The following is a 57,671-nucleotide window of genomic DNA, read 5'->3' as shown; positions in this document are numbered from 1 at the left end:
GGACCAGCTGCTTCTCGATCGTTAGCAGGACCGTGCGGAAATCCTGCCGCCCCTGTTCGTCCTCCACCTGGAACGGCAGCAGGGTCAACGGGGTCGTACGGCGGCCGAACTGCGCGTGCAGGGACTTCCTCAGCGACTGCCCCTCGCTCAGGATCCCCCGCTCGCGCACGCCGACACCGACGTAGATCAGTGTGACCGGGAAGGTGTTGGACAGGAACTTCAGCTGGTTGACCATCCTGGCCGAGTTCGAGACCCCAGCGGCCAGGAAGTGGATGTCGTCGATCACGAAAGCAGACGTACGCATGGTCAGGACCGCGTCCACCGCACGTTCCGCCAGGGTGTCGGCGTCTCCGGTCACCGGCAGCTTGTAGAACCGGCAGATCGCCGCGTTCAGGCCGCGGATCTGCGTGTTCCCGCTTAGGGCAACATAGATGAGGGGAACCCTGCGGTGCCCGGCGGCCGTCGTCTCCCCGCGCAGAAGGACCTGCTGACGATAGAACTCGCGCCCGAAGTCCATGGCCGCCGTGCTCTTCCCGATCCCCGGATAGGCGTCCAGCAGGGCCGCAGGCTTGGCCTTGGACCCATCCTGGCGATTCGCGCCCACAATCTCGAACAGGCTCTCGTGGAGCTCGAGGAGCTGCGGCGTCTTGATCGGACCGATGTTGGCGTGCCACACGTGTCGGCCGTCGTGGTAGCGCACCAGATCTCGCGGGGACAGGTCGGCCATCTGGGCACGCGACAACCGCTCCGGCTGGACGCGGTCCGGACCGTTGACCATCTCCAGCCAGCCGTCCAGGCGCGTGGGCGAGTACTGGCGGTCGTCACCTTCGAAGGCCTCGCTCCCCGTCGGCCCGATCACCGGCTGTCCCAGATGCCGGCGTAGAAGTCGTCCTCGTCGATGACGCCGCTGGCTGCCCCGTCCCCGGGGAAGGGCGCCTCGCACTCCTGGTCCTCGTCGTCGTCCCCGCCTGGCACCACCTCGGGCTCCGGCACCCCTCGTGAGTCCAGCGCGGCGGCTGACTCCTCGCTCTTGGCGGCGGCAGGTGCCACCAGCGAGGTGATGCGGCTGACCGTCGGCAGCTGGGAGACCTCGTCTCCCAGCTCGATGTCGCCCTCGCCGACCAGCCGCAACCGCTCCTGCGAGAGCCGCACCGCCATCCGGCGCTCGGTACGGTCCGCGGTCAGCCCCGCGCCCCATCGCTCCAGCAGCTCGACCAGGGCACGTTTGACGTCCGGGAAGCGGTGCGTCTTGATCGCGAGCCGGCGTGCGTACTTCAACGCCTCCAGGCTGGCCGGGCCGTTCAGGGCGGCTGCGTGCTCCCAGTCCAGCGCGTGCCACAGGTGCGACCGCGGATCCTGGAAGTAGATCCTCCTGATGTCCGCGCGGTCCACCGCGACCGGCCACTTGCCCGCCTGCTCGCCGCGGTGTCCGCTGATCTGGTTGCGGTACCCCTCCAGCGCGTCACCGTTGTAGCGAAGCCCGTTGATTTCCACTCCGTAGTGGTGGATCGGGCACCACTCCTCCTCCAGGAACTCCAGCGCTAGCCCCGGCCGCGACGCAATCCGCAATGGCCCTGCCCTGGTCACGCCGTGCTCGAACATTTCCAGCGGGCTCAGCTTCAGGCCCGGGACCTCGGGGACTGTCAGCCCCCGGTGGTGCCGCCTGTGATACACCAAGGTGATCCACTCGCGGATGATCGCCTCGAGCTCGTCCAGGAAGAAGTACGCCTCCTCCTCCACCTTCACCCCGCGACTGTGCACGTCCGGGCCCTTGTAGCCAGGAAGCGCCGCCAGCAGTCCCTGGTTCAGCGTCTTGAACCACCGCTCCACCGGCTTGTCGGTGGGCGTATACGGACGGGCCGGCTGCAGGGAAATGTCGAGCTTCGCGCAGACACTCGCGATGTGGTTCGAGACGTAGACCTTGCCGTGGTCGTAGATGATCGTCTCCGCGGCGACGGGCGGCAGCAACGGCTGGCCGTGGGCGTCCACCAGCTTCTCCGCGTCCAGCACCACGGTGGAGGGCACCCCGCAGTACGGAAGCGGCTCACCGCCGCCCGCCACCTCTCGGGGACGGATCGTCTCGAACAGGACGCCGGCCACATCCGTCGACTTCGTCGACACCGGCGTCAACCGCAGCCCTGTGATCACTCTGCTGTAGAGGTCCATCGCGACCGTGAGCTCACAGCGCACCCACCGGCATGTCACCGGCTCCATCGCGAAGACGTCCAGACTGTTGGTGTCCAGCACCACGTACTCACCTGGCCGAGTCGCTCGCAGCCTGCCGTAGACCCCCTGCGGGCTGTTCGCGATCGACCGCTTCCCCTTCGTACTGCCCTCGAACGCATTCGTCCCCCGGCCAAGCTCCTTCAGCAGCGCGTACCCCATCGTCTGCCCCGGAATGGTCACCACACCACGGCCGTGCTCCTTGGCCAGACGCTCCTCGATCTCCGTCAGCACCAGTCCACGGACCGGGCGGCTGGACTTCTCATGCCTCTTGATCACCGAGCGCGCCATGTCCAACCAGCGCGGATCCGCCCGGTCCAGCACGCTTCGCTGCTGACGCCGACTCACCAGCCCGGCCGGTCCAGCCCCCTCGACCCTGGACACCCATCGGCGCACCGTGGCCGGATCGACTCCAAGCTCTGCGGCCTTCGCCCGGTACCGGTGCATCAACGGCACCCCCGGCGCATAGTCCGCCCGTGGCTCACCTTCCAACGCCATTTCACAAGAGCCTAGTTGGTAGCCAAAGCGAACCTCTTGGACGTGCCGGAACCGAGCGGTGAGCGCATCGTCCTCAGCGGTGCTGAGGCCACCCAGCACAGCACCGACCGCTGGCTCCGCAGGTGGGGCCTCCACCAGGAACTCCGTGGACGGATGGGCCAGCAGCACCGACAAGTCGACCTGCCGCCACGTCGGGCGGCCATCCGCCGACATCTGTTGCAGCAGGACGCGACGGCCTTCGATCTCCGCGATCGTGAACTGCTCGCCGTCGTAGGTCAGCGGCAGTCCCGGCCGAAGCGTCGTCGTCCAGGAGGCACTCACGCGGACCTCCGAAGAACCCACTCGCCACTCAGCGGGCGTGACAGGTCAGTGGTCAGCCGACCAGACCACACCAGGGCCAACAGCGCCGGACGCACCTCGTGCTCCGGACGCCCGGCCGCCAGCCGCCGCTCGGCGACCGCGAGCCGATCCCCGTCCTGCACGCATTCCCAAGCACGCTCAATATCGGCTCGCGGAACCACGCCGGGGCGGCGGTAAGCCGCGAGGAACCGGACATTCTCCAGGACCACGCGGTCCTCCCCGGACCAGATCTCGTACTCCCAACCGTGCCGCTCGACCAGCTCACGCGGCCAAGCTAACGCTTCCGCGATCCTCGGATCGGCGAGCCGAGCCTCCGGCTTGACGTTCACCACCCGCACCACGCCCGACTCCATGACCAGCAGAAAGTCCGGCACATGCCGACGTACACAGTTCCCGACCCGGGCCGTCATGTGGCACGGCTGGGCATAGATCCCGCGTACTGCGGGATCCATATCCGCCAGCAGAAGTCGCGCCAGCTCCAGACGGCTCTCGTAGACCACCGGTCCGGCCATCGTCACCGACGCGTACCGACCCGAGTAGTGCGCCTGACCATGAACGGAGCGGAACCTCCGCCACGGCACCGACCAAGTGAAATCGGCCAACCGCAGATCCCTGAACGGAATCTTTCGCACCGATGCGTCGTCATAGCGGACCGACGCTGTCGGCTGTTCATACTTCCCACGTACCCGAGCTGGACTCTGAACGGCCATACGATGGAAGCTAGTTACCATCCGGAGTCGGTGCGCACAGATCCATGGAAATGCGCATCTGGTGCGCATCTCATGGGTACAGTGCGCACCGTTTCGCGGAACCTAGACCCCATCAGGCGGCGGGCCGGGCGGCCTCGATCAGCTGGCGCAGGGCGCCGTGGTACACCTCGTGGTCGGTCAGGGCGGGCAGTACGTCGGCCAGAGCGCCGGAGAGGACCGGGAACCGCTCCGGGTCCAGGGCCGCCAGGGCCGCCCGCGAGGCGGCGGTGACCCCGGCCGGATCGCGGTGGTCCACGAAGGCGGCGCTGCCCAGGGTCAGCAGGTACATCCGGCGGTACGCGGTCATCGCCTCGGCGGGGGTCATCCCCGCGGCCACGCTGTCGGCGAGCGCGGGCTCCACGAGCCGGGCCAGGAGCTGGCGCCCGAGCCAGGGCCGGCCGCCGCGCAGGACCAGCAGTCCGGGGTGCGCGGTGAGCAGCCGGTAGAGGGCGGTGAACCGCAGCTCGGTGGCCTCGGCCCAGCCGGTTCCGGCCGGGATCTCGGGCAGCTGGGCCGCGAGGTGCTCGGTGCAGAGGTCCAGCAGGCCGGCGAGGTCGGCGCAGCGGCGCTGGACGGTGGCGTGCGAGACCTCCAGCCGGTCGGCGAGGGCGCGGAAGCTCAGCACGCCGGGCCCTTGTTCGTCGAGGATCCGCAGGGCGGCAACGGCGATCGCCTCGGGTGTGGCGCGGTCCAGGGCGGCTGATCTCCTCGGCATGAGATACACCGTATCAGACGGCGTAACGTACGCCGTATCAACCCCTTCGTGTGACCCCGACTACGCCCATATTGCTGGTCATTGGCCAGTAATCCGCGACTTATGTTGACAGTGGGTAGTCACACCGCTGCACTGGGCCGTCGACAGTCTTCCCCACGTCTAGGAGACTCCGTGCCGCCTCGCCTGCGCGCCTCGCTCCCCTGCCTGACCGCGGCCGCCCTGCTCACCCTGTCCCTCTTGCCCGCCCGCGCGGCGGCCGAGCCGACGGCGACCTCGGACACCCCGCTCGCGCTGACCCCGCCCATGGGCTGGAACAACTGGGCCCACTACATGTGCGACATCGACGAGGCCAAGGTCGTCGCGAACGCCGACGCGCTCGTCTCCACCGGCCTCGCCGCCAAGGGCTACGACACGGTGACCGTCGACGACTGCTGGATGACCAGGAGCCGCGACGACCAGGGCAACCTGGTCGTCGACACGGACAAGTTCCCGCACGGCATGGCCTGGCTCGGCGACCACCTGCACGCCAAGGGGCTGAAGTTCGGCATCTACCAGGACGCCGGATACCTCACCTGCGAGCGCTATCCCGGCAGCGGCGCGCCCGACGGCGGCGGCCCGGACCACTACGCGCGCGACGCGCGCCAGTTCGCCGCCTGGGACGTCGACTACGTCAAGATGGACGGCTGCAACCTCTGGGTGCCCCCGGGCACGACCAAGGAGCAGGCTTACCGCGACGCGTACAACTCCGTCGCCAAGGCCATGCGCGAGAGCGGCCGGGACATGGTGCTGTCCGCCTCCGCGCCCGCCTACTTCCAGCAGGGCGAGTGGGGCGGTCCCGACTGGCACAAGGTGCTCGGCTGGGTCGGTGAGACCGGCCAGCTGTGGCGCGAGGGCCGGGACATCAAGGTGTACAAGCCGACCGCCCCGGACACCTCGCGGTGGAGTTCCGTCCTGGGCAATTACGGCTACAACCGCTGGCTGGGGCGTTACGCGGGCCCCGGAAACTGGAACGACCCCGACTTCCTGATCGCGGGCGCCCCCGGGCTCACCGCGGCCGAGAGCCGCAGCCAGGTCGGCCTGTGGGCGATGATGGCCGCCCCGTTCATCCTCTCCTCCCAGGTCTCCGAGCTCTCCCCGGCCGGGCTGGCCGCGCTCGGCAACACGGAGCTGATCCGGCTCGACCAGGACCCGATGGGCCGGCAGGGCGCGGTGGTCTCCTCCAACGCCACCTTCGACATCCTGGTACGCCCGCTGGCGGGCGGCGACCGCGCGGTGGCCGTGCTCAACCGGTCCGGCAAGGCGCGGGACATCAGGGTGCCGCTCGACGAGATCGGGCTGCGCACCGCGGCCACCGGCGCCTGCACGGCCGGGGCGAAGAACCTGTGGAACGGGGAACGCCGCGAGGTCTCCGACGCGTTGACGGGGAAGCTGGACGCGCACGACACCGCGGTCTGGCGGCTCACCCCGCACGGCTGCGCCGAGGCCGTACCCACCGGCCAGATCACCGGGGACGGCGTCAGGTGCGCCGACGGGGCCAACACCACCGGTGTCGGCGCCGTCGTGATGGCGGGGTGCACCGGCGCCCCCGACCAGCGCTGGACCGCGGAGCGTGACGGGAGCCTGCGGCTGGCGGGCGAGTGCCTGTCGGCGGGCGAGAAAGGCCTGGTGGAGCTGGCCGACTGCGCCGCGGACCACCGCCGACCGGGGCAGGGCTGGACCCCGCGCCGCGACGGGGCCCTGGTGGAGGACGCGAGCGGGCTGTGCCTGACCGCTCCGGCACCGGTCGCGACCCCGGACGCGCCCGCCGGGCGGCTGCGGCTGGCCGAGTGCGGTGACCACCGGGTCGACCAGGCCTGGGCCCTGCCGGTCTGACGGGCACGGGGATGAGGAATTCGATGCCACGCGACCCGAGCCCGTCCACCCGACGGCTGTCCACCCGAGGGCTGCCCACCCGACGGCTGTCCACCTCCCTCGTGGTGCTGCCCGCCGCGCTGCTGACCCTGGTCTGCGCGGGGGCCGCCCCGGGAGCCGCCTCGCCCGGAGCCGCGGCGCCCGCCGCCGAACCGCGAGGCGCCGTACGGACGCACGCGCGGGCCGCGCCGAAACCGCGGACCTTCGACACCGGGCCCGCGCGGGCCGCGCTGGAGCGGCTGCTGCCCCGGCACGCCGCGCAGTTCACCCTCGTACCGGACACGGCAGCCGGGGCCGACACCTTCACCGTGTCCGGGGTGGCCGGCGCGATCACGGTCCGGGGTTCCACCGGCGCCACCCTGCTCACCGGGGTCGGCTGGTACCTCCAGCACATCGCGGGCGCCGACATCGGCTGGCCCGGCGACAGCGTCTCCATGCTGCCCGCCGAACTGCCGCGGGTCCCCGAGCCGGTCACCCGCAGCGCGCTGGTCCCGCACCGGTACGCGCTCAACGACACCGACGACGGGTACTCCGGCCCCTACCGCTCCTTCGAGGAACACCAGCGCCAGATCGACCTGCTCGCCCTGCACGGCATCAACGAGGTGTTCGTGCAGGTCGGCGCCGAATATCCGTACTACCGGGCGCTCCAGGAATTCGGCTACTCCGCCGAGGAGCTGCGGGAGTGGATCCCCGGCCCCGCCCACCAGAGCTGGTGGCTGCTGCAGAACCTGAGCGGCTTCGGCGGCCCGGTCACCGAACGGCTGATGCGCGAGCGCGCCGAGCTGGGCGGGCGGATCGCGGAGCAGCTGCGCGCGCTGGGCATGACGCCGGTGCTGCCGGGCTACTTCGGCACCGTGCCGCCCCGCTTCTCGGCGCGCAATCCGGGCGCGGCCACGGTCCCGCAGGGCGACTGGGCGGGCTTCGACCGGCCGGACTGGCTGGACCCGAACTCGGCGGCGTTCGGGAAGCTGGCCGCCGCGTACTACCGGGAGCAGCGCGCTGTCTTCGGCGACAGCGCGATGTACCGGATGAGCCCGCTGCACGAGGGCGGCCGGACCGGGGCGGTGGACGTGAGATCGGCGGCGGGCGCGGTGCAGTCGGCACTGGACGCCGCGCACCCGGGCTCGCTGTGGGCGGTGCTGGGCTGGCAGGACGACCCGACGAAGGAGCTGCTCGCCGGGGTGGACACCTCGCGGCTGCTGATCCTGGACGGGCTGTCCGACCGGTACAACCGCCTCGACCGGGAGACCCGTTGGGGCGGCGCCCCGTACGCGATGGGCAGCATCTACAACTTCGGCGGACACACGACGATCGGCGCGAACACCTCGGTGTGGATCGACCGGTTCGGTTCCTGGCGGGCGAAGCCGGACAGTGCGCTGACCGGCATCGCCTACCTCCCGGAGGGCACCGGGACCAATCCGGCGGCCTTCGACCTGTTCACGGACCTGGCGTGGGAGCCCGGCCCCGTCGACCAGCGCGCCTGGTTCGCCCGCTTCGCCCAGCGGCGCTACGGTCGCGCCGACCCCGCCTCGGCGGCCGCCTGGGAGGAGCTGCGCAAGGGTCCGTACAGCACCTCGTCGGGGCTGTGGTCGGAGTCCCAGGACAGCCTGTTCACCGCCCGGCCGGACCTGGCGGCGGCGGGGGCGGCGTACTGGAGCCCCAAGTCCATGCGCTACCCGGCCGGATCGGTACGACGGGCCCTGGACCACCTGCTCAAGGTGGATCCGGCGCTGCGCGGCTCCAGTGCCTACCGCTTCGACCTGGTGGACACGGCCCGGCAGGCCCTGGCCAACCATTCGCGGGTGCTGCTGCCGAAGATCAAGGCGGCGTACGAGGCCAAGGACCTGCCCCTCTTCCGCCGGCTCATCGCCGACTGGGCCTCCAGGGAGCGGCAGTTGGACGCGCTCGTCGGATCCGACCCGAACTTCCTGCTCGGCGGCTGGCTGGCCGCGGCCCGCTCCCGGGGCGCGGACGGCGCCGAGCAGGACCGGTACGAGTACGACGCGCGCTCGGTCCTGAGCGTGTGGGGCCGGCAGAGCACGAGCGAGGGCGGCTTCCTGCACGACTACGCCAACCGTGAATGGAGCGGCCTGGTCTCCGAGTTGTACGCGAGGCGGTGGGCGGCCCACTTCGCGTCGCTGGAGGAGGCGCTGGTCCGGCGGGCCGCGCCCCGCGCGATCGACTGGCACGCATTCGAGGAGGAGTGGGCGCGGCGCACCACCCGGCACCCGGACCGGCCCACGGGGGATCCGTACGCCCTGGCGGCGCAGGTCGCCGCCTCGCTCCCCGCGGCCAACTGACGTACCGCACCGGACGCGGTGGCGATCACATCATGCGGTGATCGTCACCCTCCCGTGGGAATCTCGGTACCCGTGCGGGGGAGAAGACCCGCAGCGGTTCGTCGCCGGGGGCGGGCACTCGGTTCACTGGCCCGGACGATCAGGGGCGGCCGCCGGGGTGCGATCCGGCTGCCGTCCCTTCCGACGCCATGACGGTGCGCAGCCGTCGTGCCCTCCCGTAGGAGTGTCCGAGCATGTCCGAGACCGAACAGGGGCGGCCCGAGGCCGCCTCGTCGACCGCCGCGCCCAAGGCCGCGCCGGCCGAGGGAGGGTTCAACCCCTCCGCGACGCTGGAGCTGCTGACCCTCCTCGCCGCCGGGGTCGCCGATCTGGCGCTTGACCAGTTACGTCAGTCCGCCGACAAGGCCCAGGACGTGATGCGCCGCTCCGACCTGCGGGAACTGCTCACCGATGGGGTGGTCGAGCTGCGCAAGCGCGGGGAGCTGGCCACCAGCAGAGTCGGGGCGGGCTCCGAGAACTACCTCGAGACCATGGCCCGCCGGGCCGCGGAGAGGGCCGGTCACCCCCGTGCATGACCACACCGGCTTCAAGGACCGCATCGACGAGGTGCTGGTCCGGCTGGCGGACGAGGAGGAGCGCGCCCTGCTGGGGCTGAACGTCGAACTCTCCCCGCTGTCCGAGCAGTTGCGCCGCTCCCTGGCCTACGGGAAGCGCATCCGGGCCGCCTTCCTGTACTGGGGCTGGCGGGCGGCCGGCCAGCCCGACTGCGAGGGCGTGATCCGGGCCGCGGCCGCGATGGAGCTCGTGCACGCGGCGGCCTGCACGCACGACGACATCATCGACGACAGCCGGATGCGGCACGGGCAGCTCACCGCGCACGCCGCCTTCGCCGCCGCGGGGCAGCGCTCCACCGCGCTCGCGATGATCCTCGGCGATCTGCTGATGGGCTACGCGGGCCACCTCTTCACCTCCTGCGGGCTGCCCGGGGCCTATCTCGCACGGACCGTGCCGCTGTGGTCCACGCTGCTGCGCGAGACCATGGCCGGCGAGTTCCTCGAAGTGCTGCGCACCGACGCGCGTGCGACGCGGGAGCCGCAGGTCTCGGAGTCCCTGGAGGTGTGCCGCTACAAGACGGCCAAGTACACCGTGGAGCGGCCCCTGCACCTCGGAGCCACCCTCGGCGGCGGGCCGCGCGCCCTGCTGGAGGCCTTCTCCGCGTACGGGCTGCCGCTCGGCGAAGCGTTCCAGCTCCGCGACGACCTGCTGGGGACCTTCGGCGACCCGGCCAGGACCGGCAAGTCGAACCTCGACGACCTGCGGGACGGCAAGCCCACCGCGCTGCTCGCCCTGACCCTCGCGGCGGCCGGCGAGGACGACCGCCGGCTGCTCGCCAAGCTCGTCGGCAATCCCGAGCTGGGCGCCGAGGAGGCCGCCTCGGTACGGGAGCTGATGGAGCGGTGCGGGGCCCGGCAGCAGGTCGAGGACATGATCGGGGAGCGGATCGTCCGCGCCACCGATGCGCTGGCCACCGTATCGATGCCGGCGGAGGCGCGGTCCGCCCTGTGCGAGCTGGCCGGCACGGCGGCCGACCGGTCGCGGTGACGCCGCTGAGGCCCTTGAAGCCGCTGAGGCCGCTGAGGCCCGCCACGAGCGCCGCGGCCGCCGCGCCCCGCCGCCGCGTACGACTTTGAGCATCCCGAAGAACGAGGAATGACGTGAACGCCACCAATACCGCTCCCCCGAAGCCCCGTTACAGCGACGCCGACCTCGACACGCTGCGCACCCAGGGGGATCCGCTCGCGGACGAGACCGTCGCGACGATGTTCCGCCGCAAGGAGGTGGGCGACCTCAACACCCTGATGCGGTTCTTCAGCACCACGGGGGACAAGCTCCCGGAGAAGCTGCCGGCCGCGGCCGCCTCGTACTTCGAGGCCACCGCCATGCCGCCGAGCTGGGTGGACTGGGACATCATGGAGCAGGCCCGGCTGTTCTTCATGGACAACGCGGCCCACATCAACACCGGCCTGTCCTTCTCGGCGATGCCCGCGACCTACGCCATTCCCCGGCTCTCGCGGCTGCTCTCCTCCACGCACTCGCTCGCGTACCCCTCGCGGCGCATGGCCAACACCGGCCAGTTCGTCACGTACCTGATGCAGACCAACTCCTTCGCCGAGGGCAGCAAGTTCATCCCCGCCGCGCAGAAGGTGCGGCTGCTGCACGCGGCGGTACGCCACCACCTGCGCGAGGGCGGCCACTGGGACATCGAGAAGGACGGACTGCCCATCTGCCAGGAAGACATGATCGGGGGTCAGATCTGCTTCTCGCTGCTCGTCCTGGACGCCATGCACCGGCTCGGCATCCACATGAGCGAGGACGGGGCGGAGGCCTACTTCTACGCGTGGCGGGTCGTCGGCTCCATGCTGGGCTGCGACATGTCGGCCGTACCGCAGAACCTGACCGAGGCCCGCGACTACTGCGACCTCTACCTGCTGCGCAACCTCGGCCCCTCCCCCGAGGGGGTCAAGCTGAACGCCCAGCTGATGCGGATGTACGAGGACGTCGTGCCGGGCACCCTGTTCGACCCGATGGTGCCCGCCACCGTCCGCCACCTCGTCGGCGACACGATCGCCGACTGGCTGGAGATCCCGCGCAGCCCCTGGGACACCGCGGCGAAGGCCGTGCCCGTCTTCCTCGGACTGCTGGAGACCATCGAGGACAGCAGCCCCTTCGCGGAGTGGGCGCTCGACAAGGCGGGCTCGCTGCTGGCCGGCTTCGAACTGTCCGCGCTGACCCGGGGCCGGGTGATGCACCACGCCATCCCCGCGGAGCTGAAGACCGAGTACGGGGTGAAGGCGCCGCGCACCGGGCGCTGGGTGCCGCCGGCTCCCGTGCACTGACGGCGGCGCCGGGGCGGGTCACACTGGCCGTGTGAAGGCACAACCGGAACAACCGGAACGACCAGCGCAATCGTCGCGACCGCCGCGACCGACCCGCCCGGCACGACCCGCCGACCGGCGGCTCCGCCTGGCCGGCGCCGTCAGCGGGCTGGTCGCCGCCCTCGCCGGACTGGCGCTGGCCGAGCTGACCGCGGCGGCCGTCCGGCCCGAGTCCTCCCCGGTCACCGCAGTCGGCGGGGCCGTGGTGGACCGTACCCCGGTGGCGGTCAAGGAGTGGGCGATCCGCCAGTTCGGCGTCGCGGACAAGCTGGTGCTCAGCCTCGGGATCGTCGCGGTCCTCGGCACGGTCGCCGTACTGGCCGGGTTGCTCGCCGTACGCCGGCTCCCCGCGGGCATCGCACTGGCCGGCTGCTTCGGGGCCGTCGGCGCGGTGGCCGCGCTCAGCCGCCCGGAGGCGACCTGGCGGGACGCGCTGCCGTCACTGGTGGGCGGGGCGGTCGCGGCCGGGGTGCTGTATCTACTGGTCACGGCGTTGAACCGGCCCCGGCCGAGCTACGCCCCGCCCGGCGGTGCCTGGGCGATGGACCGGCGCGGCTTCGGACGGCTGGTCGCCGCCACCCTGGCGGTTTCGGCCGCGGCGGGCTTCGCAGGGCGGCGCCTGGGCGCCTTCGGCTCGGCGGGGGCGACGGCCTCCCGGGCGGACTTCGTCCTGCCGCCGCCCGCGGTGCCCGCGCCGCCGGTGCCGGCCGGGGCCGATCTTCGGGTGCCCGGTGCGTCGCGGTTCCTCACCCCCAACCGGGACTTCTACCGCGTGGACACCGCCCTGGTCGTCCCGCGCGTGGACGCGGACACCTGGCGGCTGCGCATCCACGGCGAGGGGGTCACCAGGCCCCTCACCCTCGACCTGCGGGAGCTGCTCGCCCGCCCGCTGGTCGAGCACGACATCACCCTCACCTGCGTGTCCAACGAGGTCGGCGGCCCGTACGCGGGCAACGCCCGCTGGCTCGGCGTACGCCTCGCCGATCTGCTCCGCGAGGCCGGGGTCCGCCCGCCGTCCCGGGGCGGACCCGCCGACCAGCTGGTGGCGCGCTCCGTCGACGGGATGACGTTGGGCACCCCCGTCGAGGCCGTCATGGACGGCCGGGAGGCACTGCTGGCCGTCGGGATGAACGGAGAGCCGCTCCCCTTCGCCCACGGTTTCCCCGTACGGATGGTCGTACCGGGCCTGTACGGGTACGTGTCGGCCTGCAAGTGGCTGCGCGAGCTGCGGCTGACCACCTTCGACGCGTACGACGCGTACTGGGTGCGCCGGTCCTGGGCCGCGCGGGCCCCGGTCAAGACCCAGTCGCGCATCGACACCCCGCGGGCGTCCGCCGAACTCGCGGCCGGCCGGGTGGCGGTCGCCGGGGTGGCGTGGGCGCAGCACCGGGGGATCTCCCGGGTCGAGGTACGGGTGGACGGCGGCCCGTGGCGGGAGGCGCGGCTGGGGGACGCGGACGGCGACGACACCTGGCGCCAGTGGGTGTGGCAGTGGGAGGCGACCCCCGGCCGGCACACCTTGGAGGTCCGGGCCACCGACCGCGGGGGCGCCGTCCAGACGGGTGAACGCGCCGGAACGGTCCCCGACGGGGCGACCGGATGGCACTCGGTCCCGGTGCGCGTGAATCCGGCGTGAGACGGGCCGCCGACCGGTCCCCCGGTCAGGGGGCCGGGGCCGGGCGGCCGTCGCGCGCGAACCGGTCGATCGCCCTGAGCGCGTGCGCCCTCGACTCGTCGTCGCCCAGGTGTCCGCCCTCCTCCACGACGATCAGCTCGGCGTCCGGCCAGGCGCGGGCGAGCTCCCAGGCCGTGTCGAGCGGCGCGGCCATGTCGAGCCGGCCGTGGATCAGCGCCCCCGGGATCCCGGCCAGCCGGTGCGCGTCGCGGATCAGGGCGCCCTCCTCCAGCCACGCGCCGTGGGCGAAGTAGTGGGCGCAGATCCGTACGAGGGCCAGCCGCGCGGCGGGCGGCCGGTCACCGTACGGCCGGGAGGCTCCCCGGGTCTCGCCGGACAGGACGGCGTCCTCCCAGTCGCACCAGTCGAGGGTGGCCCGCTGCCGGACGGCCGGGTCGGGATGGTTCGTCAGCCGGGCGTACGCCCCGACGAGATCCCCGTCGGCCTCGGCGGCGCCGGCTCCCGCCCCGGCCCCGGCGGCGAACCGTTCCCAGGACTCGGGGAAGAACCGCCCGGCCCCGCGGTAGAGCCAGTCGATCTCCGAGCGCCGGGTGGTGGTCACCCCAGTGAGGACGATCTCGGTGACGCGCCGCGGGTGCGCCTCGGCGTACGCGAGGGCGAGCGTGGACCCCCAGGACCCACCGAGCAGCAGCCAGCCGCCGATGCCGAGGTGTTCGCGCAGCCGCTCCATGTCGGCGATCAGGTGCGCGGTGGTGTTGTGCGCCAGGTCGGCGGCGGGGTCGCCCGCGTGCGGGGTGCTGCGCCCACATCCGCGCTGGTCGAAGAGGACGATCCGGTAGCGGGCGGGATCGAAGTACCGCCGCCAGCCGGGTCCGGAACCGGAGCCGGGGCCGCCGTGCACGGCGAGGGCCGGTTTGCCGGCGGGGTTGCCGGATTCCTCCCAGTACACGAGGTTTCCGTCGCCGACGTCGAGCATCCCCGAGGCGTACGGCTCGATCGGCGGGTGCAGTGCGTACGCGCTGGTCATCGGCAGTTCCTCATCGATGGTTCCTCGGGGCCGGTACGGCCGCGGCCGCGCCGCGGACCATGGCCCGGGGGCCGGCCAGTTCGCGGGCCAGGTGCAGGAGGTCGGGGCTGGTGGGGCCGGGCACCGTCCAGATCACGGCGCCCGAGGGCTCGGGCGGGGCGACGGCGGCGAACTGTGCGCGGACGGCGGCCTCGGCGGCCGCACCGTCGGGCAGGTGGAGGGTTTCGTAGCGCACCGGCGCGGTGTGCACCTCCCGTACCTCGATCCGGCCGTCCGCCTCGATCAGCAGCTCCGCGAAACCGCGGCCGCCCGGCTCGTCGGGGCCGCGGCCGTGGGTGTTGCCCGCGTACGCGGCGCTCAGGCCGGCGGCGGGGGCCAGCCGGTGGTGCACGTGGCCCAGGGCCCAGTGGTCGTACCCGGCCGCCTCCAGCGTGCGCACGGTGGTCGGCGCGCAGGTCCGGCGGCTCCAGGCACCGTGCAGGCTGGTGTGCAGGAGACCTATGTTCACGGTCCCGGGGATGCGGCGGGGATAGCCGGCCGCGAGGTCGCGCCTCTCGTCGCCGTCCCCCACCGACTGGCCGTGGACCGTGATCCCGAGGTCCGGCCAGAACACCGACTCGGGGGCGTCCGCCGCCAGCCAGCGGGCCGAGGGCGGCAGCAGCAGCTTGGCCGGCAGCGGGGTCTCGGCGTCGTGGTTGCCCGAGACGACCACGGTCGCCAGCCCCGCCTCGTGGAAGGCGCCGAGGGTTTCCTGGAAGGCGGCCAGCGCGCGGATGTCCGAGTGGCTCCGGTCGAAGACGTCCCCGGCGACGAGCACCGCGTCGTAGCCGCCCGCGGTGATCCGGTCGGCTGCCGCGCGCAGCGCTTCGTACGGGGCCGCGCGCGGGTCTATCTCCGGGGCGCCCGGGTAGTCCTCCAGCCCGTGGAGGAGGGAGCCGATGTGCAGGTCGGCCAGGTGGGCCACGCGTATGCGGCTGCCCGGGGACGCCGTCACCGGTGCCCGCCCGCGCGCATCCGGTGGTGGGTGAGGATGAGGTCGGTCTTGAAGGCGTCCTGCTCCAGCAGCCAGCCCTCCGCCCGCAGCTTGCCCATCAGCAGGGCGCGGAGCTCCAGGACCTCGGGGAAGGTGCCCGCCTTGGCGGTGATCTCCGCGAACCAGGTCCGTTCACCGTCGGGCCCGGTGCGCAGCCGGCTCACCTGCAGCTCGACGGGGTGGTCCAGGATCCGGCCCGGGTGGTTGGTCTGTCGCACGGGGCCGTGGATGAGGGAGCCGGCCGCCGCGGCCTGGGCCCGCTGCCACAGCCCGTCGGGCAGCCGGTCCAGGGCAAGGGCGCGGGAGGCCTCGGGGCCGGGGAGTTCGCCGGGCGCGAGGTACGGGGCGGGGGCGCGCCGTTTGGCGGAGAAGTCGAGGGTGGCGCGCGCGTGGCTGAGATTGACCCTGGCGGCGCGGAAGCAGCCGTCCGCGCCGAAGCCGTCGCGGCCCGCCCGTTCGAGCGCCCGCGCCAGGGCGGCCGGGTCGGTGCCGTCACCGTCGATGCCGAAGCGCGCCTTGTAGGCGAGGCGGACCCGGCCCTCGTCGTCGTGGCGCCGCATGCGGAGGATCCAGCCCTGGCCGCTGAGGCTCCGCTCGGCGTCGTCCAGGTACTGGGCGACCTCGAAGCTGCCGGGCGCGCCGAGGCGGAGCGCGACGACGGCCCGCTCGAGCGGCGTCCCGCCGGCGTCCAGTACGCGGCACGGGTCGATCAGGAGCTTGACCTGGTACGCCCCGTGGCTGATCCGGCGAAGCAGGGCGTCCTCCATGGGTGGTCGAGCGGGCGTCGTCGTCCGGACGCACGGACTACGAACCTACCCCGGGACCGCGGCCACGCCACCCGGATGGCCCTCAACTCCGGGGGCACCGGCGCCTTACATTAAACGGGTTATCCGGACATCCCTCGCATGTCGTCGTCCCGTACGTCAGGAGCCGGCGCAGTGGAGCTGACCAGTACGTCGTTCCTCGTCACGCTGATCGTCGTCACCGTGCTCGCCATGCTCGCCGCGCTGCTGCTGTGGAACCGGATCCCCGGACCGGGCTGGCTGCGCTGGACCGCGCGGCTGGCGATGATCGGGCTGTGCCAGCTGACCGCCATCTGCGTGGTGGCCACCTGGATCAACGGGAGTTACGGGCTGTACTCCTCGTGGGACGACCTGCTCGGCACCCCCACCGGCGAGAACGCGTCCACGATGACGGGGCCGCCGATGGGCCGGGCCAGGTTCACCCGGAGCGACGACGGCATGCGGACCACGTACTTCCGCGGTTCCCATTCGAAGCTCGCGGGGCAGGTCGTCGTGTGGACTCCCCCGGAGTACGACGCGCCGGGCGCGGAGAAGACCCGTTTCCCCGTACTGATGCTGCTGCACGGCTACCCGGGCTCGCCGCGGACCTGGATCGACCTCGGGAACATGCCGGGCGCGCTGGACCGACTGGTGCAGGTGGGTGCGGCGCTCCCGTTCATCGTGGTGATCCCCGAGCTCTACCCGGGCGGGGTGAACACCGACTGCACCAACACGCCGCAGCGCAAGCTGGCCGACTGGCTGGCCGAGGACGTGCCGGACCTGGTCACCAGGAACTTCCGCACCCTCCCCGAGCCCAGGGGCTGGGCGCTGATGGGCGTATCGACGGGGGCCTTCTGTGCGGCCAAACTGCCGCTGCAGTACCCGGGTGCCTTCCGGGCGGGCGTGGCCCTGGACCCGGATCCCCTGACCGGGGATCCGGGCGTACTGGCCGACCCGGTCCTGCGCGAGCACAACAGCCCGATGTGGCTGGTCCGCCGCGCGAAGAAGGCGGACGTCGGACTGTTCCTGGCCACGTCCGCGCAGGACAAGGACAGTCCGCCGCAGCAGTTGGACGCCTTCGTCAAGGCCGCGGCGGGGACCGGCGTACGGGTGAAGACCCTGGTACGGCCCGAGGGCGGCCACAACTTCCAGACCTGGAGCGGGATGTACCCGGACGCCCTGGGCTGGCTGAGTACGGAGATCTCGCCGCCGAGCCCCGGCGGGGGCGGAGGCGGGGGCGGCGGAGGCGGAGGCGCCCCCTAGTTCGTCACCTCGTCATGTCCCCAGCCGGACCGGCAGGGCCTCGACGCTGTTGCCGATGAAGCTCCGCTGGCGCGGGAGTTCGCTCTCCGCCACGGCCAGGTCGAGGTCCGGGAAGCGGGTGAAGAGCCGCTCCAGGGCGACGGTGGCCTCCAAGCGAGCGAGCGGGGCGCCGACGCAGTAGTGCGCGCCGTGGCCGAAGGAGAGGCTGCGGGCCGCGGTGGGGCGGGTCAGGTCGAAGCGGTCGGCGTCCGGGCCGTGGAAGGCCTCGTCCCGGCCGGCGGCGGTGTATCCGGCGAGGACCGGGGTGCCCTGCGGGATCACGGTCCCGTCCACGGTCAGGTCGCGGGTGGGGTAGCGGAAGGGGAACCAGCTGACCGGGCCGTCCCAGCGCAGGGTCTCGTCGACCACGTCCGACCAGGTGGCCTTCCCCTCCTGGACGAGGGCCAGCTGGTCCCGGTGGGTGCACAGGGCGCGCACGGCGTTGCTGATCAGGTTGAGGGTGGTCTCGTGCCCGGCCACGAGCATCAGCCGCATGGTGCCGATGAGTTCGGCCTCGCTGAGCCGGTCGCCGTCGCCCTCGCGCGCGGCGATCAGCGCACTGGTCAGGTCGTCGCCGGGGTCCGCCCGCCGGGCGGCGGCGATCGTGCCCATCAGCTCGACGAGCTCCCGTACGGCGGCCATGGCCTCGGCCGGGGTGGTGTCGGTGGCGATGATCACGGTGTTGGACAGGTGGTGCAGCCGGCCCCGGTGCTCGGTGTCCACGCCGAGCAGCTCGCAGATCACGCTCAGCGGGAGGGGGAGCGCGAAGTGCGTGCGCAGGTCCGCGACGCCGTCGGGGGCCTCGGCCGCGGCCCGGGCCAGGTCGTCCAGCAGCCCGGCGGCCAGCTCCTCGACGCGCGGGCGCAGCCGCTCCACCCGGCGGACGGTGAAGGCGTTGCCGACGAGGGTGCGCAGGCGCCGGTGGTCGGCGTCGTCGGCGGTGTGCATGCCCTGGGCGTTGGCGAAGACCCGCAGCGGCCAGTCCCGGGGGATGGTGCCGTCGTGCAGGGCGGGGAAGTGCCGGGCGTCCTTGGCCACATCGGGGAGGGCGAGGAACTCCTTGAGCGCATCGTGCCCCAGGACGACCGCGGCGGGCACAGCGCCGGGGAGTACGACCTCGGCGACGGGGCCCTGGGCCCGCAGCCGGGCGTTGAGGGCGTGCGGGCAGCCGCCGGTGGGGTCTATGACATGCGCGGGTGCGTGATCGGACGACAAGCCGGCTCTCCTGACCATGTGGACGTGCTCCGGCCAACAGTGCGGCCTGGAGGACGGGTTGTTCAAGTGCGCCCCGCCGCCGTCTCGAAACCGGGTCGCAGCGGTCAGAACCAGTTGAGGGTGAGGGGGAAGGTGGTGGTGGAGGTGGTTGTGGTGGTGTCGGTCGCGGTGGCGGTGATCTGGATGGTGCCGGTGGCCCAGGGTTTGCCGGTGATGCGGCCGGTGGTGGTGTCGAGGGTGAGGCCGAAGGGGAGGGCGGTGGTGGTGTAGTGGACGGGGGGTTTGCCTCCGGTGGTGGTGAGCTGGACGGTGCAGGTCTGGTTGAACTTGCAGTTCTGGGGGCCGGGGTTGGCGAGCTTGAGGTCACCGGGAGTCGGGGTGGGCGTGGGTGTGGGCGTCGGGGTGGGTGTCGGGGTCGGCGTCGTACCGCATCCCGGTGTGGCCTCCGGCGGCAGCGGGACCCGCCAGATCTGGGTGTCGTTCTCCGAGCCGACCAGCAGGTTCGCGCAGTCGGCGTACGTCACCGTCTCGCCCTGGGACTGCGCGGGCAGGGCGACGTCGGCGAGCTTGGTCCCGGAAGCGCTGTACACAGAGGCCGTGTTGGCGCCGAACGGCCCGCCGCTGCGCAGGGCGTACGAGGCACCCGACGGCGAGAACGCGCCGTCGGTGGCGAAGACCGGCCCCGGCCGGACCGCGGTGAGGGTGCCCGGCTGTCCGGCGACCGGAGGCAGCGGGGCCTTGTACAACTGGCCTGCCGCGCCGATCAGTTTGCTCGCCAGGTAGATCTGTCCCGTGACGGGATCGGCGAGCAGGGACTCGGCGTCGTGCTTTCCGTCGGCGTAGGTGAAGCGGTACGAGTCCGGCGTGACGGTGGCGTTGGCGAGCTGGTCGGGCTCGGGGAAGCTGTGCACGGTGATCTCCGCGCGGTTGCCGAAGTTGTCCCCGATGTCGCCGACCAGGATCACCGGGGCACCGGCCTCGTCCTTGCCGAGCGCGAGGCCCTCCCAGTCGGTGTTGCCGACGCCGGAGAGGGTGAAGGTGGACTTGAGCTGTCCGTTCGCGCCGTTGCAGTCGATGGCGAAGACCTGGTTGGTGTTGCCGCTGTCATTGACGGCGTAGAAGACGCCGGGGTGTTTGCGGCTCATGGCGATGCCGCTCAGTTCGGCCAGTCCGCCCGGAAGGGTGCACTTCTTCTCGGGCGCCAGGGCGCTCGCGGCGGTGGGTGGGGACCCGGCCGGGGAGGCGGTGGCGCTGGCCATCCAGGCGAGCGCCGGCAGCAGGGTGGCGAGGGCCGCGGTCGCGAGGGCGGCGGCCCGTGGGGCTGTGAAGTGTCGGGACATGCACACAATGTGATGGGCCATCAGTCGATGGCGCCAGGAGCAACACGCCGCCGTTCGAGCATCGTTCAATGCCGTGCGGGCATGACTGCCGGGGCGCAAGGGCGATTCCCGGACAACCGTGCCGGCGCCCACCGGCGCCCGGTCAGCGTGCCGGTTCCCGTACGGGGGCGTTGTGCCGCGCGTGCGCGATGAAGGCGCGCGCCGCGCGGCTCAGCGACCGCCGCGCGTGCGCGATCCCCACCGGGCGCAGCAGCGGCGGGGTGAAGGAGCGGATTTCCGCGCGGCTGCCGAAGGCCCTGGTCACCACGTCCCGGTACCAGATCAGGGAACCGCGGCCGTCCGTCACGCCCGTCACCCAGGCGAGCCGCTCGTCCACCTCCAGGGTGGGTACGGGGCGCACGCCCAGGCAGCTGAACATGGCCTCCATCTCGGTGCGCCGGCCGGTCCCGGGGCAGGGCAGCACCATGGGCAGTCCGTCGAGCATCCGGAACGGCACCGGGTCGGGGAGCCGCGAGCCGATCGGCGAGATCAGCACCACCTCGCGCTCCTGGATGTGGTGGGTGGAGAGCCCGCTGTCCACGGGCAGGTCGACGAGCGCCAACTCGGCTCTGCCTTCGGTCAGTTCCCGGACCAGGACCTCCCGGCTGTCGTGCTGCTGGAGCCGCACGTCGACGCCGGGGTGGCGTTCGGTGAAGCCCGGAACCAGGTCGGCGGCCAGGTCGAGGGCCAGGGTGGGGGTGGTGGCGAGGGTGAGGACGTCCCGGGCGCCCCCGCCGTGCGGGGTCCCGATGTCGTCGATCGCCTCCACCGCGTTGAGGACGGTGCGGGCCAGCCGGACGACCCGGGCCCCTTCCGGCGTGAGGTCCACCCCCCTTCCCCGGCGGGCGAGGAGTTCGACACCGAGGTCGCGTTCCATGGCCTGGACGGCCCGGGAGAGGGCGGACTGGGCGACGAAGACCGAGGCGGCCGCACCGGTGATGGAACGGCAGTCCGCGACGGCGACGAGGTAGCGAAGCTGCGCGAGCGTGGGGGTCATGACCGGACGGTAACGGCGCCATGCTGTACCTGTAAGGGCCGTCGGGTGAACAAATGTCCGGTCCACCAAAGGCTTTCATACCCGGTGGGCGACAAGGCATACCGGTGCGGCATGTCCCCGGGCCGGTCCGGAGTACGCCGCCCCGCGCGCCGGCGCCCCCATCCGGGCGGGGAACGGCGCAGGCCACCGGCTCGGCCGGGGCCGGCCACCGGGCCACCCGGGGTGCGTCCGCAGTGCGCCGCGCGTGCCGCGGATCCGAAGCATCGTACTCCGCATGCCCGTTGACAGTGCACGGCGGTCCCCGCACGATGCAACCCGACATCGGGGAATTTGACCACTGCTCAAGCGCGCCGCACTCCTGGCGGGTCGCCCGTTTGTCCCGTCCTTCGTAGCTCGGCCCCGGTATCCCCCCGGGGGCGCACCACCGCGTCCGGTTCTGCGAAATGTGACACAGCACTCGATGAGGAGCGCCCGTGACCCCCCAGCCCGAGCCGTCCCCGAAGTCAGGGGCATCCCCGCAGACCGCCGCCACCCGCGATCTCGTCGTCGCGCTCACACCCTTCGGGGAACCCAACCCCAGGATCACGGCCGCCGCCGAGCGGGCCGGGGCGCTGGGGCTGCTGGACCTCGGGCGGGACCCCGACGCCGCACGCGCGGCCTTCGCGGAGCTGGGCCGTCGGCTCGGCGGCGGCCCCGGCGGCGGCCGCCGGAGGTACGGGGTGCGGGTGCCCGTCGGGTGCCCGCTGGAGCCCGGCGAGCTGCCGCCGGAGGTGGACACGGTGCTGCTCGCCGACCCGGCGGACCACACCCCGCAGCGGATGGCCGGCTGGGCCGCGGGCGGGCTGCGCCGGGCGTGGGCGGAGACGGTGAGCCCGGCCGAGGCACGGACAGCGGTGGCCGCCGGGGCGGTGGCGGTCGTCGCCAAGGGCCACGAGGCGGCGGGCCGCGTCGGGTCGGCCACCACCTTCGTGCTGCTCCAGCAACTGCTGGCCGGACCGGGGCTCGGAGTTCCCGTGCTCGCGTACGGAGGCATCGGACCGCACACGGCGGCCGCGGCCGTCGCGGGCGGAGCCGCCGGGGTCCTGCTCGACGTACAACTAGCCCTGACCAGCGAGGGGGTGGCGGAGCTGCCCGACGAAGTCTGCTCGGCCCTGCGGTCCATGGACGGGTCCGAGACCCGACTGGCCGACGGGCACCGCGTGTTCGCCCGACCCGACCTGCCGCACCCCGAAGGCCCGGCGGCCGCCCTGCTCGGGGCCCGGGACCTGCGCACGCAGCTGCTGCCCGTCGGGCAGGACGGGGCCTCGGCGGCCCGGCTCGCGGCGCACCACCGGACCACAGGAGGCGTCCTCCAGGCCGTACGGGCGGCGGTGAGGGGGCACTTGGAGGCGGCGGTACGGGCCCGGCCCCTGCTGCGGCCGCGACCCGTCGCACAGGGCCCGATGACCCGTGTGAGCGACCAGGCGGCCTTCGCCGAGGCGGTGGCCGCCGAAGGCGGGGTCCCGTACCTGGCCCTCGCGGTGATGGCGGGCCCGGACGCACGCCGGCTGCTCACCGAGACCGCCGAGCGGCTCGGGGACCGGCCGTGGGGCGTCGGCCTCCTCGGCTTCGCCCCGCCCGAGCTGCGCCGGGAGCAGCTGGCGGCCGTGGCCGAGGTGCGCCCCCCGTACGCGATCATCGCCGGCGGCACCCCCGCCCAGGCGACCCCCCTCGACGCGGCCGGGATCACGACCCATCTGCACGTGCCCTCACCGGGGCTGCTGGAGCGGTACCTCGCCGAGGGCGCCCGGCGGTTCGTCTTCGAGGGGCTGGAATGCGGCGGACACGTCGGACCGCGGGCCTCGTTCCCGCTCTGGGAGGAGCAGATCGAGCTGCTGCTCGGCTGCCCCGAACCGGCCGCGCTGGACGTGCTGTTCGCGGGCGGGATCCACGACGCCCGGTCCGCCGCGATGGCGGTGGCGGCCGCGGCCCCGCTGGCCGGGCGGGGAGCGCGGACCGGGGTGCTGATGGGGACCGCGTACCTGTTCACCGAGGAGGCCGTGGCGGCGGGCGCCGTGCTGCCGGTCTTCCAGCGAGCGGCGGTGGAGTGCGCGCACACCGTGCTGCTGCACACCGCGCCGGGCCACGCCACGCGCTGCGCGGCCACCCCGTACACCGAGACCTTCGAGACGGCCCGGCGGCGGCTCACGCGGGACGGGACCGAGGCGCGCGCGGTGTGGGAGGAGCTGGAGCGGCTCAACCTGGGGCGGCTGCGGATCGCGAGCAAGGGCCTGCGCCGGGCACGGCCCACCGGCGCGGCGCCGGCGGACGCCCCCGGCTTGGAGGCCGTTGGCGAGGAACAGCAGTATGCGGAAGGGCTGTTCATGCTCGGGCAGGCCGCGACGCTCCGCAGCGAGGTCACGACGATCGCCGCGCTGCACCACGAGGTCACCGAGGGTGCCACCGCGGTGCTGGAGCGGCGGTCCCGGGACTTCGCCGACGCCGCACGGGCGGACGCGGCCGAGCCGCTCGACGTCGCCATCGTCGGGATGGCCTGCGCCTACCCCGGAGCGCCCGACCTCGCCGCCTACTGGGCGGCGGTCCTGGCCGGCAAGGACGCGGTGACCGAGGTCCCGGCCGAACGCTGGGACCCGGCGCTCTACTACGACGCCGACCCGGCGCGGGCCGGCGAGCGCACCCCGTCCCGCTGGGGCGGCTTCCTGGACCCGGTCCCCTTCGACGCCCTCGCGCACGGCATCCCGCCGGCCTCCCTGGCCGGGATCGAGCCGGTGCAGCTGCTGGCGCTGGAGATCTCGGCGCGGGCCCTCGCGGACGCCGGGTACGGCAAGGAGCGCGCCTTCGACCGCTCGCGGACCTCGGTGGTGTTCGGCGCGGAGGCCGGCACCGAGCTGGCGGGCGCGTACGGGCTGCGCGCGCTGCACCCCGCCTACCTGGGCGAGCTGCCGCCGGAACTGGACGGCCAACTGCCGCGGCTCACCGAGGACTCCTTCCCCGGGGTCCTGGCCAATGTGATCGCGGGCCGGGTCGCCAACCGCCTCGATCTCGGCGGCGCGAACTGCACGGTCGACGCGGCCTGCGCCTCCTCGCTCGCGGCACTGGACCTGGCCTGCCGCCAATTGCGCGACGGGGACAGCGACATGGTGCTGTGCGGGGGCGCGGACGTGCACAACGGCATCAACGACTACCTGATGTTCGCCTCCGTACGGGCCCTGTCGCCGACCGGCCGCTGCCGGCCCTTCGACGCGGCCGCCGACGGGATCGCGCTCGGCGAGGGCGTCGGCGCGCTGGTGCTCAAGCGCCTCGCGGACGCGGAGCGGGACGGAGACCGGGTCTACGCGGTGGTCAAGGCGGTCGGGGCCGCCAGCGACGGCCGCTCCCTCGGCCTGACCGCGCCCCGCCCGGAGGGCCAGCGGCGGGCACTGGAGCGGGCCTACGCCCGGGCCGGTATCGCGCCGGGCGAGGTGGGCCTGGTGGAGGCGCACGGCACCGGCACGGTGGTCGGGGACAGCACCGAACTGGCCGTACTGAACGACCTGTTCACCTCCGCAGGGGCCGCGCCCGGATCGTGCGCGCTGGGCTCGGTGAAATCGCAGCTCGGGCACACCAAGTGCGCGGCCGGGCTGGCCGGGCTGATCAAGGCGGCCCGGGCGGTACACGCGGGCGTACGGCCGCCGACCCTGCACATCACCGCGCCGAACCCGGCGTGGGACGCGGACCGGAGCCCCTTCTTCTTCGACACCGAGGCACGGCCGTGGGCGGCGCCGGTGGAGCGTCGGATCGCCGGCGTGAGCGCCTTCGGCTTCGGCGGCACCAACTACCACGCGGTGCTGGCCGGTTACTCCGGCGCGGCCGAGCCCGCGCACGGACACGAGGAGTGGCCCGCCGAGCTGTTCTGCTTCCGCGGCGAGGACCGGCGCGCGGCGGGCCGGGCGATGGCGCGGCTCGCGGCGCGGCTGGAGGAGAACGACGCGGCCGGGCGGCCGTGGGCGCTGCGCGATCTCGCGGCGGAGGTCTCCCGCGCCACCGGCGGGGTACGGGCGGACGGCAGCCGGGCCCCGGTACAGGTCGCGGTCGTCGCGGCCGACCTGGACGAGCTGGCGGGCCGGCTGGAGCGGGCCCGGGCGTTCGCGGCGGGCGCGGGGGTCCACGTACCGCAGGAGGGGGCGGATGCGGGCCGTGTGGCGTTCCTGTTCCCCGGGCAGGGCAGTCAACGCGTGGGGATGCTGGCGGAGTTGTACGCCGCGTTCCCGGCCCTGCGCGAGCAGCTCGACGACGCCCCGGATGCGGTGGTCTCGGCGGTGTTCCCCCCGGCGGCGTTCACCGCGCGGGCCCGGGCGGAGCAGCGGGCCGCGGTCACCGACACCCGGGTGGCGCAGCCCGCGCTCGGGCTGGCGGGGGTCGCGGCGTACCGGCTGCTCGCGGGGCTCGGCGTACGGCCGCACTGCGTGGCCGGGCACTCGTACGGGGAGCTGACCGCGCTGTGGGCGGCCGGGGTGTACGGCACGGCGGACCTGCTGCGGCTGAGCGGGCGCCGGGCCGAGGCGATCCTGGCGGCCGCCGGGGAGGACCCGGGCGCGATGGCGGCGGTGGCGGCCGCGCCCGAGGAGGTGCGCGAGCTCGCGGAGCGGGCCGGGTGCGTGGTGGCGAACCACAACGCACCGCGGCAGTGCGTGATCTCGGGACCCACGACGGCGGTCTCGGCGGCGGTGGACGCGCTGCGCGTGGCGGGACGGTCAGCGGAACTCCTGCCGGTGGCCTGTGCGTTCCACAGTCCGGTGGTGGCCGGCGCGGCCGTGGACCTGGCCGCCGAGCTGGCCGGTACCGCGCTGTCCGCCGCCACCGTCCCGGTCTGGTCGAACACCACGGCCGGTCCCTACCCTGCCGGGCCCGAGGCGGTACGGGACCTCGTGGCCCGGCAGGTGGCCTCGCCGGTCCGCTTCGTGGAACAGGTGGAGGCCATGTACGCGGCCGGGGTGCGGACCTTCGTGGAAGCCGGCCCCGGGCGGGTCCTGTCGGGGCTGGTGGGCCGCGTCCTCGGCGGGCGCCCGCACACGGTGGTCCCGCTGGACGTACCGGGCGAGCCGGGGCTGCGGCGGCTGGTGACGGCGCTGGCGGAACTCGCGGCGGCGGGCGTCCCGGTGGACCCCGAGCCGCTGTTCCGCGGCCGGTGCACCCCGCTCCCCGAGCGGGCTCCGCGGCGCCCGGGCTGGCTGGTGGACGGCCACCTGGTCCGCACCGCGGACGGCGCCCCGGTCGCCGGCGGCCTGCGTCCGGCCCGCCGCGTGCCCCCGGCGGCTGCGGCCCCGGCAGCGGACCGCCGCGAGGAGGCGCTGCTGGAGTACCTGCGCGGGACCCGGGAGCTGGTCGAGGCCCAACGGGACGTGCTGCTGGGTTACCTGGGCACGCCCGCGGGTGCCCGGAGCCCGGCCCTCGGGCCGGACTCGGCCGGCGGACTGGCAGCCGCGACGAGCACGGGCACCGGCACCGGCACCGGCACGGGCGCCGCCGGGGCCGGCCCGTGGCCCGCGGCCGGCAGTCCGGCTCCGGCCCGGCCCGACGAACCGCAGCCGGCGCGCTCCGGCGCGGCCGCCCGGTCTCCCGAGGAGGTCATGGAGGTGGTCCTGGAGATCGTGCACACCCGGACCGGTTACCCGCGGGACATGCTCGGCCCCGAGCTCGACCTGGAGGCGGACCTGTCCATCGACTCCATCAAGCGGGTCGAGATCATCGGCGCCCTCGCCGACCGCATCGGACTCCCCCAGGACCCCGGCGGCTCCGCCTCGACCGCGGTCGAGGAGCTGTCGCGGATCAAGACCCTGCGCGGGATCGTCGGCTGGATCACCTCCCACACCACGGAGTCGGAGCCGGAGCCGGTGTCGGAGCAGGCTCCTGCCTCGGCACCGGGCCCGACGGCCGGGAAGCCGGCTGCGATGACCCCGGCACCGGAACCGGTCCCGGTCGCCCGGCTGCGGGTGGACACGGTGCCCGTCGAGGCCGCCGCCGGCCACCCGGACGTGCTGGGCGGCCTGCGGATCGCAGTGGTCGAGGACGGGCAGGGCCTGGCCGCCGCCCTGGCCGCGGCCCTGCGGGAGCGCGGGGCCGAGGTGCGCCTGCTGGCGGCGGCGGAGCCCGGAGACCACGGGCTCGTCGACCTCTCCGCGCTGCGCACCGGGCCGGCCGCCGCCGAACCCGTACTGCCCGGGGCGTTCTCCGGGCTCCAGCGCGCCCTCACCGGCGGGGTGGGCCGCCTGCTGCTCGTCACCGGGCCCGGCAGCGCCGGGGCCGGTCTGCACGGCTTCGCCCGCAGCGCGGCCATCGAGTTCCCCGGCACACTGGTCCGCGCCGTGGCCGTCCACCCCAAGGAGGCCCCCGAGCAGGTCGCCGCACAGCTCCTCGCCGAGCTCGCCGGGACGGCCGACGGGCCCGCCTCCGTCGGGTACACCGCCGAGGGGGTACGGGTCTGCCGCCGCGCGGTACCCGCTCCCCTGTCCGCCGCGGACGCGTCCACCACGGACCCGGCTGCCGCGGCTGCGCTCCTGGAGCCCGGCTCCGTGGTGCTGCTCACGGGCGGCGCCCGCGGGATCACCGCCCGCGGCGCCCTCGCGCTGGCCCGCGCCACCGGCTGCCACGTCGAGCTGATCGGGCGCACGCCCGAACCACCCGCCGAGGCCGATGAGTTCGGGCAGGCGCACGACCGGGTCGCCCTGCGCGCCGCCCTGATCGGGGCGGGCCTGCGCACCCCCGCCGAGATCGAGGCCGCGGCTTCGCGGATCCTCGCCGAGCGCGAGGTACGGGCCAACCTGGCCGCCCTCGCCGAGGTGGCGGCCTCCGTCCGCTACCACTGCGCGGACGTCACCGACGAGCAGGCCGTACGGGCCGTGGTGGCCGGCGTACGGGCCCGGCACGGCCGGCTGGACGGCATCGTGCACGGGGCCGGCACCCTGCGCGACGGGCTGCTGTGCGACAAGCAACCGGCGGCGTTCGCCGAGGTGTTCACCACCAAGGTGGCCGGCGCCCGGCACCTCGCGGCCGCGGCCGCCGAGCACGGCGCCTGCCCCGCACCCCGGTTCCTCGTGCTGTTCGGCAGTGTCGCCGGCGTGTACGGCAACCGCGGCCAGACGGACTACGCCGCCGCCAACGACGCCCTCGACACGCTCGCCCTGGCCTGGTCCGAAACCTTCCCCGGCCGGGTGCTCTGCGTCGACTGGGGCCCGTGGGCCGCCGAGGCGGGCGGGATGGTCACCCCCGAGCTGGAGCGGGCGTACGCGCAGCGCGGTATCCCGCTCATCACCCCCGAGGCGGGCACCGCCGCGTTCCTCGCCGAGCTCGCGCACGGGGCCGACGTACAGGTGGTCCTGATGGCGCAGGAGGGCCGCGGCGATGAGTGAGCGACGGCAGCGGGCGCGCGGGCCCCGGCCGACCGACGCGGCGATCGTCGGGATGGGGGCGGTGTTCCCCGGGGCCGGCGACCTGGCGGCGTACCGCCGCAACCTGCTCGCCGGTACGGACTGCATCGGCGAGGTGCCGCCCGGGCGTTGGGATCCGGAGGTGTACTACGACCCGGCCGCCGCCACGGGCTCGCCGGCCGGTGACCGGTTCTACTGCCGGCGCGGCGGCTTCGTCGACGGCCTGGCCGCCTTCGACCCGACCCGGTTCGGGATCATGCCGGCCGCCGTGGAGGGCGCCGAACCGGACCAGATGCTCGCCCTGCACGCGACCGCCGAGGCCATCGCCGACGCGGGCGGCGAGGACCGGCTGCCGGCCGACCGCTCCCGGATCGGGGTGGTGCTGGGGCGCGGCGGGTTCATGGGGGTGGCCACGGCCCGGCTCGACCAACGGGTGCGTACCGCACACCAGTTGGCGCAGACCTTGCGCGAACTGGCCCCCGAGCTGGGCGAGCACCGGATCGCGGCGGTGCGCTCGGCCTTCCAGGAAGCGCTGGGGCCCGAACGCCCCGACGCCTCGATCGGCCTGGTGCCGAGCTTCACGGCCGCGCGGACGGCGAACCGGCTGGACTTCCGCGGCCCCGCCTACACCCTCGACGCGGCGTGCGCCTCCTCGCTGCTGGCCGTGGACCAGGCGGTGGGGCTGCTGGCCGGCGGGCGCTGTGACGTGGTGGTGGCGGGGGCGGTGCACCACTGCCACATCGCCACGCTGTGGAGCGTGTTCACGCAGCTGCGGGCACTGAGCCCGAGCGAGCGGATCCGGCCCTTCGACCGGCGGGCCGACGGCACGCTGCTGTCGGAGGGCACCGGGGTGGTGCTGCTGAAGCGGCTCGCGGACGCGCAGCGCGACGGCGACCGGATCTACGCCGTCGTCCGCGGCACCGGTGTGGCGGGAGACGGACGGGCCGCAAGCCTGATGAGCCCCCTGGTCGCGGGCCAGGTGCGGGCTCTGGAGCGGGCCTGGCGGGAGGCCGGCCTGGACCCCCGGGCGGCCGGGGCGCTGGGGCTCCTGGAGGCGCACGGCACCGGCACGCCGGTGGGCGACGCGGCCGAACTCGACACGCTGGCACAGGTGTTCGGGCCGCCGGACGGCTCCGGGCAGGGGGTCGGCTTCGGCTCCGTGAAGTCGATGCTCGGACACACCATGCAGGCCTCCGGCATGGCCGGGCTCATCAAGGCCGTGCTCGCGGTGCACGAGGGGATCCTGCCGCCGACGCTGCACCTGGAGGAACCGCACCCGGACCTGGCGCGGACCCGGATGCGGCCGGTGACGTCGGCCGAGCCGTGGGAGCGCGGCCCCGAGCCGCGCCGGGCGGGGGTGAACGCGTTCGGGTTCGGCGGGATCAACGCGCACGTGGTGCTGGAGGAGGCGCCGGGGTCCGCGTCACGCCCCGCCCCGGCGGCCCCCGCCCCGGCCCCGGCCCGGGTGCGGCGGTTCCTGCCCCTGGCGGATGCCCCGCCGGTCGACGCGGCCGCGCGGGACGACGTACTCCTGCTGGCGGCGCACGGCCCGGCGGAGTTGGCGGCGCTGCTCGCGGACGGGGTGTCCGCCGGGCAGGGTCCGTGCCGGCTCGCGGTGGTCGGGCCGACTCCGCAGCGGCTGGCACTGGCCGCGAAGGTGGTGGCGCGGGGCCGGTCCTGGCGCGGGCGCGGGGACGTGTGGTTCACGCCGGAGCCGCTGGGCGGGCGGGTCGCGTTCCTCTTCCCAGGCCTGGAACCGGAGTTCACGCCGGTGCTCGACGACGTGGCGGACCGGCTCGGCCTGGACCGGCCGCGGCTGAGCCGGGGCGGCGAGCTGATGGAACGTGCCCTGGACGCCATCGCGACGGGCCGGTTCTTCGCGCGGGTCCTGCCGGAGCTGGGCATCGAGGCCGATGTGCTGGCGGGTCACAGCCTGGGCGAGTGGGCGGCGATGGTCGCGGGCGGGATGTACCCGCCGGACGCCGCCGGCGCGTTCCTCGCCTCGCTGCGGCCGGGATCGCTGAAGGTCCCGGACCTGGTGTACGCGGCGCTCGGCTGCGGGGCGCGGCGGGCCGAGGCCGCGGTGCACGGGGTCGACGGGGTGGTGGTCAGCCATGACAACTGCCCCCACCAGTCGGTGGTCTGCGGTGACCCCGCCGGGGTGTCCGAGGTCCTGGAGCGGCTGCGCGCGGACGGGGTGCTGGGCCAGGAGCTCCCGTTCCGCTCGGGTTTCCACACACCGATGTGGGAGCCGTACCTGGGGCAGGTCCGGGCCGCCTTCGCCCGACTGCCGATGCGGCCGCCCGCCCTCCCGGTGTGGTCGGCGACGACGTGCGCGCCCTTCCCGTCCGCCCCTGCGGAGGTGCGGGAGTTGGTGGAGCGCCACCTCCTGGAGCCCGTGCGCTTCCGGGAGTTGACGCTGCGGATGTACGAGGAGGAGGGCGTGCGGAGCTTCGTGACGCTCGGCCCGGGCAGTCTGCCGGGCTTCGTCGAGGACACCCTGCGCGAGCGCCCCCACCTTTCGGTGCCGACCGCCTCCCCGCGCCTGCCGGGCCTGGCGGCCCTCCGCCGCACCTGCGCGGCCCTGTGGACCGAGGGTCACGCACCCGACTGGTCCCGCCTGGCACCGCCCGCGGCCACCCCGGCCGCCGAGACCGCCCCGCCCGGCGCACGCCCCGCGCTGAGCGGCGTCCGGCCGGGGCGGACCGTGCCGCTGGACCTCGGCTCGCCGCTGGTGCGGCTCGGCGAGGCCGCGCGGGCCGCGCTCGGCGACCTGGTGCCGACGCCCCCGCCCGCGCCGGCGGTGTCCGGCCGGCCGGTGCTGCTGTCCGCCCTGGACACGGTCCTCGCCGACACCCGCTCGGCCGCCCGGCACGTCACCGAGGCCTGGTCGGCCGTGTACCCGCCGGCTCCGGCGGGGCCGGGCCCCGTGCCGTCGGCCGGGGCTGCGGCGGGTCCGGGCTCCGGCGGTTCGGGAGGGGCCACGGGGAAACACATCCTGCGGCTCTCGCTCGGCACGCTCCCCTACGTCCGCGACCACTGCGTCTACCTCCAGCCCGACGGCTGGCCCGAGGACTCCGACCGTTTCCCGGTCGTGCCGATGACCACCATGCTGGAGCTCGCCGCCGAGGCCGCCCTGCGCGCCGCCCCGCCCGGCGCGGCCGTCGTGGGCTACGACGACGTACGGGCCCTGCGCTGGCTCCCCGTCGAGCCCGCCGTCGACATCGAGGTCGCCACCCGCCCCGACGGCCCCGGCCGGATCCGCGTCGCCCTGGGCGCGTACGCCACCGTCGTCGTCCTGCTCGGCGAGCGCTACGGCCGGCCCCCCGCCCCGGACACCACACCGATCCGGGATCCGCGCCCGGCTCCCGTGAGCGCCGCGGGGCTCTACCGCGACCGGTGGATGTTCCACGGCCCCCGCTTCGCCGGGGTCCACGAGGTCAGGGCCGTAGGCGACGACGGCATCCGCGGGGTCCTGCGGGCGCTGCCCGACCCCGGTGCGCTGCTGGACGCCGCCGGGCAGCTCTTCGGGCACTGGATGCAGCTCCGGCTTCCCGTCGACCGGCTCGTGTTCCCCGCCACCGTCGACCGGATCCGCTTCTACGGGCCCCCGCCCGCCCCGCACTCCCTGGTCGAGGCGACCGCCCGGATCCGCGAGGTCCGCGACGTCACCGTACGGGGCGACCTCGACCTGCTGGACCCCGCCGGGCGGCTCTGGGCCCGGATCGACGGATGGGCGTACCGCCGCTTCGGCGCCGACGAGCGGGTCTGGCCGATGAAGTTCACCCCGGAGGTGTGCGGGATCGGCGAACCGCAGGCCGCCGGCTGGTGCCTGGCCCGGCGCCGGTGGACCGACCCCGCCTCGCAGGAACTGGTGATGCGCCGCTACCTCGGCGCCGCCGAACGCACGGTGTACGAGGCGCTGTCCCCCCGCGCGCGGGCGCCCTGGCTGCTGGGCCGGATCGCGGCCAAGGACGCGGTGCGCCACCTGCTGTGGGACGGCGGATCGGGGCCCGTGTTCCCGGCCGAGGTGCCGGTCGGCAACGACGCGGCCGGGCGGCCGCTCGCCGAGGGCCCGCTCGCCCGCGGGCTGCGGCTGTCCATCGCCCACAAGGACCGGCTCGCCGTCGCGCTCGCCCACCGCACCCACCCGGTCGGCATCGACGTGGAGACGGTGACGGGTGACCCCGACGCGCTGATCCGGATCGCCCTCACCGCGCACGAACTGCGCCTCGCCGAGGCCCTGGCGGACCGCGGGGGTACGGATCTTCCGGCCGCCCTCACCATGCTCTGGTGCGCCAAGGAGGCCGCCGCCAAGTCGCAGGGCGCCGGCCTCGGTGGCCGCCCGCGCGACTGGACGGTCACCGACGACCCGGGCTCCGGCGGTCTTCGGGTGCTGTCCCCGGGCGGTCACCCGCATCCCGTGCGCACCACCGTGGTGCCCGACGGCCACGTCATCGCCTGGACTTCCCTGCCGGCTTCGCCCGCCCCCGTCCCCTTCCCCCTCACGGAGACCCGCCATGGCCACTGACATCCTCGCCGAGATCACCGGCATGCTCGTGGAGATCGTCGGCGACGAGTTCCTCCTCTCGGAGGAGGTCACGATGAAGACCACCTTCAACGAGGATCTCGCCCTGGAGAGCATCGAGTTCGTCGCTCTCGCCGAGTTGCTGCACCACCGCTACGGCGCCGGTGTGGACCTGATGGGCTTCCTCTCCGAGAAGGACATGGACGGCATCCTCGCGATGTCGGTCGGCGAGCTCGTCACGCACATCGGCCGGATCACCCACGCCTCCCTGACCCGCGCCGCGAACCCGGCAGCTCCCCCGGCCGGGACCACCGCCCCGGCCCCGACGACCGCCCTGGCCGGCTGAGCCCGCCATGGCCTTCGTCTCCGCGGGCTCGCTCCGCTTCCACGTCCAGCAACTGCCGTCGACGGCCGGCCCCGACGGGTCCGCCGACCGGCCCGTGGTCGTGTTCCTGCACGGGCTGGTCGTCGACAACCTCTCCTCCTTCTACTGCCCCCTGGCGCTGCCGGTGGCCCGCGCCGGGCACGAGGTCGTCCTGTACGACCTGCGCGGCCACGGCCGCACCGAGCGCCCGGCCACCGGTTACGACAGCCGCACCGCCGTACGGGACCTCCTCGCGGTCCTCGGCGCCATCGGCCTGGGCGGCCGCAGGCTGCACCTGGTCGGCAACAGCTACGGCGGCACGCTCGCCCTGCACGCGGCCCTGGACCGTCCCGACCTCGTGGCCGGACTGACCCTCCTCGAACCACCGCTCAGCGGGGCCTGGGTGGAGAACATGGTCGACACCCTGTCGGCCGCAGCCCTCAGCCTGGAGGACAGCCCGGTCCCCGCCGAGCTGCTCACCCTGCGCCTGCGCAAGGCCGCCCACCTCACGGCCATCGCCGACGCGCTCCTCAATCGCACCACCCTCATCGACGACATCGCGGCCAGCCGTACCTTCACCCCGTCCGACTACGCCCGGCTCCGCTGCCCCGTACTGATCGTCTGCGGTGAGCACTCCGAACTAGTGCCGGGGGCACGCGAGTTGGCCAGGCATGCCGCACAGGTCGCCACGCTCGACATCCTGCCGGGTCTGGGCCACGACGTACTGAAGGAGAGCAGCGGGGTACTACGGGCAGCCGTGCTCGCCCACCTCGACGCCACGGCCGCGCCGGCAGCGCCCGTCAGGGCCGGGACCCGGGTGGGAGCGCTGGTCCCATGAAGGTGCTGTTCGTGGTGCCGCCGCTGGCGGGGCACGTCAACCCGACGGTGGCCGTCGCGGCCGAACTGGCTTCCCGGGGCCACGAGATCGCCTGGACCGGACCGGCCGGACCGCTGGCCCGGCTGTTGCCCGCGCACGCCGGGATCCTGCCGGCCGGCGAGCGGGCCGGCGGCGGTTACGCCGACCTGCACACCCGGTGGCGGGACCTGCGCGGGGTCGGGGCCCTGCGGTTCCTGTGGGAGGAGGCGCTGATCCCGCTGGCCCGCGCGATGGTCCCCGGCGTGACGGAGGCGGCCCGCACCTTCGGGCCGGACCTGGTGGTCGCCGATCAGCAGGCGCTCGCGGGGCCGGTGGTCGCGCGGCGGCTCGGCATCCCCTGGGCCACCTCCGCCAGCACCTCGGCCGAGCTGACGCGGCCGTTCGCCGACTTCCCGAGGGTCGGCGAATGGGTGGCCGGCCAGATCGGCGGGCTCCTCGCCGAGTTCGGTGACGGCGCCGTCGCCGGATCCGCCGCTTCCGACTGGGATCCGCGGTTCTCCGAACGGCTGGTACTGGTCTTCTCCACCCCCGAACTCGTGGGCAGGGCCGAGGACTTCCCTCCCCACTACGCCTTCGTCGGCCCGGCCTTCGGCGCCCGGCCGGCCGGACCCGGTTTCCCCTGGCAGGCCCTGGATCCGGCCCGGCAACGGGTGCTGGTGTCCCTGGGGACCCTCAACCAGGAAGCCGGGTCCCGTTTCTACGGGGCGGTGCTCGCAGCCGCCGAACGGCTCGCCGACCGAGTGCAGTTGGTCTTGGTGGCGCCCGCCTCACTGATCGGATCCGCGCCCGGCAACGTCCTGCACCTGGAGCGCGTCCCGCAGCCGGCTCTGCTCCCGCACCTGGACGCGGTGGTCTGCCACGCCGGGCACAACACCGTCTGCGAGGCCCTCGCGCACGGGCTGCCGCTGGTGGTCGCCCCGATCCGGGACGACCAGCCGATCGTGGCCCGGCAGGTGGTGGAGGCGGGGGCCGGGGTCCGGGTGCGGTTCGGCCGGGCCCGGGCCGAGGAACTGCGCGACGCGCTCACGGCCGTGCTGGACGAGACCGGCCCCCGCCGGGCCGCCCGGCGGATCCAGGCCTCCTTCGCCGCGGCCGGCGGAGCCGCCGCCGCGCCCGACCGGTTGGAGAAGCTGATATGACACCACCCCCGCTCCCCGTGCTCCCCTCTCCCACCCCCCGCCCCCGGGTCCCGTGGGCCAGTGCCGCGATGCTCGTCGCCCTCGGGGCGGGCACCGTGCGGGCCCGCCGCCGGCTGCGGGCGATCCCGGTGCTGCCCGAACCCCCGGTCACGCCCGCCGGGGTGCCGCGGGCCGCCGGGTGGCGGCTGCTCGCGGCGCGCGGCGTCGAGGCCGACGGCGCGACCTTCCTGGCCGCCTGCGCGTACGCCGAGCGGGAGGGCCTGCGGGTGCTGGACCTGCTGCCGGCCGATCTGGCCGCCGAGCGGGCGCTGGGGCTGCTGCGGCTGGTGGATCCGGCGCGCTACCGGGAGGACCGGCTGGGCGAGGGGCGCGGCGCCGGATGTGCCGTGCTCGTCGCCGAGGAGGTGCTCGCGCGGGCCGGGTACGCCGCGGACGGGCCGCGCCCCGAGTCGCCCGAACTCCTCGCCCTGCTGCGGCGTTTGAAGGAGTACGCCGCCGACGCGACGGGGCTGGCCGTCGCCCCCGGGCTCAGTGCGGGCCCGCCTTCCGGGGAAGCCGGGCCGGCGCGCGTCGCCGAGCTGCGGGCCCAGGGCCTGCCCGCGGGGGCGCTGGCCGCGGCGCAGCTCGCCGGGCTGGCGTTGCTCGCGCATGCCGTCGTACGCCGACGCGGGTGGGGCGCCGCCGCGGCCGGGCTGTACTGGCTGCAGCCGTACCTGGCCCTGGGCGGGCCGGGGGCACGGCTGCGTCCCGCCGATCTGGCCCGGGCCACGGCGGCCCGGCCGGTGCGCTCCCTCGGCGCGGGCCTGCGTACGGCCGCCGCCGCGGCCCGTACCGGCGGCGGCACCGGCAGCGACGCGGATGACGCCGATTCGACGCGGGCCGCCGCCTACCGCGCCGAACTGGCCGACGGCACCGACCGGTTCCTCGAACCGCGCCGCCCGGACTGTCCTTGGTGCGGCTCCCGGCGACTCTCGGTCCAGGTCACGGTGCCGGACCTGCTCCAGGGCAAGCCGGGGCGGTTCACCCTGGAGCGCTGCGCGGACTGCGCGCACGTCTTCCAGAACCCCCGACTGACCCCGGAGGGACTGGAGTTCTACTACCGCGACTTCTACGACGGCCGCGGCGGCGAGGGCGCGGGCATCGTCTTCGGGCGGCTCGGCGCGGCGTACCGCGGGCGGGCCGAGATGCTCCGGCCCCACACCGGCTCCCTCGGCCCCGAGTCCTGGCTCGACGTCGGCACCGGGCACGGCCACTTCTGCAACGCGGCGCGCGCGGTGTGGCCGCGGACCCGCTTCGACGGCCTGGACATGGGCGCCGGGGTGCGCGAGGCGGAGCTGCGCGGCTGGGTGGAGACGGGGTTCCAGGGCCAGTTCCCGGAGTTCGCCGGGAAGCTCGCGGGCCAGTACGAGGTGGTGAGCATGTACCACTACCTGGAACACACCCGCGAGCCGCTCGCCGAACTGGACGCGGCCGCGGCGGTCCTGGCCCCCGGCGGCCTCCTGGCCATCGAGGTCCCCGACCCGCAGTCGCGGATGGCCAGGCTGCTGGGACCCGCCTGGCTGCCGTGGTTCCAGCCGCAGCACCAGCACCTGATCCCGGCCGCGAACCTGATCCGGGCGCTGGCCGACCGGGGGTTCACCCTCCTGTCCGAGCAGCACGGCCCGGCCCACCAGGGCAACGACTTCTTCGGCGCGGTGGCTCTGACGGCCTCCCGACTGGCCCCGGACCCGAACCGCCCCTGGGCTCCCCCGGCCACGCTCCGCACCCGCGCCCGGGCCACCGCCGTACGGACGACCGCGCTGCCACTGTTCGCCGCGGCGGCGCTGCTCGACACCTTCCGCACGGTGGCGGCCCGCCGCACGGACGGCGGCAACGCGTACCGGCTGCTGGCCCGCAAGGCCGACCGATGACGCCGGCCACCCGGCCGGATGCCCATCAGGCCACCCAGCCGGATGCCCGGCCGGATGCCCAGCCGGCGCCGGCCGACGCCGGTGGCGGGCTGGCTCGCCGGGCCACCGTCGATCCGCTGTTCCGGCTCGTCGCCTACGCGCTGGAGGCAGCGCACGGCCGGGCGCCGGGCGCCGTGTGGAGTGCCCCGTACGCCTTCCACCTCGGGTCGCCCGGGCTGGTCGCCGCCGCCGGGTGGCCCGTGGCGGCCGCCGCCGCCGCGCGCTGCGACGGGCTGGTGCGGCTCAGCTCCCTCGCCCACCCCGCCGACAGCTGTGATCTGCCGCTGACCCTGTCCGGGCCGGTTCCCGACGCCCCCGACTGGGCCGTGCGGCCGTACGCGCTGCTGCGGGCGCTGGCCCGCGCCGGGTACGGCCGCGGCGGCACCGACCTGCACGTGCAGGGCTCGCTCACTGCGGCCGCGGGGCTGGCCACGGCGGAGCCCGCCGACTGCGCGCTGGCGCTCGCGGTGGCGGACGTGCACACGCCGCCCGGCGAGGAGCCGGACCGCGCGCGCCTGGCCCGGCTGCTGGCCGGGGCACTGCCGGACGGGGACGAGGCCCTGCGCCGGGCCGTGCTCTTCGCCCGGCCGGGCACGGCGCTGCTGTCGGGCGGCGCCGGGCGCGCACCGCGGTACGTCGCCTTCGACCCGCCCGCCACGGGGGCGCGGCTGGTGCTGCTGGCGGTGCGCGGCGACCCCGGGGCCGAGGTGGCGCGGGCGGTGGCCTGCGCCCGCAGTGCCGGGGCGCTGAGTGCCTGGCCGCCGGGGCCGGGACCGGGGCGGAGCGTCCTCGTCCTGCTGCCCGGGGCACGCCTGGCGGCGGTGCGGGCCGCGGTCGCGGAGGAGTTCCGCGGCCGGGGGCAACCCGTGCCGCGCTTCCTGAACATCGCCGTGGCCGGTGCGGCCCGGCGGGAGGAATGACACGAGGAGGAACCACTTCATGAGCCCCCTGCACAGTCCCAGAAGACGGCGGGCCCGCCGGTCCGCTCTCGTGGCCGCACTGGGCGCGATCGGCCTGCTGGGCGCCTTCACCATCGCCAACTCCGAAGCGGCGGACGGACCTTCGGCTCCCGTCAGCACGGCCGGCAGCGCCGTCGCCGGGCTGCCCTCGTACGATCGCGTGGTCGTGGCCGTCTTCGAGAACAAGCAGTACGGCGACATCATCGGCAGCGCGAGCGCCCCCTACATCAACCAGCTGGCGAACGGCGGCGCGAGCCTCACCGGCATGAAGGCGCTGACCCACCCCAGCCAGCCGAACTACTTCAACCTGTTCTCCGGGGCCACCCAGGGCATCACCGGGGACGGCTGCTACACCGCCCAGTCGATGACCGCCGCCAACCTCGGCCAGGAGGTGATCGCGGCGGGCAAGTCCTTCGGCACGTACAACGAGGACCTGCCGAGCGAGGGTTCCACAGCCTGCACCAGCGGCCAGTACGCGCAGAAGCACAACCCGTGGTTCGCCTTCAAGAACATCCCGCTGGGCACCGGGAAGACCTGGGCGCAGTTCCCGCAGAACAACTTCGCGGCGCTGCCCAGCCTGTCCTTCGTGGTACCCAACCTGTGCAACGACATGCACTCCTGCGCGGTGGGCACCGGCGACACCTGGACGAAGAGCAGCCTCGACGCCTACGCGCAGTGGGCGAAGGCCAACAACAGTCTGCTGGTGCTGACATGGGACGAGGACAACTACCTCGGTTCCAACCAGATAGCCACCGTCTTCTACGGGGCGCACGTCAAGAACGGGAAGTACGCGACCGCGTACAGCCACCACCACCTGCTGCGCACCCTGGAGGACCTGTTCGGGACGGCGACGCACGCGGGCAACGCCGCCAACGTCCAGCCGATCACGGAGGTGTTCGACGGCACCCCGCCGACGCCTACGCCCACCCCGACGCCCACCGCGACGCCGACGCCGACCCCGACACCCACCCCGACACCCACCCCGACGCCCACACCCACGCCCACCCCGACTCCCGGTGACCTCAAGCTCGCCAACCCCGGCCCCCAGACCTGCAAGTTCAACCAGACCTGCACCGTCCAGCTCACCACCACCGGAGGCAAACCCCCCGTCCGCTACACCACCACCGCCCTCCCCTTCGGCCTCACCCTCGACACCACCACCGGCCGCATCACCGGCAAACCCTGGGCCACCGGAACCATCCAGATCACCGCCACCGCGACCGACACCACCACAACCACCTCCACCACCACCTTCCCCCTCACCCTCAACTGGTTCTGACCGCTGCGACCCGGGGAGACACCCGTGTACCTGTCCGCCGGCCGGGCGGCCGACACCGCCCAGGGCCTCGCCCCGCCCGGCCGCCACACACCGGTCCCCGCGACCGTGGTCGTGCTCGGCCTGGTCAGCATGGTCACGGATGTCTCCGCCGAGATGGTCACCGCCGTCCTGCCGCTCTACCTGGTGGCCGGGCTCGGCATGACCCCGCTGGCCTTCGGCGCCCTCGACGGGCTCCAGCAGGGCGCCACCGCGACTCTGCGCATCGTCGGCGGCCGGGTCGCGGACCGCACCCACCGCCGCAAGCTCGTCGCGGGCGCGGGCTATGCGATCTCCGCCGCGTGCAAGGGCGGCCCTGCTCGCCGTCGCCACCCCCTGGTCGGTGGCGGCGGTGCTGGCCGCCGACCGGACCGGGAAGGGGCTGCGCACCGCGCCGCGCGACGCGCTGATCTCTCTGTCCTGCCCGCCCGGCGAGCAGGGCCGGGCCTTCGGAGTGCACCGCGCCATGGACACGGCCGGTGCGCTGCTGGGGCCGCTGGCCGCCTTCGGGGTGCTGTGGGTGGCGGTGGACGGGTACGGCGCCGTGTTCACCGTGAGCGCCTGCGTCGCCGCGCTCGGTGTGGTGCTGCTCGCACTGTTCGTACGCGAGACCCCCGCGCCGGCAACGACACGGGCGCCGACACCGGCCCGCGCACCCGCACCCGTACCCGCCCGCGCGCCCACCCCCGGTCTCCGCACGCTGCTGCGCGTCCCCGGCCTGGGGACGCTGTGTCTGACGACGGCCGCGCTGGGCCTGTTCACCGTCGGCGACGCCTTCCTCTACCTGCTGCTCCAGCGCCGGCTCGACCTGCCGGCCGTCTACTTCCCGCTGCTGCCCGTCGCCGCGGCCGCGGTGTTCCTGGCGGCCGCGCTGCCCGCCGGGCGGCTCGCCGACCGGCGCGGCCGCCACCGGGTCTTCCTCGGCGGACACGTGCTGCTGCTCGGCGCCTGCCTGCTGCTCCTGACGCCGTTCTCCGCCGGGCCCTTCCTGGCCGTCGGCGTCCTGTCCCTGCTCGGCCTGTTCTACGCCACCACCGACGGGGTGCTGATGGCCGCCGCCGGGCCGCTGCTTCCGCAGGAGCTGCGCGCGACCGGGCTCGCGGTGCTGCAGACGGTGCAGGCCCTCTCCCGGTTCGCGGCGTCCCTGCTGTTCGGGGCGGCCTGGACCCTGTGGGGACCGGGCACGGCGCTCGCGGCCGCGGCCGGGGGGCTGCTGCTGGTCCTGGCCCCGGCCGGCGCCCTCGCCTCGTACCGGATCCGCGGGGCCCGCCGCGTCGGCGGGGTCAGCGGGCCAGGTGCAGCCGGGTGTGGAAGTACCCGGCGCTCTCCTTGCCGGCCGGGTCCTCGCCGAGGGCGGTGACGGTCTCGACGGCGGTCCGCTGCTCCTGCGGGTCGGTGAAGCGGCGCTGCGGGTGGGTGGCGGTGGAGCGTTCCACGGCCAGCCCGTACGACCGCAGGCACCCGGAGATCGGCCGGTAGTCGTGGGTGCGCAGTACGAACGCGGCCACCGGCACCGGCCGCCCGGCGGCGGTGAACAGCCGCCCGAAGGTGCGCTCGGTGAGGAAGCTGGCGCCGCCGGTGACGGTGATCAGGCCGGCTCCGGCCGCCGCCCGGCGCAGTCCCCTACCGGGTTCGGTGGTCTCCAGGTCCTCGCAGTAGCCCTCGTCGAGCAGGCCGACGGACAGCGCGTAGGCGACGGCGGGCCCCGACACGTCGACGCCGATGGCCCGGACGGCGTCGGAGCGCCGCCGCGACGCGTAGAAGTCCCGGTCCCAGTCGATGAGTTCGGCAGTGGTCAGTTCGGCGCTCTTCGCCGAGGTGTAGCGCTCGTACAGCTCATCCAGGGTCACGTCGTGGTTGACGAGCGCCGCGTTGATCCCGTACGAGCAGCACAGGTCGATCATCGCCGGGCGTCCCGGCGGGAGTTCGCGGCCGGTCAGGGCGCGGAACACCGCCTGGGCGTGGTGCGGGGTCTGGTATTCGTACGGCCCGAACCGGGTGAAGTACCCCCGCGGGTCGGGTAATCCGTAGATCTCGTCGAAGCTCGTCATACCGGGTGTGCTCATCGGGTGCACGTCTCCCTGGGTCGCGGGCAGGCCACGGGCCCCAGTCGTATCCAGCCGTCGGTCCGCGCGAAAGACCGCCGATCCGGCCACCCGCACGCGCGGGCCGTGTGCCGCGCCCTGCGGGCGGTGGCGACGTAGGGTCGGATCATGGCGGAAACTCAGCGAACTCTTGAAGGCACGGTCGCCCTGGTGGCGGGGGCCACGCGCGGTGCGGGCCGCGGCATCGCGGTCGAGCTGGGCGCCCGGGGCGCGACCGTGTACGTGACGGGGCGCAGCACCCGTGGCAGGCGCTCGGAGTACGACCGGCCGGAGACGATCGAGGAGACGGCGGATCTGGTCACGGCGGCCGGCGGGCAGGGGATCGCGGTGGTCGCGGACCATCTGGTGCCCGCGCAGGTCGAGGCGCTGGTCGGGCGGATCGATGCCGAGCAGGGCCGCCTGGACGTGCTGGTGAACGACATCTGGGGCGGTGAGCTGCTCTTCGAGTGGGAGAGCACGGTCTGGGAGCACGATCTGGACAAGGGGCTGCGGCTGATGCGGCTCGCGGTGGAGACCCATGCCATCACCAGTCACTACGCGCTGCCGCTGCTGCTGCGCGGGCCCGGCGGCGGTCTGGTGGTGGAGATGACGGACGGCACGGCCGAGTACAACGCGAGCCGCTACCGGGTGTCGTTCTTCTACGACATCGCCAAGTCGGCGGTGTTGCGCATGGCGTTCGCCCTCGGGCACGAGCTGGGGCCGCGGGGCGCGACCGCGGTCGCGCTGACCCCGGGCTGGCTGCGCTCGGAGATGATGCTGGACACCTTCGGGGTGACGGAGGCCAATTGGCGTGACGCCCTGGAAAAGGTCCCGCACTTCGCGATCTCCGAGTCCCCCTCGTACGTGGGGCGCGCGGTCGCGGCGCTGGCCGCCGACCCGGAGGTGTCGCGCTGGAACGGGCAGTCCCTCTCCAGCGGACAGCTCGCCCGGGTCTACGGCTTCACGGATCTCGACGGCAGCCGGCCGGACGCCTGGCGGTACATGGTCGAGGTCCAGGACCCCGACCGTCCGGCGGACACCACCGGCTACCGCTGACCGGGCTTACCGCCGACCCAGCCGTGCGTCGATCAGCCGGGCCAGCCCGTCCAGGACGCACCGCAGGCCGAACTCCCAGACCGTCTGCGGGTCGTAGCCGCCGACCGCGCTGCCGACGCGCCTCGGCGAGCGGGTAGCGCTCGGCGCCCATGGCCCGCTCCAGCAGCGGTGCGCTGACGGCCCACCACTCCTCGTCGCTCTGGCGGCCGTTGTGCGCGGCGGCGTCGGCGGCCGCCAGGGCGTTCACGTGGACGAAGCCGAGCAGGTGGGTCGGGGCGGCGTCCATCTCGACGTCGGTCAGGCCGATGCCGTCGAAGGCCGCCAGCTCGTGCTCGCACTTCCCGATCACGCCGGGGCCCAGCGGGGGGCGGGTGACGGCCAGGCCGGCGATCCAGGGGTGGCGGGCGAGCAGGTCCCGGTTGTCATCGGCGACCCGGGCGACCCTCGCCCGCCACGGCTCCCCGGCGACGCCCTCCGGACTCCCTCGTCGAGATCGGGCTCGGCTACCTCAGCCTGGACCGGTCCTCCTCGACCCTGTCGGGCGGCGAGGCCCAGCGGGTCAAGATGGTCCGCCACCTCGGCTCCTCGCCCACCGACGTCACGTACGTCTTCGACGAGCCGACCACCGGCCTGCACCCGCACGGCATCCAGCGCATGAACGGCCTGCTGCTGAGGCTGCGCGACAAGGGGAACACCGTGCTCGTCGTCGAGCACAAACCCGAGGTCATCGCCATCGCCGACCACGTCATCGACCTCGGCCCCGGCACGGCCGGCGGTCAGCTCTGCTACAGCGGGGACGTGTCCGGGCTGCGTACGTCCGGCACCCTCACCGGCCGCCACCTCGGACACCGGGCGCGGCTGCGGGAGCCGGTGCGCACCCCACGCGGCCACCTGTCCGTCAAGGGCGCCGATCTGCACAACCTGAAGGACGTCAGCGTGGACGTGCCGCTCGGGGTGCTGACGGTGGTGACCGGGGTCGCGGGCTCCGGCAAGAGCTCACTGATCCACGGCCATCTGGCCGGGCGGGACGGGGTGACGGGGGCCCACCAGTCGCCGATCCGCGGCTCGCGCCGGTCCAACCCGGCCACGTACACGGGCCTGTTGAACCCGATCCGGACCGCCTTCGCGAAGGCCAACGGGGTCAAGGCGGCCTTGTTCAGCGCGAGAAGTCCTCGACTTACATCTCGACATCGGCCCGCACGGCGGCCACGACGGCGGCCAGGTGGTCTTCGAGGGCACTCCGGCCACGCTGGTGGCCAGGGCGGACACGCTGACCGCGCGCCACCTGCGGGAGTACGTGGCTTCGTAGGCCCTCACCCGGGGGCGGGCCCCGGCCCCGGGCGCCGGACGCCGGACGCCGGCGCCGCTCAGCCGAGTGTGGCGTCGGCCTCGGGGAAGGGCAGCTCCAGGGCGCCGCCGAGCGGGGCGAGGAACCGGGCCACGTCCGCATCGGACACGTCGGCGGCCGCTGCCGGGGACCAGCGCGGCCGGCGGTCCTTGTCCACGACCTGGGCCCGGATGCCCTCCACCAGGTCCGGCGTCCGCAGCGCGTGGCACGAGACCCGGAACTCCTGGGCCAGCACCCGCTCCAGGACGCCGAGCACGCCGGCCCGGCGCACGGCGGCGAGGGTCACCTTGAGGGCGGTCGGGGACTTGGCCAGGATCGTCTCGGCGGTCTCCTTCGCGGCCGGGTCGCCGTGCGCGAGCAGCCGCTCCACGATCCCCTCGACCGTGTCCGCGGCGTAGCAGTGGTCGATCCACTCGCGCTGCCCGGCCAGTTCACCGGGAGCGGGGGTGGCGGTGTAACGCGGGAGCGCCTCCTGGACGGGGGCCAATGCGAGTTCGGCGGTCAGCTCGGGAAGCCGGGCGGCGGGGACGAAATGGTCGGCGAGCCCGCACAGCAGCGCGTCGGCCGCGCCGACGGCCGCGCCGGTGAGGGCGAGGTGGAGGCCGAGCCGGCCGGGGGCGCGGGCCAGCAGGTGGGTGCCGCCGACGTCGGGGACGAAGCCGATGCCGGTCTCGGGCATGGCGACGCGGGAGCGTTCGGTGACGACACGGACGCTGCCGTGGGCCGAGACGCCCACCCCGCCGCCCATCACGATGCCGTCCATGAGCGCGACGTAGGGCTTGGGGTAGCGGGCGATACGGGCGTTGAGCCGGTACTCGTCGCGCCAGAAGCCGGCCGAGGCGCTGGTGCCGGCCTTGGCGTCGTCGTGGATGGCCCGGATGTCCCCGCCCGCGCACAGCCCTCGCTCACCGGCCCCGCGGATGAGGACCTGGGTGACGGCCGGGTCGTGCTCCCAGGCGGTCAGGGCCTCGGCGATGGCCAGCACCATGGGGTGGGTGAGGGCATTGAGGGCTCTGGGGCGGTTGAGGGTGATCACCGCCGGCCGGCCCGCAGTTTCGAACAGAACTGTGTCGTCTTCGGCATTCACACCGGCCAGTATGTAGCGTCGGCGGACATGCGAAAGATCATCCTGATGGGCTCGGTGTCCCTCGAAGGCTTCTTCGAGGGACCCGAACGGCAGATCGACTGGCATCTCGTCGATGACGAACTGCACCAGCACATGAACGACGAACTGAGCCCGATGGGCGGTTTCCTGTCGGGCCGCGTCATGTACGAGCTGATGGCGGCGTTCTGGCCGACCGCCGACGCCGGCCCCGCGGTGAGCACGCCGGTGGCCGAATTCGCCGGGATCTGGCGGTCGATGCCGAAGTACGTCTACTCGCGCACCCTGGAGCACGCCGACTGGAACTCCACCGTGGTCCGTGACGTCGTCCCGGCCGAGGTCGCCGCGCTCAAGGCGGCCCCGGGCGGCGACCTGGTGCTGAGCGGGGCCGACCTCGCCGCCTCCTTCCTGCGCCACGACCTGGTGGACGCGTACCGGATCTACGTCCACCCCGTCCGCATCGGCCGCGGAAGACCCCTCTTCCCGCCCGTCGCCGCGCCGGCCCCGCTGCGCCTGGAGGGCACCCGCTCCTTCACCAACGGCGTGGTCCAGCTGCGGTACGCCCGGCCGTAGCCCAAGAGCCGGGCACGGACGCTCCCTTACGGTTGCGGGAGCTCGCGCAGGTGCGCCCCGGGCGTGTGCCCGAAGGCCCGGCGGAAGACGTCGATGAAGGCGCTCGCCGAGGCCCAGCCGCAGCGGTGCGCGACCGCCGTCACCGGGGTCCCCACGGCGAGCAGCCGCAGGGCCTGGTGCAGCCGCAACTGGGTCCGCCACTGCGGGAAGGTCATGCCCAGCTCGGCGCGGAACAGCCGGCTCAGCGTCCGCTCCCCCGCCCCGGCCCCCGCCACGGCTCCGAGGGCGGCCAGCCCGCGCTGATCCGCCGGGTCCGCGTACAGCAGCGCGCACACCGCCGCCAGCCGCGGGTCCGCGGGGGCGGGCAGGTGCAGCGGCTGGAGCGGCGAGGCCCGCAACTGGTCGAGCAGTACCCCGCGCATCCGACGCCGCTGCGGGCCGCCGTCCTCGGGGGTCCGCGTGTAGGCCAGGATCAGCTCGCGCAGCAGCGGCCCGACGGCGAGCACGGCGGGCGCGCAGAGGCCGAGCGGGTTGAGGTGCACCGGCAGGCCCACGCTGTGCAGATCGGTCCGGCCGTGGGCGCGGTGCTCGTGCACCGTGCCGGCGGGGATCCACAGCGCCCGGGTCGCCGGGGCCACCCAGGTACCGGCGTCGGTGGTGATGGACAGCACCCCGGAACCGGCGTAGGCGATCTGGTGGTCGTCGTGGCGGTGCGGGTCGATCCCGTGGTGCGTGTCGAGCTCGCGGATGCTGGTCGCGGCCCGCGGGGTGTGGCGGATTTTCTGCATCACCCGGCAATTTATCGGAAGCGCGATGCCCGCCGCGAGAGCGATTCTCGACCGGTGACCTCATCGAATCCCGTTCAGAACCCCTCGCGAAGCTCCGCGCGGAAGCCCCCGCAGAGCCCCGCGGCCCCGGCGCCGGCCGCCGCCCGGGCGCGCACCGCCGCCTTCTCGGCCGGGCACTCGTGCGTGGACGTCTACCAGGGCTCCGTCGCCGCGCTCGTCCCCTTCCTCGTCGCCGAGCGCGGGTACGGGTACGCTGCCGCGTCCGGCATCGTGCTCGCCGCCTCGCTCCTGTCCTGCGTGGTCCAGCCGCTGTTCGGGATACTGGCCGACCGGCGGCCGATGCCCTGGCTGATCCCGCTGGCCACGGCCGCGGCCGGACTCGGCGTGGCGCTGGTGGGGCTGGACGCCGGCTACTGGGCCACTGTGGCCGCCGTGGCCCTGTCCGGGCTGGGCGTCGCCGCCTACCATCCGGCGGCGGCCCGGCTGGTACGCACCGTCGGCGGGTCCGGGCACGGCCCGATGGGCTGGTTCGCGCTCGGCGGCAACATCGGCTTCGCCTGTGCGCCGCTGCTGGTCGTGGGGGCGCTGTCGGTGCCCGGGCCGGCCGGATGGTGGCTGCTGGCGCTCCCGGCGGCGCTCGGGGTGTTCCTGGGCCTGCCCCCGCGGTCGGTGCGTTCGGCCGCGGGGGCCGGGTCCGGCGGGCGGGACGAGAATGCGCCCGCCCCTTCGCCCTCCCCCTCCCCCTCCCCTTCGCCTTCGCCTGCCCTCGCCCCCGAGGACCGGCGGGCCTTCCTGCGGCTCTCGCTGGTCGTGATCGTCCGGTCGGTCGTCTTCATCGGCCTGAGCACCTTCATCGCCTTGTACGTCCGCGAGCGCGGCGGAAGCGAAACCGCCGGGGCCGTGGCCCTGTTCGCCCTGTTCGCGGGCAGCGCCGGCGGGACCCTGCTCGGCGGCCGGCTCGCCACCCGCTGGGGCCGGGTCACCACCGTGCACCGGGCGTACGCGGCCGCCGGACCGGCCATCGCCGGCGTCCTCTTCCTCCCGCTCCCCCTGGTGTACGTGTGCGCGGCGCTGGCCGCCGCCGCGCTGTACGTGCCGTTCTCCCTCCAGGTCACCCTGGGACAGGACTACCTGCCGACGCGCATGGGCACGGCGAGCGGGGTCACCCTGGGCCTGACGGTCAGCGTCGGCGGCCTCACGGGCCCGCTGATCGGCGCCGCCGCGGAGGCATCCTCCCTGCACACCGCACTGTTGGCCCTGGCCGTGCTCCCCCTGGCGGCCTGGGCCCTGGCGCGGCGCCTGCCGGAGCCGGCCTGAACCGGCCCGAACCGGCCCGAGCAGCGTCCGCCCTATTGATAAGTCTGCCTTGCAAGTTTGGCTGTATATCCCATATCGTCGAGTCATGTCCGTGGTACCCGAACCCGCAGCCCCGCAGCCCCGCGACACCGCCGAGGAGCTCCAGCACACGATCGGCATGCTGGTCCGGCAGATGCGCGGGGCCGCGAGCGGCGGCCTGAGCCTGTCCCAGATGTCCGTGCTCAAGCGGCTCGACCGGCTCGGGCCGTCCACCGCCTCGGATCTGGCGCGGGCCGAGAAGATCCGGCCCCAGTCGGTCATCGCCACCGTGAACGCACTGCAGGCCGACGGCTACGTCACCCGCATCCCGCACCCCACCGACGGCCGCCGGCTGCTCATCTCGCTCACGCCCGAGGGGCAGGCCCTGGTGAACGAGCGCCGCAAGGCCGGGCACGGCCGGATCGCGGAGCTGATCGCCGAGCGGCTGACCCCGGCGCAACAGGGCCTGCTGGCCGAGGCGGTACCGCTGCTGCGCCGCCTGGCGGAGGACTGACCCACGCCCCGTACGCCCACGCGCGTACGCCACACCTGTACGCCCACACCCGCACTCCACACCCGTAAGCCGCGGACCGAACGCCCCGAAGGAGAACCGGAACCATGAGCCCGACCCTGACCCTCGACGACGACACCGCCCTGGTCCTGATCGACCTCCAGAGCGGGATCCTGGCCCTGCCGACCACCCGGCCCGCCGACGAGGTCCTGAAGAGGGGCATCGCGCTCGCCGAGGCGTTCCGCGCGCGCAGGCTGCCGGTGGTCCTGGTCAAGGTCGCCTGGTCGCCCGACGGCGGCGACCTGCCCACCCTCGAAGTCGACCGGCCGGGGCCCGCCGCCGCGCCGCCGGCCGGTTTCTCCGAGATCCCCGCGGAGCTGGCCGCCCTCGGGGACGTCGTCGTCACCAAGCGCCACTGGGGAGCCTTCACCGGTACCGAGCTCGACCTCCAGCTGCGCCGCCGCGGCATCCACCGCATCGTCCTGGCCGGCATCTCGACCAGCGCCGGCGTGGAGTCCACCGCCCGCACCGCCTGGGAGAACAGCTACGAGGTCGTCTTCGCCGAGGACGCCACCGCGGACATCGACGCGGACTCGCACGCGCACACCTTCGGCAAGATCTTCCCGCGCATCGGCAAGGTCGCGACGACGGACGAGATCATCGACGCCCTCCGGTCCTGAGCCCCCGGCGCGGCACGGCCAACCGCCGCCCGCCCGAAGCCCGTCGGGGGCGGCGGCCGGCTCCGCGGGCAGTCCGTCCGGCGCGGCCCGCAGCCGCCGGCCCGGACGTCGCTCCGCCACAGCACTAGCGCGAGTCGGCCCGCGCGGCGGTGTCGTCGAGGAAGCCTCCCGACTGGTGCTGCCACAGCTTCGCGTAGGCGCCGTCCGCGGCCAGGAGCTGCTGGTGCGTGCCCTGTTCGACGATCCGTCCCCGGTCGAGGACGACGAGCCGGTCCATGCCCGCGACCGTGCTCAGCCGGTGCGCCACCACGAGCGCCGTCCGACCGTCCATGAGGCGCCACAGCGCGTCCTGGACGAGGATCTCGCTCTCGGAGTCCAGTGCGCTGGTCGCCTCGTCGAGCAGCAGGATCGGCGCGTCCCGCAGGATCGCCCTGGCGAGGGCGACCCGCTGGCGCTGTCCGCCGGACAGCTTCACCCCGCGCTCGCCCACCATGGTGTCGAAGCCGTCCGGCAGCGCATCGGCGAACTCCGTGACGTGCGCCGCCTCGGCCGCGCTGCGGATCTCGGCGTCGGTGGCGCCCGGCCGGGCGAAGGCGATGTTGTCCCGCAGGGTGCGGTGGAACATCGCCGGGTCCTGGGGCACGTACGCGATCAGACTGCGCAGGTCGGCCTGGCACAGCCTGCTGATGTCCTGCCCGCCGATCATGATCCGGCCGGCGTCGATGTCCGTCATCCGCAGCAGGAGCCGGGTGAGCGTGGTCTTGCCCCCGCCGGACCGGCCGACGAGACCGATCTTCGCGCCGCTCGCCACGGCCAGGTCGAGGCCCTCGAAGAGCGGCTCGGCGCCGGCCGCGTGGGCGAAGGTCACCTGCTCGAAGCGCACGTCGGCGGCCTCGGAGGCCAGCGGTTCCGGGCAGGGCGGGTCGAGCACGGTCGGCTGCGTCAGCAGCAGTTCGGTGAACTGCGCGGCCTCCGTCATCGAGCTCTCCAGACGGCGGTAGATCTGGTTGAACTCGAACATGATGCGCGTCGCGTTGGAGTAGTAGGTGAAGGCGACGACGACCGCCTCCACGCCGTGCCCCGAACCGGCGAGGGCGATGGCGCCCAACAGGCCGAGCGCGTTGGTCAGTACGGACATCGGCGCGACGATCGTGTCGATGCGCAGGTTGCCGTAGTCCCACGAACGGAGCATGAGCCGACGCGACTGCGCAACGCGCGAACGGTGTTCGGCGGCCTCCCGGTCCTCGGCGGCGAACGCCCGGACCGTGTCCATGTTCATCAGGCTGTCGGCGACGTGACCCGACACCCGGGCGATCGCCTCCTCCCGCTGGTCGACGAGGGCTTGGCGGCGGCGGATCAGCGGCCGGACGAGCAGCGCGGCCAGCGCGATCATGGACAGGAGCCCGACGACGAGCAGCGGTTCGTACTGCCACAGCACGACCGACCCGAACAGCAGCGGCACGAACTTGCCCACGACGGAGAAGGTCAGGGTGTCGACGAACTCCTCGAAGCGGGAGGCGAAACTCAGGACCCGCTTGGTGAGCGATCCGGCGAAGTTGTCGTGGAAGAAGGCGGCGTCCTTGGCGAACAGTTCATCCATGCCGATGACGTACAAGTGCTCGATGCCGAGGGCGTCGACACGGTTCAGGCAGTGCAGTCCGACGCGCCACAGCGCCTCGCCGAACAGCAGGACTCCGGCGAAGGCGAAGACGTAGGGCAACATCGCCCCGATGTCGACTCCGGCGCCGCCGGGGGCCGTGTCCCCCGCGATGCGGCCGACGAGCTTCGCGACGACCAGCGGGGCGATGTAGTCGATGCCGATGTTTCCCAGTGCCGGGAACAGCATCGCGGGCACGGCCACCCACCTGAGCCGCCCCAACTCCCTTCCGTAGTACCGAAGTGCGAGCAGCATCGAACCCCTGCCCGACGAACTTTTGCGCGATTCAGGCGTATCCATCCCAACCCTGCTTTGTCGGACCCAAGTGGACAGGATCCGCAGTGTCCCGCGGCGCCCACCCCGCCGTCCAAGCGTTTTCGTCAGCCTCTGAGCGTCGCGGGGGCCGGGCCGTCGGGGCGGACGGTGATGCCGTACGCGGCCTTGGCCGGGGTGGAGTGGAAGCGCGGGACGTGGGCGGGCAGCAGGTGCGCGAGGATCCCAGAGTTCGGTACGTCGGTGCCGGCCTCGACCCGGTACCGCCCGCGGCGAGGGCCTGTTCCCGCGCCTGCGGGTTCCGGTCCAGCAGAAGGTGGAGCCGGTCAGGGTGGTGGCGGTGGTCTCGCGACCGGCGGCAGGCCGGGCAGTGCGGCCACCACGGCGGGTACGGCGGCCAGTTCGCGCTCCGTGCCGGGGTCGAGGGGAGGGCCGGCCAGGGAACGCCAGATGGCGTCCAGGGCGAAGCGGCGTATCCCCGCGCCGGTGAACTGGCACTGCAGCAGGCGCCGTTGCCGCTGCCACCCCTCGCCCGTCGCGGCCAGGACCCCGTCACCGATCAGCAGGCGGCCGCGGTGCGAGCGCTTGACGTCCGCCTCCCCCGGCCTGCCACTGCCCGACGAGGCCGGGGTCGAGCTCGGGAACGCGGGTGACCACGGATCGGCTCCTGCGTACGGCGGTCCGGGCGGGCGCAGGCATCACGCACCGTAGCGGAACGCAAGCAGTGGGCGACAGCCCCGACCGTCCGCGCAGTGCGCCGCTGGCCGACACTCCCCCAAAATCCGTCCGACGTTCGCCTGGTGTACTCCCCGAGGTCAAGCCAGGCTCCCTCTCCAGTACCCCTGGCACGCTGTCCTGGGGGCGCTCAACCACCCCTCAACGACAGAGGTCGATCCCGCCATGGCAGAACTCAACCGCCGCCGCTTCCTGCAGCTCGCCGGCGGCGCCGCCGCCCTGACGATGCTCAACGAGAGCATCGCGCGCGCCGCCGCCATCCCCGCGCAGGGGAGCACCGGCACCATCGCCGATGTCGAGCACATCGTGGTCCTCATGCAGGAGAATCGTTCCTTCGACCACTACTTCGGCGCACTGCGCGGCGTCCGCGGCTTCGGCGACCCGCGCCCGGTGACCCTGCCCAGCGGCAAGTCCGTCTTCCACCAGTCGGACGGCACGAAGGAGACGCTGCCCTTCCGGCCGCCGTCCGAGGACCTCGGCATGGAGTTCCTCCAGGGCCTCAACCACGACTGGGCGGGCGGCCAGAGCGCCTTCAACAAGGGCAAGTACGACAACTGGGTGCCCGCCAAGACGCCCACCACCATGGCGTACCTGACGCGCGACGACATCCCCTTCCACTACGCCCTCGCCGACGCGTTCACCGTCTGCGACGCGTACCACTGCTCGTTCATCGGCTCCACCGACCCCAACCGCTACTACCTCTGGTCGGGCCACACCGGCAACGACGGCAAGGGCGGCGGCCCGGTGCTGAACAACGCCGAGGCCGGCTACGACTGGACCACCTACCCCGAGCGGCTGGAGACGGCCGGGATCTCCTGGAAGGTCTACCAGGACGTCGGCGACGGCCTCGACGCCGCCGGCTCCTGGGGCTGGATCAACGACGCCTACCGCGGGAACTACGGCGACAACTCCCTCCTCTACTTCAACAACTACCGGGGCGCCCAGCCGGGCAACCCGCTGTACGACAAGGCCCGCACCGGCACGAACGCCAAGGCCGGCGAAGGCTACTTCGACGGGCTGCGCGCCGACGTCACCGCAGGCACCCTCCCCCAGGTCTCCTGGATCGCTGCCCCCGAGGCTTTCAGCGAGCACTCCAACTGGCCCTCCAACTACGGCGCCTGGTACATCTCGCAGGTGCTGGACGCCCTGACCTCCAACCCCGACGTGTGGGCCCGCACCGCGCTGTTCATCACCTACGATGAGAACGACGGCTTCTTCGACCACGTCGTCCCGCCGTACGCCCCCGCGAGCGCCGACCAGGGCCTGTCGACCACGCCCACCGCCCTGGACGTCTTCCCCGGCAAGCCCGGCTACGTCGCCGGACCGTACGGCCTCGGCCCGCGCGTGCCGATGCTGGTGGTCTCCCCCTGGAGCACCGGCGGCTTCTCCTGCTCCGAGACCTTCGACCACACCTCCGTCATCCGCTTCATGGAGAAGCGCTTCGGCGTGCGGGAGCCCAACATCTCCCCGTGGCGCCGCGCCGTGTGCGGCGACCTGACCTCCGCGTTCGACTTCGCCCGCAACGACAGCGGCGCCGTCCCGCTGCCCGACACCGGCGCCTGGTTCCCGCAGGACCGCGAGCGCCACCCCGACTTCCGGGCCACCCCGCCCGCCGAGGGCGCCATGCCCCGCCAGGAGAAGGGCCTGCGTCCCACGCGTGCGCTGAAGTACGCCCCGTACGTGGACGGCGCCGCGCTCGTCGCGGAGGGCAGGTTCCGGCTGACGTTCAGCGGCGGCCAGGACCTGGGCGCGCAGTTCTACGTCACCTCCGGCAACCGCACCGACGCACCCTGGACGTACACCACCGAGGCCGGCAAGTCGATCGCGGACACCTGGAACACCCGATACTCGGCCGGAGTCACCGACCTGACGGTGCACGGCCCCAACGGCTTCCTGCGCGGTTTCCGCAACCCCGGCGCCACCCCCGGCCCCGAGGCCACCGCCCGGCACAACGCCGCCACCGGGAACCTCGACCTCACCCTCACCAACGCCGGCGGGTCGACCGCCACCCTCACGGTCACCAACGCCTACGGCGGCGGACCGAAGCGCCTCACGGTCACCGCGGGCGCCACCGTCACGTACAGCGTCCCGCTGAAGAACACGCGGCGCTGGTACGACGTATCGGTCACGGCGTCCGGTTCGCCGGACTTCCTGCGCCGCTTCGCGGGCAAGGTGGAGACGGGCGCGCCCGGACTGTCGGATCCGGCGATCCTGACGAACCAGTCCTCCTGACCCCGACGGCCATGCCCTTCCCGCAAGGGTGGGGCATGGCCGACGGCCGTAGCGGGGTGCGCCCTTGTGGTGGCGCCCCTCACCCGCCCGGTCACGGCGGAGCGGGTGACGGAGGGCAGGAGGTGACCGCGCGCAGCATGACGGCGGCCGACAGGTCGACGGCCACCTCGCCCGCCTCCGTCCCGAGCACGAGCCGCCCGTCGGCCGTGCGCAGCGGCTCCCCGCAGGAGCTCCCGGAGGGGGTGGTGACGGCGATCCGCGGGCTGTCCTTCGGCGGCCCGTACCAGGTCAGCGCCACGGCGGCGGTCAGCAGCGCGGCGCAGCCCAGGGTCGCCAGCACACCGCGGGTCAGGGCCCGCGCGGCGCGCAGCGCCTCCGCGTGCCCTGCGGTGACCGGTCCGGCGGGCAGCGTCCCCGGCGCGGGTTCGGGCAGCGCCGAGGCGGCCGGCCGGCCGTGGGCGGACCGCAGCAGCAGCACCGCGCCGCCCACCCCGCTCAGCAGCGCGCACAGCAGCAGCGCACCGACGACCGCACCGTACGGCGCCGCCAGCGCCCCCACGTCGGTGCGCCCCTTGAGCAGGCCGAACCCCATCAGTCCGGCCAGCAGCGCGCCCAGCCCGTTGCGCCAGGCCAGCGCCGACTCCCGGACCCGTGGCAGTTCCTCGTGCAGCAGCCGACGCCCGCGACGGGCGGCCATCCGGTCGGCCGGTGCCCCGGCCGGGCCGGGGCGGGCCCGCCAGGTCATCGTGCCGCCCTCTCCAGCAGGACGTTCCAGTACGCGCCGCAGCCCTCCTCGTCGACGGGGCGCCCCGCGTGCCCGGTCTCGCACACGCACAGGACGGGCACAGTGACGGTGTGCGCGGACCGGCCGCCGACGGGCCCGTGGCGGTAGACGCGGCGCGTGTAGGTGAATTCGAACGGGCAGGCACAGCGGGGACAGGTGCCGCTGAGCACGGCGCCGTCCCCGGTGCCCGTCACCCGCAGTCCGGCGGTGTACGACGCGGCGTAGGACGCGGCGGTGATCTCGAGGTAGGGGAGCACGGTCAAGGGCTGCCGCCTTCCGGGGCGAGGGACCGGGTCGGGGGCCGGCCCGGTACACGCGGCCCCCGTGTCCTCGATGCTGCCACGCGGACCGCCGGCCGATCGGGCCGTACCGGGCGCTCTCCGGTCGATTGCCGGGCGGGTTCCGCGGGCCCGCGCGATCACCTCCCGCAGACCGGGCGCACGGGCCATGATGGTCCGTATCCGTCTGCGACGTTGAGCGGGCGCCAGCATCGCGGATACAAACCACCCAAAGCACCGCAGCCGCCGCCCAGAGGCTCAACCCGGCCGATGCCGACGACTGCGAGCGGCTGGCACGCACCCTGTGCAGCGACGGGCACGAGCAGGTCGACGGTCCCGGGTGGGTGGCACGCGCCCGGGACGCCTGGGAGGACCTTCCACTTCCGCTGCGCCGCGAGGTGCGCCGGTTCCGAAGGCACTCCGGCCCGCACGGCACCTTGGTGATCCGCGGCCTGCCCGTCGACCAGGCGGCGCTGCCCGCGACACCGACCGTACCCGGCTCGGTCCAGCGCCAGGCCACGATCCCGGCCGCGGTGCTCACCATGGTGGCCTGCGGACTCGGCCAGCCCCTCGCCTACCTGGCCGAGAAGTCCGGCGCCCTCGTACAGGACGTCGTGCCCGTGCCCGGACAGGAGACCTTCCACGGCAACGCCGGATCGGTAGCGCTCTCCTTCCACACCGAAAACGGCTTCCACCCCCACCCACCCGACTACGTGGTCTTCCTGTGCCTGCGCGCCGACCACGACCGCATCGCCGGCATGCGCGTCGCCGGCATCCGTGAAGCGCTGCCTCTCCTTTCCCCCGCCAGCCGCCGGGCCCTGTTCGCACCGGAGTTCATGACCACTCCTACCGCCCTCCTTCGGCCCGGACTCCGACCTGCGCCGCCCCCGCGATCACCGCCCCCACGACGGCCACATACTCGCCCGGTGACCAGCCTGCGAGGAGAAGTGATCCCTGTAGGCCCTACACCATGGCCGAATCGGAGAGGCGCTGCTGAGCGTTGAAGCCTGCTCGCGGTGTCGCCGTCATGAGGAGCCGTTTCGGTCGGGTGACCACGCCCGCCACGGCTTGTACCGGGCGGTCGGGGTGGGTCGGCCGTAGTTCGAACCGTGCGGCCAGGGCGGCCAGGGCCACGGGTGCGCTGATGGCTGCGAAGGGGGCGCCGACGCAGCGGTGCGCGCCTGCGCTGAAGGGGAGGTAGGCGTTGCCGCGGGTCGTGAGCGCTTCGTCTTCTGCCCAGCGGTGGGGGTCGAAGGTGTCGGGGCGGTCGTAGACGGTGGGGTCACGATGGATGCCGTACAGGTTGAGCAGGACTTCCGCTCCGTGCGGGAGGCGGAACCCGCCGACCGTCACTTCACGTACGGTGTTGCGAGCCACCACCGGGATGGGGTAGAGACGCATCACCTCCTTGATGACCTGGCTGGTGAAGGGGAGGTGCTCGACGATCTTCTCCGGCAGGGGCCCCCCGCTGTTGAACAGGGCGTCCGCTTCGCGTTGTACGGCTTGTTCCAGATCGCGGTTGCGGGCCAGCTCGTGCCAGGCCCACGCGAGTGTCATGGCGGTGGCGTCGCTGTTGGCGGCAAGGAAGGTGATCAGTTCGTCGATTACTGCCTTCCGCGCGAGAGTCGGCGTTCCTTGGGCGGGGCAGGCGGCCTCGTCCAGCAGGCTCAGTACATCGTTGCCACAGTCGGCGGCGACGTGCCGTGTGGACAGGTTCTCCGCCACTTCACGCAGGGTGCGGGTCGCCCGCCAGCCGCTGGGCGTGCGCAGCGGGGGCAGCCAGAGGGGCGCCGTCATGCGCAACAGGATTCCCCTCGACAGGGTGAATGCCTTGGTGGCCAGCCAGGAGACGGTGTCGAGCGGTGCCTCGGAACGGAAGAGGCAGCGGACCGCGATGTCGACGCTGAGTTTGAGCATCTCGTGATCCAGCTCGAGTGCGGTCTGCTGCGGCCAGCGCTTGGCGAAGTCGGAGGTCACTTGGCAGACGAGGGGGGCGGCGGCGGTCAGAGGGGTGCGGGTGAAGGCGGGCGTCACGATCTTGCGGCGCTCGCGGTGTGCTGTCCCGTCGAGGGTGAAGAGGCCGTCTCCTGTGACGGGGCGGAAGCCGCGGGCCATACGCTCGCGGCCGAATGCGTTGGTCTTGTCGGCCAGGATTTCGTGGGCCAGCTGCCCGTCGCTGACCACGTATTTGGTCCCGGGCCTGAATTGCAGTTTCAACACGGGGCCGGCCGAGCCCACATCGCGGAGCATGGGCAGCATTCCGTGGCGCAGGAGCGGCAGGTGGCCCAGCAGCCTGCGGTGTCCGGGGGCGTCGGGGACATCGCGTCCCGCGGCGGTGGTCACCGTCGCATCGGCTGGGCAGTGGCCGCCTGCCGTTCGTCCCGCTTCAGTTGCCGCGCCGCCAGTTGCATCGGTTGCTGATCGTTCCATGACCATTTCCTCTCAACGTTTTGAAGATCGCGGGGGTCACCGGTCCGAGCCGGGGAACCTATGTCGCAAACGCGGGGCTCGCCGGCCGTCGCACAGGTGCCCGGCGACGCGGGTGTGTCCAGTTAACGGCTGATCTTGGTTTTGAGGTTCAGTTGTTGGCTGGGGTGAGCCGGCCCTCGAAGGCGATCTGGAAGGCGTTCAGGGG

The 57,671-nt window shown here is 73.9% G+C and carries 40 protein-coding genes and 2 pseudogenes (1 of these 42 running past the window's edge); 24 read left to right on the top strand and 18 right to left on the bottom strand.

Annotated elements, in window-relative coordinates; all coding sequences use genetic code 11:
• The 4 genes from ACFWB8_RS15475 to ACFWB8_RS15460 all read right to left on the bottom strand — a co-directional run.
• Nucleotides 1-859, bottom strand: the 5' portion of a protein-coding gene (locus ACFWB8_RS15475) for an AAA family ATPase (protein WP_385226170.1). The gene continues 272 nt to the left of window position 1, outside the view; the window shows 859 of its 1,131 coding nt (coding positions 1-859); its start codon is at nt 857-859; its stop codon lies off the left edge, out of view.
• Nucleotides 856-3,042, bottom strand: a complete 2,187-nt coding sequence (locus tag ACFWB8_RS15470) for a helix-turn-helix domain-containing protein (RefSeq protein WP_385226168.1) — start codon at nt 3,040-3,042, stop codon at nt 856-858. Before ACFWB8_RS15470 ends, ACFWB8_RS15475 begins: the two co-directional genes overlap by 4 nt.
• Entirely contained in the window at nt 3,039-3,713 is a 675-nt protein-coding gene (locus ACFWB8_RS15465; protein WP_385226166.1) for a TnsA-like heteromeric transposase endonuclease subunit, read from the bottom strand. The genes ACFWB8_RS15470 and ACFWB8_RS15465 overlap by 4 nt, the downstream gene beginning before the upstream one ends.
• Nucleotides 3,714-3,903: 190 nt before the next feature.
• Nucleotides 3,904-4,545 (bottom strand): TetR/AcrR family transcriptional regulator, encoded by a 642-nt coding sequence (locus ACFWB8_RS15460; protein ID WP_385226164.1) that lies wholly within the window; start codon nt 4,543-4,545, stop codon nt 3,904-3,906.
• Nucleotides 4,546-4,716: 171 nt separating this feature from the next.
• Here ACFWB8_RS15460 and ACFWB8_RS15455 point away from each other — a divergent pair, with 171 nt between their 5' ends.
• From ACFWB8_RS15455 to ACFWB8_RS15430, 6 genes are all read left to right on the top strand, one after another.
• Nucleotides 4,717-6,417, top strand: a complete 1,701-nt coding sequence (locus tag ACFWB8_RS15455; RefSeq protein ID WP_385226162.1) for a ricin-type beta-trefoil lectin domain protein — start codon at nt 4,717-4,719, stop codon at nt 6,415-6,417.
• Nucleotides 6,418-6,440: 23 nt separating this feature from the next.
• Complete coding sequence (locus tag ACFWB8_RS15450) at nt 6,441-8,756, top strand: alpha-N-acetylglucosaminidase (protein ID WP_385226160.1); 2,316 nt, start codon at nt 6,441-6,443, stop codon at nt 8,754-8,756.
• A 233-nt stretch (nt 8,757-8,989) separates the two neighbouring features.
• A complete protein-coding gene (locus ACFWB8_RS15445) occupies nt 8,990-9,331 on the top strand; it encodes a hypothetical protein (protein ID WP_385226158.1) in 342 nt (113 codons plus the stop codon).
• Nucleotides 9,324-10,358, top strand: a complete 1,035-nt coding sequence (locus ACFWB8_RS15440) for a polyprenyl synthetase family protein (RefSeq protein ID WP_385226156.1) — start codon at nt 9,324-9,326, stop codon at nt 10,356-10,358. Before ACFWB8_RS15445 ends, ACFWB8_RS15440 begins: the two co-directional genes overlap by 8 nt.
• A gap of 113 nt (nt 10,359-10,471) precedes the next feature.
• Nucleotides 10,472-11,653, top strand: a complete 1,182-nt coding sequence (locus ACFWB8_RS15435; RefSeq protein ID WP_385226154.1) for an oxygenase MpaB family protein — start codon at nt 10,472-10,474, stop codon at nt 11,651-11,653.
• A gap of 127 nt (nt 11,654-11,780) precedes the next feature.
• Nucleotides 11,781-13,328 carry a molybdopterin-dependent oxidoreductase gene (locus tag ACFWB8_RS15430; RefSeq protein ID WP_385226216.1) on the top strand — a complete coding sequence of 516 codons (1,548 nt, stop codon included), beginning with the start codon at nt 11,781-11,783 and terminating at the stop codon, nt 13,326-13,328.
• A gap of 25 nt (nt 13,329-13,353) precedes the next feature.
• Here the strand turns inward: ACFWB8_RS15430 and pip are convergent, their stop codons facing one another.
• Genes pip through ACFWB8_RS15415 form a run of 3 tightly spaced genes read right to left on the bottom strand, consistent with a single transcriptional unit; the run spans nt 13,354 to nt 16,155 of the window.
• Nucleotides 13,354-14,355: a prolyl aminopeptidase gene (gene pip / locus ACFWB8_RS15425; protein ID WP_385226152.1), complete on the bottom strand. Its 1,002-nt coding sequence runs from the start codon at nt 14,353-14,355 to the stop codon at nt 13,354-13,356.
• 10 nt (nt 14,356-14,365) lie between these two features.
• On the bottom strand, nt 14,366-15,349 hold the full coding sequence (locus tag ACFWB8_RS15420; protein ID WP_385226150.1) for an exonuclease SbcCD subunit D: 984 nt from the start codon (nt 15,347-15,349) through the stop codon (nt 14,366-14,368).
• Nucleotides 15,346-16,155, bottom strand: coding sequence for a hypothetical protein (locus ACFWB8_RS15415; RefSeq protein ID WP_385226148.1), 810 nt, complete (start codon nt 16,153-16,155; stop codon nt 15,346-15,348). Before ACFWB8_RS15415 ends, ACFWB8_RS15420 begins: the two co-directional genes overlap by 4 nt.
• A 171-nt stretch (nt 16,156-16,326) precedes the next feature.
• Between ACFWB8_RS15415 and ACFWB8_RS15410 the strand changes: the two genes are divergently transcribed.
• The gene (locus tag ACFWB8_RS15410; protein WP_385226146.1) at nt 16,327-17,433 is read left to right on the top strand and encodes an alpha/beta hydrolase; all 1,107 of its coding nucleotides are present in this window, start codon (nt 16,327-16,329) and stop codon (nt 17,431-17,433) included.
• A 12-nt stretch (nt 17,434-17,445) separates the two neighbouring features.
• Here ACFWB8_RS15410 and ACFWB8_RS15405 read toward each other — a convergent pair whose 3' ends face one another.
• The 3 genes from ACFWB8_RS15405 to ACFWB8_RS15395 form a co-directional block, all read right to left on the bottom strand.
• Nucleotides 17,446-18,705 carry a cytochrome P450 gene (locus tag ACFWB8_RS15405; protein ID WP_385226144.1) on the bottom strand — a complete coding sequence of 420 codons (1,260 nt, stop codon included), beginning with the start codon at nt 18,703-18,705 and terminating at the stop codon, nt 17,446-17,448.
• A gap of 86 nt (nt 18,706-18,791) precedes the next feature.
• The gene (locus tag ACFWB8_RS15400) at nt 18,792-20,027 is read right to left on the bottom strand and encodes a putative Ig domain-containing protein (protein ID WP_385226142.1); all 1,236 of its coding nucleotides are present in this window, start codon (nt 20,025-20,027) and stop codon (nt 18,792-18,794) included.
• Nucleotides 20,028-20,169: 142 nt separating this feature from the next.
• Nucleotides 20,170-21,063 carry a LysR family transcriptional regulator gene (locus ACFWB8_RS15395; protein WP_385226140.1) on the bottom strand — a complete coding sequence of 298 codons (894 nt, stop codon included), beginning with the start codon at nt 21,061-21,063 and terminating at the stop codon, nt 20,170-20,172.
• Nucleotides 21,064-21,536: 473 nt separating this feature from the next.
• Here ACFWB8_RS15395 and ACFWB8_RS15390 point away from each other — a divergent pair, with 473 nt between their 5' ends.
• From ACFWB8_RS15390 to ACFWB8_RS15350, 9 genes and pseudogenes are all read left to right on the top strand, one after another.
• Nucleotides 21,537-28,451, top strand: a complete 6,915-nt coding sequence (locus ACFWB8_RS15390; RefSeq protein ID WP_385226138.1) for an SDR family NAD(P)-dependent oxidoreductase — start codon at nt 21,537-21,539, stop codon at nt 28,449-28,451.
• The gene (locus ACFWB8_RS15385) at nt 28,444-33,000 is read left to right on the top strand and encodes a beta-ketoacyl synthase N-terminal-like domain-containing protein (RefSeq protein ID WP_385226136.1); all 4,557 of its coding nucleotides are present in this window, start codon (nt 28,444-28,446) and stop codon (nt 32,998-33,000) included. Before ACFWB8_RS15390 ends, ACFWB8_RS15385 begins: the two co-directional genes overlap by 8 nt.
• Nucleotides 32,990-33,343 (top strand): acyl carrier protein, encoded by a 354-nt coding sequence (locus ACFWB8_RS15380; protein ID WP_385226134.1) that lies wholly within the window; start codon nt 32,990-32,992, stop codon nt 33,341-33,343. Before ACFWB8_RS15385 ends, ACFWB8_RS15380 begins: the two co-directional genes overlap by 11 nt.
• 7 nt (nt 33,344-33,350) lie before the next feature.
• Nucleotides 33,351-34,199 (top strand): alpha/beta fold hydrolase, encoded by an 849-nt coding sequence (locus tag ACFWB8_RS15375; protein ID WP_385226132.1) that lies wholly within the window; start codon nt 33,351-33,353, stop codon nt 34,197-34,199.
• On the top strand, nt 34,196-35,377 hold the full coding sequence (locus ACFWB8_RS15370; protein ID WP_385226130.1) for a glycosyltransferase: 1,182 nt from the start codon (nt 34,196-34,198) through the stop codon (nt 35,375-35,377). The genes ACFWB8_RS15375 and ACFWB8_RS15370 overlap by 4 nt, the downstream gene beginning before the upstream one ends.
• Nucleotides 35,374-37,287: a class I SAM-dependent methyltransferase gene (locus tag ACFWB8_RS15365; RefSeq protein WP_385226128.1), complete on the top strand. Its 1,914-nt coding sequence runs from the start codon at nt 35,374-35,376 to the stop codon at nt 37,285-37,287. The genes ACFWB8_RS15370 and ACFWB8_RS15365 overlap by 4 nt, the downstream gene beginning before the upstream one ends.
• The gene (locus ACFWB8_RS15360; protein ID WP_385226127.1) at nt 37,284-38,246 is read left to right on the top strand and encodes a galactokinase; all 963 of its coding nucleotides are present in this window, start codon (nt 37,284-37,286) and stop codon (nt 38,244-38,246) included. Before ACFWB8_RS15365 ends, ACFWB8_RS15360 begins: the two co-directional genes overlap by 4 nt.
• A 19-nt stretch (nt 38,247-38,265) precedes the next feature.
• Nucleotides 38,266-39,564, top strand: a complete 1,299-nt coding sequence (locus ACFWB8_RS15355; RefSeq protein ID WP_385226125.1) for an alkaline phosphatase family protein — start codon at nt 38,266-38,268, stop codon at nt 39,562-39,564.
• A gap of 24 nt (nt 39,565-39,588) precedes the next feature.
• Nucleotides 39,589-40,960: pseudogene (locus tag ACFWB8_RS15350) on the top strand (MFS transporter).
• On the opposite strand, the gene ACFWB8_RS15345 reads toward ACFWB8_RS15350, so the two are convergent.
• Nucleotides 40,884-41,666, bottom strand: coding sequence for a hypothetical protein (locus ACFWB8_RS15345; protein WP_385226123.1), 783 nt, complete (start codon nt 41,664-41,666; stop codon nt 40,884-40,886). The pseudogene ACFWB8_RS15350 and the gene ACFWB8_RS15345 overlap by 77 nt on opposite strands.
• Nucleotides 41,667-41,813: 147 nt before the next feature.
• On the opposite strand from ACFWB8_RS15345, the gene ACFWB8_RS15340 reads away from it, so the two are divergent.
• Nucleotides 41,814-42,740: an SDR family oxidoreductase gene (locus ACFWB8_RS15340; RefSeq protein ID WP_385226121.1), complete on the top strand. Its 927-nt coding sequence runs from the start codon at nt 41,814-41,816 to the stop codon at nt 42,738-42,740.
• Here ACFWB8_RS15340 and ACFWB8_RS15335 read toward each other — a convergent pair.
• Nucleotides 42,646-43,152, bottom strand: coding sequence for a TetR/AcrR family transcriptional regulator C-terminal domain-containing protein (locus ACFWB8_RS15335; protein WP_385226214.1), 507 nt, complete (start codon nt 43,150-43,152; stop codon nt 42,646-42,648). The two genes, ACFWB8_RS15340 and ACFWB8_RS15335, sit on opposite strands and share 95 nt — an antisense overlap.
• 62 nt (nt 43,153-43,214) lie before the next feature.
• Between ACFWB8_RS15335 and ACFWB8_RS15330 the strand changes: the two are divergent.
• Nucleotides 43,215-43,910, top strand: a pseudogene (locus ACFWB8_RS15330) (excinuclease ABC subunit UvrA); the annotation flags it as partial.
• Between the two features lie 197 nt (nt 43,911-44,107).
• Here ACFWB8_RS15330 and ACFWB8_RS15325 read toward each other — a convergent pair.
• A complete protein-coding gene (locus ACFWB8_RS15325; protein ID WP_385226119.1) occupies nt 44,108-45,175 on the bottom strand; it encodes an enoyl-CoA hydratase/isomerase family protein in 1,068 nt (355 codons plus the stop codon).
• A gap of 27 nt (nt 45,176-45,202) precedes the next feature.
• Here ACFWB8_RS15325 and ACFWB8_RS15320 point away from each other — a divergent pair, with 27 nt between their 5' ends.
• Nucleotides 45,203-45,763 carry a dihydrofolate reductase family protein gene (locus ACFWB8_RS15320; RefSeq protein ID WP_385226117.1) on the top strand — a complete coding sequence of 187 codons (561 nt, stop codon included), beginning with the start codon at nt 45,203-45,205 and terminating at the stop codon, nt 45,761-45,763.
• 26 nt (nt 45,764-45,789) lie between these two features.
• Here ACFWB8_RS15320 and ACFWB8_RS15315 read toward each other — a convergent pair whose 3' ends face one another.
• Nucleotides 45,790-46,551, bottom strand: a complete 762-nt coding sequence (locus ACFWB8_RS15315; protein ID WP_385226115.1) for an AraC family transcriptional regulator — start codon at nt 46,549-46,551, stop codon at nt 45,790-45,792.
• A 183-nt stretch (nt 46,552-46,734) separates the two neighbouring features.
• Between ACFWB8_RS15315 and ACFWB8_RS15310 the strand changes: the two genes are divergently transcribed.
• The 3 genes from ACFWB8_RS15310 (at nt 46,735) to ACFWB8_RS15300 (ending at nt 49,077) form a co-directional block, all read left to right on the top strand.
• Nucleotides 46,735-47,868, top strand: coding sequence for an MFS transporter (locus ACFWB8_RS15310; RefSeq protein ID WP_385226211.1), 1,134 nt, complete (start codon nt 46,735-46,737; stop codon nt 47,866-47,868).
• 85 nt (nt 47,869-47,953) lie between these two features.
• Complete coding sequence (locus tag ACFWB8_RS15305) at nt 47,954-48,400, top strand: MarR family winged helix-turn-helix transcriptional regulator (protein ID WP_385226113.1); 447 nt, start codon at nt 47,954-47,956, stop codon at nt 48,398-48,400.
• A 104-nt stretch (nt 48,401-48,504) separates the two neighbouring features.
• Nucleotides 48,505-49,077: a hydrolase gene (locus ACFWB8_RS15300; protein WP_385226111.1), complete on the top strand. Its 573-nt coding sequence runs from the start codon at nt 48,505-48,507 to the stop codon at nt 49,075-49,077.
• Between the two features lie 124 nt (nt 49,078-49,201).
• Here the strand turns inward: ACFWB8_RS15300 and ACFWB8_RS15295 are convergent, their stop codons facing one another.
• Nucleotides 49,202-50,989, bottom strand: a complete 1,788-nt coding sequence (locus tag ACFWB8_RS15295; RefSeq protein WP_385226109.1) for an ABC transporter ATP-binding protein — start codon at nt 50,987-50,989, stop codon at nt 49,202-49,204.
• A 918-nt stretch (nt 50,990-51,907) separates the two neighbouring features.
• On the opposite strand from ACFWB8_RS15295, the gene ACFWB8_RS15290 reads away from it, so the two are divergent.
• The gene (locus ACFWB8_RS15290) at nt 51,908-53,974 is read left to right on the top strand and encodes a phosphocholine-specific phospholipase C (protein ID WP_385226107.1); all 2,067 of its coding nucleotides are present in this window, start codon (nt 51,908-51,910) and stop codon (nt 53,972-53,974) included.
• A 91-nt stretch (nt 53,975-54,065) separates the two neighbouring features.
• Here ACFWB8_RS15290 and ACFWB8_RS15285 read toward each other — a convergent pair whose 3' ends face one another.
• A complete protein-coding gene (locus ACFWB8_RS15285) occupies nt 54,066-54,719 on the bottom strand; it encodes a hypothetical protein (protein ID WP_385226105.1) in 654 nt (217 codons plus the stop codon).
• Nucleotides 54,716-55,021, bottom strand: a complete 306-nt coding sequence (locus ACFWB8_RS15280) for a hypothetical protein (RefSeq protein WP_385226103.1) — start codon at nt 55,019-55,021, stop codon at nt 54,716-54,718. The genes ACFWB8_RS15285 and ACFWB8_RS15280 overlap by 4 nt, the downstream gene beginning before the upstream one ends.
• A gap of 359 nt (nt 55,022-55,380) precedes the next feature.
• Between ACFWB8_RS15280 and ACFWB8_RS15275 the strand changes: the two genes are divergently transcribed.
• Nucleotides 55,381-56,040, top strand: coding sequence for a hypothetical protein (locus ACFWB8_RS15275; RefSeq protein WP_385226101.1), 660 nt, complete (start codon nt 55,381-55,383; stop codon nt 56,038-56,040).
• Here the strand turns inward: ACFWB8_RS15275 and ACFWB8_RS15270 are convergent.
• Complete coding sequence (locus ACFWB8_RS15270; protein WP_385226099.1) at nt 56,000-57,472, bottom strand: cytochrome P450; 1,473 nt, start codon at nt 57,470-57,472, stop codon at nt 56,000-56,002. The genes ACFWB8_RS15275 and ACFWB8_RS15270 overlap by 41 nt on opposite strands.
• Between the last annotated feature and the right edge of the window lie 199 nt (nt 57,473-57,671).

The organism is Streptomyces sp. NPDC060031 (assembly GCF_042736805.1).
Lineage (GTDB): Bacteria > Actinomycetota > Actinomycetes > Streptomycetales > Streptomycetaceae > Streptomyces.
This window is presented reverse-complemented; position numbering and strand designations above follow the sequence as displayed.

Excerpts from the sequence above, each read along its gene's own strand:
- ACFWB8_RS15460 (WP_385226164.1), bottom strand. The coding sequence starts at position 4,545 with ATGCCGAGGAGATCAGCCGCCCTGGACCGCGCCACACCCGAGGCGATC.
- ACFWB8_RS15450 (WP_385226160.1), top strand. The coding sequence starts at position 6,441 with ATGCCACGCGACCCGAGCCCGTCCACCCGACGGCTGTCCACCCGAGGG.
- ACFWB8_RS15445 (WP_385226158.1), top strand. The coding sequence starts at position 8,990 with ATGTCCGAGACCGAACAGGGGCGGCCCGAGGCCGCCTCGTCGACCGCC.
- pip (WP_385226152.1), bottom strand. The coding sequence starts at position 14,355 with ATGACCAGCGCGTACGCACTGCACCCGCCGATCGAGCCGTACGCCTCG.
- ACFWB8_RS15415 (WP_385226148.1), bottom strand. The coding sequence starts at position 16,155 with ATGGAGGACGCCCTGCTTCGCCGGATCAGCCACGGGGCGTACCAGGTC.
- ACFWB8_RS15405 (WP_385226144.1), bottom strand. The coding sequence starts at position 18,705 with ATGGTCAGGAGAGCCGGCTTGTCGTCCGATCACGCACCCGCGCATGTC.
- ACFWB8_RS15400 (WP_385226142.1), bottom strand. The coding sequence starts at position 20,027 with ATGTCCCGACACTTCACAGCCCCACGGGCCGCCGCCCTCGCGACCGCG.
- ACFWB8_RS15395 (WP_385226140.1), bottom strand. The coding sequence starts at position 21,063 with ATGACCCCCACGCTCGCGCAGCTTCGCTACCTCGTCGCCGTCGCGGAC.
- ACFWB8_RS15385 (WP_385226136.1), top strand. The coding sequence starts at position 28,444 with ATGAGTGAGCGACGGCAGCGGGCGCGCGGGCCCCGGCCGACCGACGCG.
- ACFWB8_RS15380 (WP_385226134.1), top strand. The coding sequence starts at position 32,990 with ATGGCCACTGACATCCTCGCCGAGATCACCGGCATGCTCGTGGAGATC.
- ACFWB8_RS15375 (WP_385226132.1), top strand. The coding sequence starts at position 33,351 with ATGGCCTTCGTCTCCGCGGGCTCGCTCCGCTTCCACGTCCAGCAACTG.
- ACFWB8_RS15370 (WP_385226130.1), top strand. The coding sequence starts at position 34,196 with ATGAAGGTGCTGTTCGTGGTGCCGCCGCTGGCGGGGCACGTCAACCCG.
- ACFWB8_RS15365 (WP_385226128.1), top strand. The coding sequence starts at position 35,374 with ATGACACCACCCCCGCTCCCCGTGCTCCCCTCTCCCACCCCCCGCCCC.
- ACFWB8_RS15360 (WP_385226127.1), top strand. The coding sequence starts at position 37,284 with ATGACGCCGGCCACCCGGCCGGATGCCCATCAGGCCACCCAGCCGGAT.
- ACFWB8_RS15355 (WP_385226125.1), top strand. The coding sequence starts at position 38,266 with ATGAGCCCCCTGCACAGTCCCAGAAGACGGCGGGCCCGCCGGTCCGCT.
- ACFWB8_RS15345 (WP_385226123.1), bottom strand. The coding sequence starts at position 41,666 with ATGAGCACACCCGGTATGACGAGCTTCGACGAGATCTACGGATTACCC.
- ACFWB8_RS15340 (WP_385226121.1), top strand. The coding sequence starts at position 41,814 with ATGGCGGAAACTCAGCGAACTCTTGAAGGCACGGTCGCCCTGGTGGCG.
- ACFWB8_RS15320 (WP_385226117.1), top strand. The coding sequence starts at position 45,203 with ATGCGAAAGATCATCCTGATGGGCTCGGTGTCCCTCGAAGGCTTCTTC.
- ACFWB8_RS15315 (WP_385226115.1), bottom strand. The coding sequence starts at position 46,551 with ATGCAGAAAATCCGCCACACCCCGCGGGCCGCGACCAGCATCCGCGAG.
- ACFWB8_RS15305 (WP_385226113.1), top strand. The coding sequence starts at position 47,954 with ATGTCCGTGGTACCCGAACCCGCAGCCCCGCAGCCCCGCGACACCGCC.
- ACFWB8_RS15300 (WP_385226111.1), top strand. The coding sequence starts at position 48,505 with ATGAGCCCGACCCTGACCCTCGACGACGACACCGCCCTGGTCCTGATC.
- ACFWB8_RS15295 (WP_385226109.1), bottom strand. The coding sequence starts at position 50,989 with ATGCTGCTCGCACTTCGGTACTACGGAAGGGAGTTGGGGCGGCTCAGG.
- ACFWB8_RS15290 (WP_385226107.1), top strand. The coding sequence starts at position 51,908 with ATGGCAGAACTCAACCGCCGCCGCTTCCTGCAGCTCGCCGGCGGCGCC.
- ACFWB8_RS15285 (WP_385226105.1), bottom strand. The coding sequence starts at position 54,719 with ATGACCTGGCGGGCCCGCCCCGGCCCGGCCGGGGCACCGGCCGACCGG.
- ACFWB8_RS15270 (WP_385226099.1), bottom strand. The coding sequence starts at position 57,472 with ATGGTCATGGAACGATCAGCAACCGATGCAACTGGCGGCGCGGCAACT.